General features: G+C 59.1%; 48 protein-coding genes and 1 pseudogene. 29 read left to right on the forward strand and 20 right to left on the reverse strand.

The window, feature by feature from the left end:
- Together AC2YI2_RS32660 and AC2YI2_RS32665 are read right to left on the reverse strand one after the other, a co-directional pair.
- Window positions 1-715: pseudogene (locus AC2YI2_RS32660) on the reverse strand (site-specific integrase); the annotation flags it as partial.
- On the reverse strand, window positions 630-983 hold the full coding sequence (locus AC2YI2_RS32665) for a hypothetical protein (RefSeq protein WP_487390704.1): 354 nt from the start codon (window positions 981-983) through the stop codon (window positions 630-632). The gene AC2YI2_RS32665 and the pseudogene AC2YI2_RS32660, both read right to left, overlap by 86 nt.
- A gap of 877 nt (window positions 984-1,860) precedes the next feature.
- Between AC2YI2_RS32665 and AC2YI2_RS32670 the strand changes: the two genes are divergently transcribed.
- A complete protein-coding gene (locus AC2YI2_RS32670) occupies window positions 1,861-3,360 on the forward strand; it encodes a winged helix-turn-helix domain-containing tetratricopeptide repeat protein (RefSeq protein ID WP_487390705.1) in 1,500 nt (499 codons plus the stop codon).
- A 9-nt stretch (window positions 3,361-3,369) separates the two neighbouring features.
- Here AC2YI2_RS32670 and AC2YI2_RS32675 read toward each other — a convergent pair whose 3' ends face one another.
- The 6 genes from AC2YI2_RS32675 to AC2YI2_RS32700 all read right to left on the reverse strand — a co-directional run bounded on the left by AC2YI2_RS32675 (window position 3,370) and on the right by AC2YI2_RS32700 (window position 12,329).
- The gene (locus AC2YI2_RS32675; protein WP_487390706.1) at window positions 3,370-3,789 is read right to left on the reverse strand and encodes a hypothetical protein; all 420 of its coding nucleotides are present in this window, start codon (window positions 3,787-3,789) and stop codon (window positions 3,370-3,372) included.
- Between the two features lie 29 nt (window positions 3,790-3,818).
- Window positions 3,819-6,938: an efflux RND transporter permease subunit gene (locus AC2YI2_RS32680; protein WP_487390707.1), complete on the reverse strand. Its 3,120-nt coding sequence runs from the start codon at window positions 6,936-6,938 to the stop codon at window positions 3,819-3,821.
- Complete coding sequence (locus tag AC2YI2_RS32685; RefSeq protein ID WP_487390708.1) at window positions 6,935-8,566, reverse strand: FAD-dependent monooxygenase; 1,632 nt, start codon at window positions 8,564-8,566, stop codon at window positions 6,935-6,937. The genes AC2YI2_RS32680 and AC2YI2_RS32685 overlap by 4 nt, the downstream gene beginning before the upstream one ends.
- Entirely contained in the window at window positions 8,563-9,690 is a 1,128-nt protein-coding gene (locus AC2YI2_RS32690) for an efflux RND transporter periplasmic adaptor subunit (RefSeq protein ID WP_487390709.1), read from the reverse strand. Before AC2YI2_RS32690 ends, AC2YI2_RS32685 begins: the two co-directional genes overlap by 4 nt.
- Window positions 9,691-10,251: 561 nt before the next feature.
- Window positions 10,252-10,884 (reverse strand): TetR/AcrR family transcriptional regulator, encoded by a 633-nt coding sequence (locus tag AC2YI2_RS32695; protein ID WP_487390710.1) that lies wholly within the window; start codon window positions 10,882-10,884, stop codon window positions 10,252-10,254.
- Window positions 10,881-12,329 carry an amidase gene (locus AC2YI2_RS32700; RefSeq protein WP_487390711.1) on the reverse strand — a complete coding sequence of 483 codons (1,449 nt, stop codon included), beginning with the start codon at window positions 12,327-12,329 and terminating at the stop codon, window positions 10,881-10,883. The genes AC2YI2_RS32695 and AC2YI2_RS32700 overlap by 4 nt, the downstream gene beginning before the upstream one ends.
- 202 nt (window positions 12,330-12,531) lie before the next feature.
- Between AC2YI2_RS32700 and AC2YI2_RS32705 the strand changes: the two genes are divergently transcribed.
- From AC2YI2_RS32705 to AC2YI2_RS32725, 5 genes are read left to right on the forward strand one after another with little or no spacing between them, the layout of a single operon-like run.
- Complete coding sequence (locus AC2YI2_RS32705) at window positions 12,532-13,851, forward strand: ABC transporter substrate-binding protein (RefSeq protein WP_487390748.1); 1,320 nt, start codon at window positions 12,532-12,534, stop codon at window positions 13,849-13,851.
- 14 nt (window positions 13,852-13,865) lie between these two features.
- Window positions 13,866-14,657 (forward strand): ABC transporter ATP-binding protein, encoded by a 792-nt coding sequence (locus AC2YI2_RS32710; RefSeq protein ID WP_487390712.1) that lies wholly within the window; start codon window positions 13,866-13,868, stop codon window positions 14,655-14,657.
- Window positions 14,644-15,351, forward strand: a complete 708-nt coding sequence (locus AC2YI2_RS32715; RefSeq protein ID WP_487390713.1) for an ABC transporter ATP-binding protein — start codon at window positions 14,644-14,646, stop codon at window positions 15,349-15,351. Before AC2YI2_RS32710 ends, AC2YI2_RS32715 begins: the two co-directional genes overlap by 14 nt.
- Complete coding sequence (locus AC2YI2_RS32720; RefSeq protein WP_487390714.1) at window positions 15,348-16,220, forward strand: branched-chain amino acid ABC transporter permease; 873 nt, start codon at window positions 15,348-15,350, stop codon at window positions 16,218-16,220. Before AC2YI2_RS32715 ends, AC2YI2_RS32720 begins: the two co-directional genes overlap by 4 nt.
- Complete coding sequence (locus AC2YI2_RS32725; protein WP_487390715.1) at window positions 16,217-17,191, forward strand: branched-chain amino acid ABC transporter permease; 975 nt, start codon at window positions 16,217-16,219, stop codon at window positions 17,189-17,191. The genes AC2YI2_RS32720 and AC2YI2_RS32725 overlap by 4 nt, the downstream gene beginning before the upstream one ends.
- Window positions 17,192-17,482: 291 nt before the next feature.
- On the opposite strand, the gene AC2YI2_RS32730 is transcribed toward AC2YI2_RS32725, so the two are convergent.
- Complete coding sequence (locus AC2YI2_RS32730) at window positions 17,483-18,169, reverse strand: response regulator transcription factor (protein ID WP_487390716.1); 687 nt, start codon at window positions 18,167-18,169, stop codon at window positions 17,483-17,485.
- Window positions 18,170-18,298: 129 nt separating this feature from the next.
- Window positions 18,299-21,034: an ATP-binding protein gene (locus AC2YI2_RS32735; RefSeq protein ID WP_487390717.1), complete on the reverse strand. Its 2,736-nt coding sequence runs from the start codon at window positions 21,032-21,034 to the stop codon at window positions 18,299-18,301.
- A gap of 103 nt (window positions 21,035-21,137) precedes the next feature.
- Here AC2YI2_RS32735 and AC2YI2_RS32740 point away from each other — a divergent pair, with 103 nt between their 5' ends.
- The 13 genes from AC2YI2_RS32740 (at window position 21,138) to AC2YI2_RS32800 (ending at window position 34,218) form a co-directional block, all read left to right on the forward strand.
- Window positions 21,138-22,412, forward strand: coding sequence for an MFS transporter (locus tag AC2YI2_RS32740; protein ID WP_487390718.1), 1,275 nt, complete (start codon window positions 21,138-21,140; stop codon window positions 22,410-22,412).
- A gap of 135 nt (window positions 22,413-22,547) precedes the next feature.
- A complete protein-coding gene (locus AC2YI2_RS32745) occupies window positions 22,548-23,834 on the forward strand; it encodes an epoxide hydrolase family protein (RefSeq protein ID WP_487390719.1) in 1,287 nt (428 codons plus the stop codon).
- A gap of 29 nt (window positions 23,835-23,863) precedes the next feature.
- The gene (locus AC2YI2_RS32750) at window positions 23,864-24,274 is read left to right on the forward strand and encodes a cupin domain-containing protein (RefSeq protein WP_487390749.1); all 411 of its coding nucleotides are present in this window, start codon (window positions 23,864-23,866) and stop codon (window positions 24,272-24,274) included.
- A gap of 48 nt (window positions 24,275-24,322) precedes the next feature.
- Complete coding sequence (locus AC2YI2_RS32755; protein ID WP_487390720.1) at window positions 24,323-24,973, forward strand: VOC family protein; 651 nt, start codon at window positions 24,323-24,325, stop codon at window positions 24,971-24,973.
- A gap of 301 nt (window positions 24,974-25,274) precedes the next feature.
- The gene (locus AC2YI2_RS32760; protein WP_487390721.1) at window positions 25,275-26,561 is read left to right on the forward strand and encodes an epoxide hydrolase family protein; all 1,287 of its coding nucleotides are present in this window, start codon (window positions 25,275-25,277) and stop codon (window positions 26,559-26,561) included.
- Between the two features lie 110 nt (window positions 26,562-26,671).
- Window positions 26,672-27,478, forward strand: coding sequence for an SDR family NAD(P)-dependent oxidoreductase (locus tag AC2YI2_RS32765; RefSeq protein ID WP_487390722.1), 807 nt, complete (start codon window positions 26,672-26,674; stop codon window positions 27,476-27,478).
- 81 nt (window positions 27,479-27,559) lie between these two features.
- A complete protein-coding gene (locus tag AC2YI2_RS32770; RefSeq protein WP_487390723.1) occupies window positions 27,560-28,618 on the forward strand; it encodes an alpha/beta fold hydrolase in 1,059 nt (352 codons plus the stop codon).
- 49 nt (window positions 28,619-28,667) lie between these two features.
- A complete protein-coding gene (locus AC2YI2_RS32775; RefSeq protein WP_487390724.1) occupies window positions 28,668-29,327 on the forward strand; it encodes a sensor histidine kinase in 660 nt (219 codons plus the stop codon).
- A gap of 84 nt (window positions 29,328-29,411) precedes the next feature.
- Entirely contained in the window at window positions 29,412-29,867 is a 456-nt protein-coding gene (locus AC2YI2_RS32780; RefSeq protein WP_487390725.1) for a (2Fe-2S)-binding protein, read from the forward strand.
- 67 nt (window positions 29,868-29,934) lie between these two features.
- Window positions 29,935-32,082: a xanthine dehydrogenase family protein molybdopterin-binding subunit gene (locus tag AC2YI2_RS32785; protein WP_487390750.1), complete on the forward strand. Its 2,148-nt coding sequence runs from the start codon at window positions 29,935-29,937 to the stop codon at window positions 32,080-32,082.
- A gap of 13 nt (window positions 32,083-32,095) precedes the next feature.
- Complete coding sequence (locus tag AC2YI2_RS32790) at window positions 32,096-32,824, forward strand: hypothetical protein (RefSeq protein ID WP_487390726.1); 729 nt, start codon at window positions 32,096-32,098, stop codon at window positions 32,822-32,824.
- Window positions 32,825-32,879: 55 nt separating this feature from the next.
- Entirely contained in the window at window positions 32,880-33,485 is a 606-nt protein-coding gene (locus tag AC2YI2_RS32795; protein ID WP_487390727.1) for a molybdopterin-dependent oxidoreductase, read from the forward strand.
- 7 nt (window positions 33,486-33,492) lie between these two features.
- The gene (locus AC2YI2_RS32800; protein WP_487390728.1) at window positions 33,493-34,218 is read left to right on the forward strand and encodes an FAD-binding oxidoreductase; all 726 of its coding nucleotides are present in this window, start codon (window positions 33,493-33,495) and stop codon (window positions 34,216-34,218) included.
- A gap of 20 nt (window positions 34,219-34,238) precedes the next feature.
- On the opposite strand, the gene AC2YI2_RS32805 is transcribed toward AC2YI2_RS32800, so the two are convergent.
- The 3 genes from AC2YI2_RS32805 to AC2YI2_RS32815 are packed head-to-tail and all read right to left on the reverse strand — an operon-like array spanning window position 34,239 to window position 36,148.
- Window positions 34,239-35,237: an NADP-dependent oxidoreductase gene (locus AC2YI2_RS32805; RefSeq protein WP_487390729.1), complete on the reverse strand. Its 999-nt coding sequence runs from the start codon at window positions 35,235-35,237 to the stop codon at window positions 34,239-34,241.
- A 30-nt stretch (window positions 35,238-35,267) separates the two neighbouring features.
- Window positions 35,268-35,726 carry a carboxymuconolactone decarboxylase family protein gene (locus AC2YI2_RS32810; RefSeq protein WP_487390730.1) on the reverse strand — a complete coding sequence of 153 codons (459 nt, stop codon included), beginning with the start codon at window positions 35,724-35,726 and terminating at the stop codon, window positions 35,268-35,270.
- An 11-nt stretch (window positions 35,727-35,737) separates the two neighbouring features.
- Window positions 35,738-36,148, reverse strand: a complete 411-nt coding sequence (locus AC2YI2_RS32815; protein ID WP_487390731.1) for a cupin domain-containing protein — start codon at window positions 36,146-36,148, stop codon at window positions 35,738-35,740.
- A 550-nt stretch (window positions 36,149-36,698) separates the two neighbouring features.
- On the opposite strand from AC2YI2_RS32815, the gene AC2YI2_RS32820 reads away from it, so the two are divergent.
- Complete coding sequence (locus AC2YI2_RS32820) at window positions 36,699-38,069, forward strand: FAD-containing oxidoreductase (RefSeq protein WP_487390732.1); 1,371 nt, start codon at window positions 36,699-36,701, stop codon at window positions 38,067-38,069.
- Between the two features lie 17 nt (window positions 38,070-38,086).
- On the opposite strand, the gene AC2YI2_RS32825 is transcribed toward AC2YI2_RS32820, so the two are convergent.
- The 6 genes from AC2YI2_RS32825 to AC2YI2_RS32850 all read right to left on the reverse strand — a co-directional run bounded on the left by AC2YI2_RS32825 (window position 38,087) and on the right by AC2YI2_RS32850 (window position 44,629).
- Complete coding sequence (locus AC2YI2_RS32825; protein ID WP_487390733.1) at window positions 38,087-38,461, reverse strand: response regulator transcription factor; 375 nt, start codon at window positions 38,459-38,461, stop codon at window positions 38,087-38,089.
- A 10-nt stretch (window positions 38,462-38,471) separates the two neighbouring features.
- Complete coding sequence (locus AC2YI2_RS32830; protein ID WP_487390734.1) at window positions 38,472-41,312, reverse strand: PAS domain-containing protein; 2,841 nt, start codon at window positions 41,310-41,312, stop codon at window positions 38,472-38,474.
- 245 nt (window positions 41,313-41,557) lie between these two features.
- The gene (locus AC2YI2_RS32835) at window positions 41,558-41,983 is read right to left on the reverse strand and encodes an OsmC family protein (protein WP_487390735.1); all 426 of its coding nucleotides are present in this window, start codon (window positions 41,981-41,983) and stop codon (window positions 41,558-41,560) included.
- Window positions 41,984-42,063: 80 nt separating this feature from the next.
- A complete protein-coding gene (locus tag AC2YI2_RS32840; protein WP_487390736.1) occupies window positions 42,064-43,014 on the reverse strand; it encodes an alpha/beta fold hydrolase in 951 nt (316 codons plus the stop codon).
- Window positions 43,015-43,154: 140 nt separating this feature from the next.
- Window positions 43,155-44,285, reverse strand: a complete 1,131-nt coding sequence (locus AC2YI2_RS32845; RefSeq protein ID WP_487390737.1) for a hypothetical protein — start codon at window positions 44,283-44,285, stop codon at window positions 43,155-43,157.
- 32 nt (window positions 44,286-44,317) lie between these two features.
- The gene (locus AC2YI2_RS32850) at window positions 44,318-44,629 is read right to left on the reverse strand and encodes a hypothetical protein (RefSeq protein ID WP_487390738.1); all 312 of its coding nucleotides are present in this window, start codon (window positions 44,627-44,629) and stop codon (window positions 44,318-44,320) included.
- A gap of 383 nt (window positions 44,630-45,012) precedes the next feature.
- On the opposite strand from AC2YI2_RS32850, the gene AC2YI2_RS32855 reads away from it, so the two are divergent.
- From AC2YI2_RS32855 to AC2YI2_RS32885, 7 genes are all read left to right on the forward strand, one after another.
- Window positions 45,013-47,691, forward strand: coding sequence for a PAS domain-containing protein (locus tag AC2YI2_RS32855; protein WP_487390739.1), 2,679 nt, complete (start codon window positions 45,013-45,015; stop codon window positions 47,689-47,691).
- Window positions 47,688-48,062: a response regulator transcription factor gene (locus tag AC2YI2_RS32860; RefSeq protein ID WP_487390740.1), complete on the forward strand. Its 375-nt coding sequence runs from the start codon at window positions 47,688-47,690 to the stop codon at window positions 48,060-48,062. Before AC2YI2_RS32855 ends, AC2YI2_RS32860 begins: the two co-directional genes overlap by 4 nt.
- An 83-nt stretch (window positions 48,063-48,145) precedes the next feature.
- Window positions 48,146-48,769 (forward strand): response regulator transcription factor, encoded by a 624-nt coding sequence (locus AC2YI2_RS32865; protein WP_487390741.1) that lies wholly within the window; start codon window positions 48,146-48,148, stop codon window positions 48,767-48,769.
- 141 nt (window positions 48,770-48,910) lie between these two features.
- A complete protein-coding gene (locus tag AC2YI2_RS32870; RefSeq protein WP_487390742.1) occupies window positions 48,911-50,122 on the forward strand; it encodes an NADH:flavin oxidoreductase/NADH oxidase family protein in 1,212 nt (403 codons plus the stop codon).
- A gap of 160 nt (window positions 50,123-50,282) precedes the next feature.
- A complete protein-coding gene (locus tag AC2YI2_RS32875) occupies window positions 50,283-51,215 on the forward strand; it encodes a LysR family transcriptional regulator (RefSeq protein WP_487390743.1) in 933 nt (310 codons plus the stop codon).
- Between the two features lie 140 nt (window positions 51,216-51,355).
- Entirely contained in the window at window positions 51,356-52,069 is a 714-nt protein-coding gene (locus AC2YI2_RS32880) for an SDR family NAD(P)-dependent oxidoreductase (RefSeq protein WP_487390744.1), read from the forward strand.
- A 69-nt stretch (window positions 52,070-52,138) separates the two neighbouring features.
- Complete coding sequence (locus tag AC2YI2_RS32885) at window positions 52,139-52,381, forward strand: tautomerase family protein (protein ID WP_487390745.1); 243 nt, start codon at window positions 52,139-52,141, stop codon at window positions 52,379-52,381.
- Between the two features lie 59 nt (window positions 52,382-52,440).
- Here the strand turns inward: AC2YI2_RS32885 and AC2YI2_RS32890 are convergent, their stop codons facing one another.
- Entirely contained in the window at window positions 52,441-53,118 is a 678-nt protein-coding gene (locus tag AC2YI2_RS32890) for a type 1 glutamine amidotransferase domain-containing protein (protein ID WP_487390751.1), read from the reverse strand.
- A 350-nt stretch (window positions 53,119-53,468) separates the two neighbouring features.
- Between AC2YI2_RS32890 and AC2YI2_RS32895 the strand changes: the two genes are divergently transcribed.
- Together AC2YI2_RS32895 and AC2YI2_RS32900 are read left to right on the forward strand one after the other, a co-directional pair.
- Window positions 53,469-54,437, forward strand: a complete 969-nt coding sequence (locus tag AC2YI2_RS32895; RefSeq protein WP_487390746.1) for an enoyl-CoA hydratase/isomerase family protein — start codon at window positions 53,469-53,471, stop codon at window positions 54,435-54,437.
- Window positions 54,438-54,529: 92 nt separating this feature from the next.
- Complete coding sequence (locus AC2YI2_RS32900) at window positions 54,530-55,573, forward strand: adenylate/guanylate cyclase domain-containing protein (protein ID WP_487390747.1); 1,044 nt, start codon at window positions 54,530-54,532, stop codon at window positions 55,571-55,573.
- The last annotated feature ends 620 nt before the right edge of the window (window positions 55,574-56,193 follow it).

The raw sequence follows: 56,193 nt of genomic DNA on the forward strand, positions 1-56,193 counted from the left end.
TGTGAAGGGCTTGGACTGCGCCATGCATGGGTACGGCATCGCCGTGTTTGCCCTTGCCGTGAACCTGAAGTCGAGCGTCCTGCTTGAACAGCGGCAGCGACCGTGTCTCTCGAAATCGCAGGATGTCGCGCCACGAGAGGTTCTTCGCCTCGGTCGGGCGCAGGCCGGAATTCGCCATAAGCTCGATATAAGCATGGAGCCGGACACGATCGGAACGAACCCGGTCGGTCAGCGTGCTTTGCGACCAAACACGACCGTCCTTGGCCTTGATCAGCCGCACCGATTGCTGTGGCTGATACATTCGCTCCTCGCTTTTGTTGAGAAGCCGCTCATATTCTTCGGGCGAGAAACCAGGACGACGATTGTCCGGCTTCTTGCGGACTTTCACGGCGGGCATAACGATCGGCTTGCAATAGCCCCATTTCGCGGCACGGTCGAAAATCTCGCGGATGATGACCATCTCGCCCTTGATCGTGCTGAGAGCGGCCGGCTTGCGCGGCGCAGGTCGCGTGAAAATCCGGCCGTCTTCCCGCTCGTATCGAATTTCGGCGATCTCTGTACCCGGCCCCGTGGTCCAGTAGGTCTTACGCCATTCGAGATATCGCTCGATATCAGTCGTCGTGATGGTCTCAATACCACGGTTGCCAAAGTACCCGACGGGAAACCGTCGTAACCGCCGGCCAGTAAATGGGATGATACTTGCTGCGCTCGTCACGCTCAGCCTGTGCGTCGACCATTTCGATGAATTCTTCAGCCACCTCCGAAAAGGCGTGACTGTCGAGGGAAAGGCCCTGCTTCACCCTAAAACTCTGTTCGTGCCATATCTCGTAGGCGCGTTGCATCGCCTGGTCATAGTCTGCAGTGCCGAGCGTCTTCTTGTATTGCCGACCGCCGAACGAATATCGCATCGACCAATTCCGCGTGCCCTCTCGCTGAAAAAGCTGGAAGGGTGTCGTCTTCTTCTGGCTCGGATCATGCAGCATAACGTGGGGCGTCCTTCGAGTTGCTATGGTCCCGCAACTGCGCTGGTACTGCGCTAGATGCGCATCCCAGCCCCAACAGCCTACATTGAAAACATTGAGAAATTCCCAAGCGCAAGCGCGACTGGGCTAGGACTGAGCTAGCTTATTTTCTGCGCTAGAGAAAACAAGCAAAGACTGATAAATCAATGAAATCAGCTAGTTCGGTGGCGCACCCGACATCCGCCACACCTAACGCGAAACCTTACTAAACATCTGATTTTAATAACTAATATTTTTTGGGCCCGACGCAGAACCGTAGCAAAAACCGTAGCAAAAACATCAGGGACGTTCGTTTTTTTGAAATTCACAGTCCTCCTACGATTGCGAAATCCGGACCTTCAGCTAAAATCATCGTATGACTTGGAAAGCTATCATTTTAATGTTCTTTCTCCTTGGTGTTCTGGCATTCGGCCTTGAACACCCTTGGGTGGTGGCTGGATTCTCCGCCGGCACCATTGCCTGTATGTTCTTGCTCGCGTTCCACCCGCGCCGCAGTTGAATGGTTGCTGCTGGCGGAGTCTACTCCCCGCCCCCGATAAGATCTCGCCAAACGTCGTGAGCCAAGTTTCGCCGCATGTAGGGGTTTCTCCGCTCGGGCGGACGGCAGATGTGGGGCCGTGAACGGACTGTCCGCTGCTAGGGCACGCAACACGAAAACGGACATTTGGTTAGGCCTCAAATTGGTTGGTCAAGCGTTCGCATTTTTCCTTTGTTTGGATCAAAATTCCATCGGTCCGCAATCTCGACGTTGATGTGAAACGCATGCGTGGCAATCCATCGGCTTGTTGGACGGGACGGCGGATTCATGAGAACATTGCTTGTGCGAAGTGGAGGGATGATGGCGGAATCAACCCCTTATCAGACCTTTCGATTTGGCGGGTTCTCGCTCGACCTCGCCCGAGGGATGCTGCTGCGCGGCGACGAGGCCCTGTTTCTGCGCCCCAAGGCTTACGGCATCCTCACCCATCTCGCCCGCAATATGGGCCGCGTCGTGCCCAAAGGCGAACTCTTCGACACTGTCTGGCCCGGCGTCTTCGTCACTGAGGATTCGCTCACCCAGTCGGTACGCGAGATCCGCAGACTTATCGGCGAGGATCTGGTTCGCACGGTGCCGAAGCGTGGCTACATGCTGGCGGTCGGCAACGAGGTGGTGCCCGAGGTCGGCAGCCAGCCGATCGTCGCGGTCTTGCGATTCCGCAACGAGGGCGAAACGGCCGGCATGATGCTGGTCGATGGCTTTGCCGAAGACATCATCAACGGCATCGCGGCCTTCGGTCACGTCACCGTGCTCGCGCGCAATTCCAGCTTCTCTTTCATGTCTTTCGAGCGGTCGGAATGGCCGCAGATCCGCGCGAAGACCGGCGCCGACTATATCGTAGAGGGCGCCGTCCGCCGGCAGGGCGAGGACATTACCGCCACGATCAATCTCGTCGATGCCGCTAATTCCGTCCAGCTCTGGGGTCATCGCTATCAGGCGAGCGGCTCAGGCATGTTCGTCATCGGCCAGGATATTGTCGAGGACATTGTCGGCCGACTGGTGGTGCGCGTTTCGACCGCGGGCCTCGAACAGGCGATGCGCAAGCCGGTGCCGAACCTAGCGGCGCACGAGCTGATCCTTCGTGGTACCGCGCTGCTGCGCGACCCGGCGCAGACCGATATCGAGACGGCCCGTGTGCTGTTCGAGGAAGCCGTCGCCAAGGATCCCGACAGTGGGCTGGCCCATATCTATCTCGGGTTGACGCATGCGCTGGTCGACGAATTCGGCGGGGCGAGTGCCACCGTGCTCGCCGAGGCACGCGATATCGTCAACAAGGGCATAGCGCTTGCGCCGCATCTTGCGACCGGCCATCGGGTCCGTTCGCTGCTCCGACTCTATATGCGCGAGCACGAGGCCGCGGAACACAGCGCCCGCACAGCGCTCGAATTCAACCGTTACGATCCGGAATGTATCGGCCAGATGGGCAATATTCTCGTCATGCGCGGCCGCCCGATCGATGCGATGGAATGGCTGGCGCGGGCGATCCGCATCGATCCGATCTATCCTCACTGGTACCAGTTCGACCGCTCGATGGCGCTCTATATGCTCGGCGAATATCGTCAGGCCGCAGAGGCGCTGGAGCTTGCCACGCGTCCGACTCCATGGATCCGCACCCGGCTTGCGGCCTGCTATGCGCAGGCGGGCGACATGGTTGCGGCGCGGCGGAATATCGATCTGATAAAGAGGGACTATCCCGGGTTCTCTCCCCTCGATTATGCGAGAAGCGGCGTGCCCTTTGAGCACGCAGCTGACGGCGAGCATCTCGCCGAAGGCGTTGCGGCGGCCTTTGGCGAGCACTGAGCGTCGATCCTATCTAAATGCCCGGCTGGCCTCTGCCGTCGCGGCCGGCGTGGCCAGCACGGCGAGATGTGCTGCCGCGAACAGCCAATGAGCTATCGTCGTGACATAGCCGACCGTCAGCATGTCGCTTACGATGAAGAACTGCCAGAACATCAGGTTGCAGGTGCCGAGCAGCAGGTGAATGGCCAGCAGCATCAGGTGCCAGCGGCGACCGTAGCCGGCCGCCAGGATCGTCGCGGCGATGATGAAGGCGAGACCATGGGCCTCCATCATGCCGATGCCCGCGCCGGGCGCCTGGTTGAGCAGCGCCGCCCCCGGCCCCGTTCCGAAGAACGAGCCCCTGACGTCGGTGACGAAGCCGCCGAGCGAGGCGACGACGAGAAAGACGGCGTTGGCATAGACGAGCAGTTTTCCGATTTGGGATGTCATTGTCATTTCCTTTGTATTGAGCCGGGATTTCAGGCGAAGGCGAATTCGGGTTGATCAGGCAGTCCGGTCGACGTGTCGGCGGGGGAATGAGGCGCCGCGGCTTGAGGCGCCTTGATGCGAAACCAGGTAACGTAGAGCGTGGGCAGGAAGAACAGCGTCAGCGCTGTCGCCACGATGAGGCCGCCCATGACCGCATAGGCCATCGGACCCCAGAACACTGTCGGCGCGATCGGGATCATGCCGAGGATGGCGGCGGCTGCGGTCAGCAGGATCGGCCGCAGGCGGTGTTCGGTGGCGCTGATCACAGCCTCCCAGGGTGCCTCGCCGGCGTCGATATACTGATCGATCTGCGCGATCAGGATCACCGAGTTGCGGATCACCATGCCGGCCAGCGACATGACGCCCAGGATCGCGACGAAGCCCATCGGCGAGCCCGAAAGGAGCAGCGCGCCCGCGACACCGATCAGGGCCAACGGGGCCGTCATCAGCACCAGGAACACGCGCTGGAAACTCCTGAGCTGGACCATCAGGATCGACACCATGAGGAACAGCATCAGCGGCAGAACCACGAAGATCGAGGCCTGTGCCTTGGCGCTGTCTTCCATCACGCCGCCTAGTTCGACGCTGTAGCGGGCGGGCAGGCTGGCGCGGAAGTCCGCGAGCTGCTTGCCCATCGCCTTGACCACGGCGGTTGCCTCGACACCCGGCGCCACGTCAGCCTGGACCGTGATGGTCGGCAGGCGGTCGCGTCTCCAGATCAGCGGTGCCTCGGTCGAGTAGGACAGCGTCGCGACCTGGTCGAGCGGCACGCGCTGTCCGCTCGACGTGGAGACGGTCAGCATGCGCAGCGTTTCCATCTTGGCCCGTTCCTCGGGGACCGCCCGCGCCACGACATCGATCAGATAGGTGTCGTCGCGCATCTGGGTGATCTTGGAGCCCGACAGGATCGCGTTGATCGTGTCCGACAGGCCCTGCGAGCTGATGCCGAGCGCCCGGGCGCGATCCTGGTCGACCTCGACCTTGATCACCTTGGACGGCTCGTTCCAGTCGTAGTTGATGTTGCGGATCCTGCTATCGCTGCCGAGCAGTTGCGCGAATTTCTGGGCGATGTCACGGGTCTGGTCTGCGTCGGGACCGCTGATGCGGAATTTTAGCGGCCAGCCGACCGGCGGACCCATTTCGAGCGGCGTGACGCGGGTCATGACATCGTCGAAACCCGTGGCCATCGCCGTTTCCAGCCGCTTGATCACGCCTTCGCGGACATGCGCACCCTTGGTTACGACCACGGCTTGGGCGAAATAGTCGTTCGAAAGCTGGGTGTCGAGCGGCAGGTAGAAGCGCACCGCGCCCTGGCCGACGTAGAAGCTCCAGTGATCGATGTCAGGGTCCGTCTTCAGGATCTCCTCAACGCGGGCCACGGCCTGCTCGGTCGCCTTGATGGAGGCGGAGCGGGGCAGCGTCAGGTCGAGCATCACCTCGGGGCGGTCGGACTTGGGGAAGAACTGCTGCTGCACCATGCCCATGCCGACAATGGCGAGAGCAAAGAGACCAGCCGTCGCGCCCAACACCACCCACCGAGCCCGCATCGCGAGATCGAGCGAGGCACGGAAGACACGCGAGAACCAGTTGCCGCCATGACCGCCGTGGCCGCCATGCTTCTTCAGGCTGTCGGGCAGGATCATCACGCCGGTCAGCGGGGTGAAAAGCACGGCCACGATCCAGGAGACGACGAGGGCGATGCCGACCACCGCGAACAGTGAGAAACAATATTCACCCGCGCCACTCTTAGCAAAGCCGACCGGCACGAAGCCCGCGATGGTGACCAGCGTGCCGGTCAGCATCGGGAAGGCGGTAGACGTATAGGCGTAGGTCGCGGCGGTGATCTTGTCGCAGCCTTCCTCCATCTTCGAGATCATCATTTCGACCGCGATCATGGCGTCATCGACCAAGAGACCGAGCGCAATGATCAGCGCGCCGAGCGAGATGCGCTGCAGCGAGATGCCGAAATAATCCATGGCCGTGAAGGTGATGGCCAGAACCAGCGGAATGGCGATCGCCACCACGATGCCCGGCCGCCAGCCCAGCGCGAGAAAACTCACGCCCAGCACGATGGCGATGGCTTCGCCGAGGCTCTTGGTGAACTCGCCGACGGATTCCTCGACGACATGCGACTGGTCCGCGACGATCTTGAGGTCGACGCCCAGCGGTAGTTCGCGTGTCAGTTCGCCGACCTTTTCCTTAACATGCTCGCCGAGCGCCAGCGCATCGCCGCCGGATGTCATCGAGATCGCGATGCCGATCGCGGGTACGCCGTTGACGCGGAACATCGGCTGCGGCGGGTCGGAATAGGTGCGCTTCACCTCGGCAACGTCGCCCAGGCTGAAGTAATGGCCGTTGGCATAGAGGTTGATCGCCTTGAGGCTGTCCTCCGAGGTGAATTCGCCGGTAACGCGGATCGCGATGCGCTCCGGGCCGCTATCGACGGTGCCGCTTGGCGTCAGCGCGTTCTGCGTCTGCAGGACCTGCGTCAGGGAGGCAGAGTCCAGGCCCAGTGCCGCCAGCTTGTGGGTCGAGAATTCGAGATAGATCTTCTCGTCCTGCTGGCCGATCAGGTCGACCTTGGCGACATCGGACACTTCGAGGAATTCGGCACGCAGGCTGCTTGCCAGGTCCTTGAGCTCGCGATGGCTGTAGCCGTCAGAGGTCAGCGCATAGATGAACGAATAGGTATCGCCGAACTCGTCATTGTAGAACGGACCCTGGATACCCGAGGGCAATTGCGTCTTGATGTCGTTGATCTTCTTGCGCACCTGGTACCAGAGCGGCTGCACCGCATCGCCTGCCACCGTGTCCTCGAGATTGACGAAGACGACAGATTCGCCGGGCTTGGTGTAGCTCTTGACGAAGGAGAGGTTCGGCAGCTCCTCGAGCTTCTTCTCGATACGGTCGGTGACCTGCTTGACCGTATCGGCCGTGGTCGCGCCGGGCCACATGGTCTTGATCACCATGGTCTTGATCGTGAAGGCCGGGTCTTCCTCCCGGCCGAGGTTGCGATAGGCAAAGATGCCGGCCAGAGCGGCTGCGATCATCATGTAGATGACCAGGCTCCGGTGGCGGAGTGCCCAGTCGGAGAGGTTGAAGCTTGTCATGGCAATGCTCCGGACTTTTCCTTGATTGCGTGCTGGTAGCCGAGGCGGCTCAGCCGGTCGGCGAGAAGGGCGCTGGTTTCGTTGAGCGAGGCCTTGGTCTTGGCTTCGCGCGGCTTGATGGCGAGCGCGTCGAGATAGGTCTCGAAGGCGCCGGCGTCCTGATGCGGCAAAGCGAGTGCGACATGCCCGTCCGGACGAACGAGATAGGCCGCGTCACGCACCAGGCCGGCATTGCCGGCTTCCGGGCTCCAGGCGAAGACATGGATCGGCACGCCCGATGGCGCGAGGCCTAGCCGGAAGGCCGGATCGGCATCGCCATAGACATGGACTTGCCAGTCGAGCGACGTGAGCGGCAGGAAATTGTCGCCGGACTTCATCGCCACATAGGGCAAGCGGTCCCCGCCCTTGAGCTTGCCGGCCCGGCCCCCGCTGATCGGGCCTTCGCGATACTGGATGCCGATCTGGGAGATCATACGGAAGAAGAACGTCGATCCTAACGACGAGCCGATGAACGTCGCCATCATGTGTGGCATCACATAGCGGCGCCACAGCCCGACGAGTTTCGAACGGCTTGCGACCACCCGGAACACCTGGTCGGTGCTCCTTATCAGTGTCTGGGCAAACGCGATCCGCTCAGGTTCGTAGGAATCGAGCAGACGGCTGTTCCCACGGCCCTGCAGCACGGCCGCGAGCTTCCAGGCGAGGTTGACCGCGTCCCCCATGCCGGTGTTCATGCCCTGGCCGCCGGCCGGGCTGTGGATGTGCCCCGCGTCCCCGGCAAGGAAGGCACGGCCGACGCGGAAGCGAGCGGCGACGCGATGGTGGATGCGGTAGGTGGAGAACCACTTGACCGTCTCGACATGGATGCCGGTGTCGCGCTCAATCTCGCTGCGGATCGCCTCGAACGTGATCGTCTCGTCGCGTTCGTGCTCCTGCGGCACCACGCCGATCAGGCGCAGCGTACCGGACTGGCGCACGGGCATGACGATGGCGAAGCCGTAGCGGCCGACCGTCGTATCCATGCCGTTTTTCGTATAGGCGCCATGGCCCTCGACATCGGCGACATAGAAGACCTGCTCATAGGCGCCGCCCCGAAAGTCGACGCCGATGCCGTGACGGACAGCGCTATGCGCGCCGTCGCAGCCGACGACATAGGCGGCGCGGATCGTCTCCTCGCGGCCATTGCCTGATAGTGTCGCCGTGACGCGGGTCGCGTCCTGGGAGAAAGACGCGAGCTCGATGCCGCGCTCGACTGTTGCGCCCGATGTCTCGAGCGCATCGATCATCACCTTCTCGTGCACGTCCTGCGGAAGCGCGAAGGCGAAGGAATAGGGGCTGAGCCCCCTGCCGAAATCGGCGAGCTTAAGAGTCGCGCGGATCTTGCCCGGGGTACGGATCGTCAGCCGCTCCACCTTGACGCCGGCGTCGATGATCTCGTCGACGATGCCGATCTGGCGATGGAACTCGAGCGTCCGTGCCTGCACCGCGAGCGCCCGCGATGTCTCGCCGGGCTTCAGGCGCCGGTCGATGAGGCGGAACGAAACGCCGAGCCGGTTCAGCCAGAGGGCGAGCGTCAGGCCGGTCGGGCCGGCGCCGACGATGAGGACGTCTGTATCGTACGCGTTCATTCGGAAACTCCTTCCTGGAGGCGGACCTTCTGCCTGTCATGCAGGCGGTTGACGCCGGCGGTGACGACGATGTCACCCTTGTTGAGACCTCTGCCGATCACCACGCGGTCGATCTCGTAGCGGACGACCGTCACTGGCTTCAGCGACACTTCGGCATTCTTGCCCACGACCCAGACCGCCGGCTCGCCGCCCTTGTCGAACAGCGCGCCGCCCGGCAGGACCACGACCGGTTCCGCCTTGCGATCAAGGCGCCCGGCCACGCTCGCGCCGAAACGCATTTCGGCGGGCGGGTTGTCGAGACCGACCTTGATCTGGAAGGTGCGGGTGACGGCGTCCGCCACCGGCGAAATCTCGCGCACCCGGCCCGAGACCTTGATGGCGGGGTTGCTGAGCAGCGCCACCGATACCGGCGGGATTTGACCTTCCGGGCTGTTGGCGAAGACGGATTCGGCGATCGAGAAGACGGCATCGAGCGCCTTGGGATCGGCGACACGGACCACCATCTGCCCGATATTGACGAGCTGACCGTTCTCGGCACCGGTTGCGGTGACGATGCCGTCGAAATCCGCCCGGAGCTCGGTATAACCGAGCTGGTCCTTCGCCATCTGGAGAGCAATCTTGGCCGATTCGAGCTTCGCTTCGGCGGAGCGCAGGGCCTTGACCGACGCTTCGTAATTGACCGCCGACGTATAGCGCTTCTTGAACAGGCCGCCCTGCCGCTTCTCGTTTGCGGCGGCCTCGACGAGAACCGCTTCGGCGGTTGCGACTTCCGTCTTGGCGTTGCGAACCTTGTTGCGGTAGTCCTCGTCCTCGATGACAGCCAGCAAGTCGCCCTTCTTGACCATCGCGCCGGTGTTGACCAGCCGCTTGACGATCTTACCCGAGAGCCGGAAGCCGAGATCGCTCTCGCGCTGCGGCCGCACTTCGCCGATCGCAGCCCTCACGTCGTCGATCTCAGTCGGCTCGACCTTCAAGGCCCGAACGAGGCTGGCTTCCGCCTTTGCGACCACCTCTTTCGGCGCGACGCTCTCGCCATTGGCGTGGTGCCAGGCCGAAACGGCTAGGCCCGCCAGGGTGAGCGAGATGACGCCAACCAGTCGCCTCTTCTTGATGCTGAGTGGCATTGCACGAACTCCCGCATGATCGGCAAACGGAGCCCCTGCGCCGAAAGCCTCTCAGCCTCGCGTTGCAACGCCCTGCATGCCTGTTGTCGATGCGATCTTATCGCCCAAGGCGACATCGGAAATCCCGATCCGCTACCGATAAAATTCCGATAAATCTCTTATTCTGGCAGCCGGATTTCCGCGATCATTCGTCGGTGGAACAACACACCGACATTTAGTTTGCTGCCGCAGGCGCAAATCCGCGCGATGGGTAGACGGATCGCCCCTTCAGTCATCGATATCCACCGGATCCCGAATGAGCCTTGACCGCTGGCGGCGCAAACAGCCCCACCGCATTGTCCGCTTTTGAGCCGCCGCTTGATCGGACTCTATGACCGCGATGAGAGCGCGAAGCTGACGTGACTTCCGCAGTTGGCCCTAAGCGGTCATCAAGCGCCAGGGTTTCGCTCGATGTTATTCTAACGTTGTCGCTGAATGCGTGAGGTGAAGTCCAGTGTGCAGTGGTCCACGATTTAATCGGCTGTGCGACCCGTGTAGCGGCCGGAATGAATCCGGTCAGCTTCACTGGCTTCGAGGCTTCCTGCTCGCGACATTTTGCGCCGATTCAACAAGATTATCCAACGTTGTCAGAAGCTGCGCTTTATCGCGCGTCGCGAGCCATTGATTGAACAGTCCTACGAGGCCGGTGTAAATCAGGTTAGCCAGCGTCGTAATGTCCTTCTTGCTCAATGAACCCGCATCGCTCGCGGTGCTCAGAATATCGATGTAAAGTGCGAGGAATTCCCGGTCCTTATCCTTTGCCAAAGGAGCAGCGTCCGGATGCCGCAAAAGATAAAGGGTCATCTCCTGCAGAGCGAGTTGCTCATCGGGATTCTTTTCGATCTCGCCCCAAATGAAATGGGCGAGATCATGTATCCGGTCACGAAGCTTCTGTTCGCCGGCAAAATGATCGGCCAGCGCGATCCGATAATTTGCGATCAACTTTTCCATGGCAAGGAAGAATATCCCTTCCTTGTCATTGAAGTGGTAATGCAAAGTCGCGAGGTTCAGTCCCGCCGCCTCGGCAATTTTCCGGGTTGTCGCCCGATACAGGCCTTCGGAGATCATCACTTTCAACGCGGCCTCAATTATGAGTTCGCGCTTGCCATCGCTATTGGGCCGCAAAATGCTCTTTTGTTTCAATACACTCTTCATGATTCTATCATGCCCGACAGCTTTGAAGGATCAAGCCCCCGAGGGTCGATCGGAATCATCTTTCCGATTCTTTGTTCCATGACTGCCGCGGCGGACAGGCACCGCTCCTCGCGGAACCAGCTTGATACGATCTGCACACCCGAAGGCGCTCCGTTCACGAAGCCCGCGGGCACGGAAATGGCAGGAACGGAAAGACCGGCAATGGCGGCAAGCGGCCGGTAGGCTTTTGCAATGCGTCCGAGTGTCTGCGGCCCCTCTAGGTCGTAGTCCAGCGGAAACACCGGCTGAAATGACGTCGCCATAAGGGCAATCGGATAGATGCTGAACAGCTCCGCCCATTTGCGCTGGATTGTCAGTCGACGCTGCCATGCCTGGTGGAATTCCATCGGCGTCAACTCACGAAAATTGGCAGCTGTGTTGAGAAATGAGGTCTTGAATGTTTCGCCGCCAAGCGCAAACAATGTCTCCCGAACGGGACCCGTGGCTTCCGCGTACAGCATCGACATCCACAATTCGGCGATTTCGGCGAGGTCTGGCAACACCACCTCCTCGACAGCATATCCCGCATCTTCAAGCCAAGAGGCCGCCTTGCGAGTCAAGTCGACGATCTCAGAATGAACATCGTCATGAGGAAGGCCCGTATAAAGTGCGACGCGGCAGGGCAGATTGTCGTCGGGGCGGCCCGGTGGCAGGGGTGCCATTGTCGGATCGCGATAGTCGGGAACCTCCAGGACCTTGAGACCAATCCGCAAGTCGAACACCGAGCGGCCCATGACACCCTCGGTTGCTCCCGCTTGCAGGCAAAGGGATTTTTCACCAACCTGAGACGGATTATAGCTTGGTAGCCGACCGACTGTCGGTTTTAGCCCGTAAATGCCGCAGGCGCTGGCGGGCAGGCGAAGTGAACCTGCAACATCGTTGCCATGTGTCAATGTGCCAATGCCTACGGCTGCTGCGGCGGCCCCGCCGCCCGTCGAGCCGCCCGGCGATAGTTTGGAATCCCAAGGGTTATATGTCGTTCCATGCAGATCATTCGACGTGAACCAGCGGTAGGAGAATGCCGGAACATTGGTACGTCCGACAAAGATCGCGCCGGCCCGGCGCAAATTGGCCACCGACGAACTGTCTTCGACAGCCACGGCATCTTTGAGGGCGACAAGGCCATTCGTGGTGGCGCGACCTGCCGTGTCGACGTTCATCTTGGTGGTCACAGGTACGCCATGAAGCAGCCCGGCAGCCTCGCCCCGCGCCAGCGCCGCATCTGCTGCCTCCGCTGCCGCCAAGGCTTCTTCCTCCATCTCGTCGACAATTGCATTGATCGCGGGATTGACGGCAGTCAGACGCTCAAGCGAGGCAGTGACTGCCTCCCGGCTCGATATCTTGCCGGAACGGATTGCAGTCGCGACGGTTGCTGCATCCCATGTCCAGATCTCCGTCTCCCGCATTGTTTACTCCTCCATGCGCACCGGTCTTGCGAAGCTGCGATTGTCGCTGATTCCGAATTTCTCGGCTGGCTGCTGAATTCAGCTGTTGAGATCACCGCTTGACTCATCTCTATTCCAATCATATGATTTGGTCAATTGATTAGATCATTGATCATCAATTTCGCTTGGTTCTTGGGAGGAAAACATGAAGCCAATCAACGGCATGAATCCGGCTACCGCCTTTGGCATATCGCGTCGTGGTCTACTCAAGACCTCAGCAGCGGCTGCGGGCGCCGCGGCCTTCAGCCTTCACTTTCCCGCCGCTCATGCTTCGGGCTCCTCGACCATAAAAATCGGCTTTGTGGCCGCCATTTCTGGCCCTGGCGCGCTTTTCGGAGCGGCGACAGACTTTGTGAAGTCTCAGCTCGAGAAAGTGTTTGGGGGCGGCCTCGATATCGGCGGCAAGCAGTACTCCGTCGAAATCATCGTCCGCGACAGCCAAAGTTCGGTCAATGTCGCCGCTCAGGCGGCCATCGAGTTGATGACGCGCGAGAAGGTCGATCTGATCGTCGCGACCGAGGCTCTAGCGGCGGTAGCGGGCGGCAAAATGGCCGCCATCAACCGCACACCGATGATTTCGACGCTCTTTCCTTCCGATGCGATGGTCGGTTTGCGTGGCGGGCCGGATGTCTACAGCAATAATGGCAAGCCCTGGACCTATCATTTCCTGTTCGACACCGCAGATATCGCGAACGCCTATACGGGCATGTGGAAGCCCGTGCGCAGCAAGCTGGACGATGTCGTTGGCACGTTCTATGTCGATCAGCCGGCAGCGCAGGGTTTTGCAAATCCGGACCATGGCTTGCCTGCCTTTCTGAAACAGGCGGGCTACACGAATGTCGAAGGCGGCATGTTCAAGATCGAAACCGATGATTTTTCAAATCAGGTTTCCACGTTCAAGAATGCCAAGGCACAAATTCTCACCGGCTTCATGTTTCCCAACCATTTTGCCGCTTTCTGGCGCAGCGCCGCACAAAGCGATTATGAGCCCGAGATCGCCACGATTGCGGCTGCGTTCCTGTTTCCCGGTGGCGTCGATGCGCTGGGCGACCGGGGAGATGGCGTTTCTACGGAAATTTGGTGGTCGCCAAAACTTCCCTACAAATCCACATTGACCGGGCAGACGGCCAAGGCTCTTGCCGATGAGTGGGAATCTGAAAAGGGCGAGCAGTGGACGCCGACACTGGGCTATACCCATGCTATTTGGGAGCTTGCCGTTGCGGCGCTCAAAGCGTCCGGCGATCCAAAGGACAAGGAAGCGCTTCGCGCAGCTGTAGGAACTCTCAATCTCGAGACGGTTGTCGGCAAGGTCGATTTCACGTCAAGCCAGGTTCCGGGGATTGCCAAGACTCCACTGGTTGCGGGTCAATGGCGAAAAGCCAAGGCCGGCAAATACAAGTACGACCTCGTCGTGACCTATAAAGGCTCAGACTCGCCGTTCGAAGTCGAAGACGACTTCAAACTGCTTTCCGAACTGGCCTAAGGGGCGTTTGTCCAGTGCAGGGCGCGGCGCAAGGCCGCGTCCTGCCCTTTGTATCGTCTGCTTTGCGGGAGAGGAAAACCTCCATGCTGGATGTAGATGGCGCTTCCAAGCGCTATGGCTCGAAGACCGTCGTAGACAAGGTCAGTTTCTCGATCGAACGCGGAGAATGCCTTGGCGTGATTGGCCCCAACGGAGCGGGCAAGACGACGCTGTTCAATATTCTGGACGGCTCCGCCTCGATGGATTCCGGAACGATACATCTCGACGGGACGGATATTTCCAGGCTGGCTCAGCACAAGCGGGCGCGCCTTGGCATGGGCCGGGCCTATCAGGTGCCCAGAACCTTCGTGGGACTCTCGGTATTTGAAAACGTCCTAACCGGACTTTTCCATGGCCCGAGGCTCAAAGGAACCAACGCCACGAAGACGGCAACGGAAATTCTGGAAACGGTTGGTCTGGCAGCGAAGACCAACCTGACTGCAGGCACGCTACCACTGCTTGATCGCAAACGCCTGGAGCTCGCCAAGGCAATGAGCATTGGCAGCAAGATATTGTTGCTTGACGAAATCGCCGGAGGGCTGACCGAGCAGGAAGTCTTCCAGTTGATCGACGTTGTCCGTCGGCTGAAAGTCGATCATGCGATTGTCTGGATCGAACATATCGCCCATGCCCTGATGGCGGTTTCCGACCGGATCATGGTCTTGAACTTCGGGGAGAAGCTCGCCGAGGGCGCGCCCGCGACCGTGATGGCCTCCGCAATCGTACAAGAAATATATTTGGGAATATCGGTCGATGACGCTGCTTGACCTGGAAAACGTGGACGTCTTCCACCGCGATCTTCAGGCGGTTTTTGGCGTATCACTCACGGTCGCCGAGGGCGAGGCAATCGCGATCATCGGTGCCAACGGGGCTGGCAAGTCAACATTGCTGCGGGCGATCATCGGGTTAACGCCAAGCCGCAACGGTCAGATCACCTTTGCCGGCGAAAACATCACCCGGCTCCACTGCAGCGTCATTTCGAGACGAGGGATAGCCATAGTGCCCGAAGGTCGCCGACTGTTTTCCTCGCTGACGGTCGAGGAGAACCTGCTGCTGGCTATGTCGAGGGCGCGCAAAGGTCCTTGGACCCTTCAGTCCGTTTACGATCTTTTCCCGGCCATGGGCGAGTTTCGCCGCCACAAGGCATCCGACATCTCCGGAGGCCAACAGCAGATGGTCGCGGTTTCCAGGGCGCTTCTGACCAATCCGCGCCTGTTGCTTTGCGATGAGCTGTCCCTTGGGCTCGCACCCAAGGTCATATCCGACATCTATGCCTGCTTCGCCAAAATCAGAGCCAGCGGCGTGTCAATTGTCCTCGTTGAACAGGATACAGTCAGGGCGCGCTCGGCCTCCGATAGGCTCTACTGTCTGCTCAAAGGAAAAGTCACTCTGGAAGGCAAATCCAGCAGCGTCGGGCATGACGAAATCCGCGATGCCTATTTCGGAGGAAGCCACGCATGAATTTCACCACTGCAATTATTAACGGCCTGATGGTCGGCGGTCTCTACGGCCTCTTTGGCCTCGGGCTGGCCTTTGCATTCGGCATCATGCGGATCGTCAACATCGCCCACGGCGAATCCATCGTGCTTGGCGCTTATCTCGGCGCATCGCTGTTGGCGCTGACGCCGCTTCCCCTGTTTGTCGTCGTCATTCTCGTTGGTCTCATCAGCTTTGCCGCGGGTTGGCTGATGCAGACGGCACTACTCAACCGCTTGGTCGGCCCAAATCCAGTGCCGGCCATGGTCACGACCATGGGGCTTTCAATCATCATCCGCAATATGCTGGTCGAGGTGTATGGTGCCGATATCCGCTCGATCGACGTTGGCGCTTTGCAGAACCAGGGCGTGAGCATTCTGGGCGTGTCCATCGGCATTCTGCCGATCATCATCTTTTGCATCTCCATCATCCTTTTTGCGCTGATGCACATCATGATGACGCGTACGACCATGGGCCGCGCGTTCAGGGCGGCTGCGGACGACTACGAAATTCTTGAGACACTCGGATACAATCGTCAGCGGATATACAGCGTCGCCATGGGGCTGGCCGTCACGCTTTCCGCAATCGCCGGGTTGATGCTGGCAATGCGCAGCTCGTTCTCGCCTTATAGTGGTGTTGAACGTCTGTTGATTTCGTTTGAGATCGTGATCATCGGCGGACTGGGTTCGCTGCGTGGAAGTTTCTTGGCCGGTCTGTTTCTCGGGGTCGTTCAGCTGGTCGGATTGCAGATCAATCCGAATTCCGGCCCGCTCTTCAGCCATCTCGCCTTTTTCGTAATATTGCTGGCCAAACAGGCGGAATTGCCGTTGCTTTTGTCAAGGAGACATTCATGAGCGGTTTGCCGAGCTCCAAGCTGCCGGATGGGCTTTTTGCAGCCGTTCCGGCAATTGTCCTGACATTGGCAATGGCCGCTGCCACCCTCGTCTTTCCTATGGATCGTCGCCTCGCAATGGAGATATTCCTGGTCTTCGCGATGGCGCAGGGCTGGAATCTGCTCTGTGGTTACACGGGTCTGCTGTCATTCGGCCATCAGGCCTTCGTTGGTATTGGTGCCTACAGTCTCTTCATGGCGGTCAACATGCTCGGCGTGTCGCCGTATCTTGCGCTTCTTTTCAGCGCAGGCGTTTCGGCTGGTGTCGCGATTGTCATAGCGCTGTTGCTGCAGGGCTCGCGCGATGCGTATTTCTCGATCGGCATCTGGGTTTTGGCGGATTGCCTGCGGCTAGTTTTCGGCCAATGGGAATGGGTCGGCTCCGCCCGCGGCATCGTGCTCGATACAACCAACATCGATGTCGAAAGTTTCGCGGACCTCGTGTTCTGGATGGCGCTCGCACTGGCGGTCCTGGCGCAATTGGGAATATTCGCGCTGCTGAAAACAAGAGCAGGTCTCGGATTGATGGCAATCCGTGATAACGAGTCAGCTGCCGCAAGCGTGGGTATTGCTGCCAAAGCGACGAAACTCGGCGGATTCGTAATTTCCGCTGTCATCTGCGGGATCGCGGGAGCGATCTACTATCTCTCGGTGCTTTACGTCGATCCGGTCGGTGCGTTCGATCTCGACTGGCAGATCAAGGTCCTGTTCATCGTCATCGTCGGCGGCGTCGGCACATTGGAGGGTCCGATTATTGGGACACTGCTCTACTTCGGCCTGCGCGAAATGTTCCAAGATTCCGGCGACTGGTTCCTCATCCTTCAAGGTATCATCGCGATTGTTGTGATGCTTCTGGCTCCGCAGGGAATTTGGGGGATCATTCAATCGCGCACAGGATGGCAGCTGTACCCGACACGCAGGATTGCAGGCTAAGCGCGGTCAGATGAAAAGCCCATAATGCGGTCGGGTGCATCTGGCCGCTTTTTGCGCATCAGCGACGTGAGGTGCTGACGCAAACCCGTATCGGGATCGTCGAGCTTTGATGATTATGTCTGCTTTTGGGAAGGCTGTCCGGCGGGATGATCGGCTGACTTGAAGGCGCGAAGCGGTCATTCGGTTATCTTCGGTTTCAGCAATGAGCGCCATTGCTAAAGTCAGCGATGCCCGCTGGGAACCTACGACCCGCGATTAGGGCAACGCTTGCAAACTCCAACCCTCGGTGGTCTAGGCGAAGGCGGCCGATCGTCCAGCTGATGGCAAGCAAAGCTTCACCGCCATCCCAACCAAATCGAGCAGTGAGCGAGCATCCATCTTCCGCATTACCTGGCCGCGATGAGCCTTCACCGTTATCTCGCTGATGCCGAGTTCAAATGCTACCTGCTTGTTCAGGAGGCCGGTAATCACCAACCCCATCACCTGCTGTTCGCGGCGACTGAGGGAAACGTAGCGCAATTGAAGGCGCCGACACTCTCGCTCTTGCTCCAGGGCTGTCTTGCTTCGTTCAATCGCTTGTTCAACTGCCGCAAGCAAAACCTTGTCGCTGTAGGGCTTGGTGAGAAACTCGACAGCGCCTGCCTTCATTGCCTCGACTGCAGTCCGAACGTCGTCCTGGCTAGATATGAAGACTACCGGCATCTTATCTCCGTCAGCGGACAGGTATCGTTGTAGATCAAGTCCGGTGCAGTCGGGCAGGCTTTGATCGAGAACCAAGCAGCTCGGCACTGGCCGTTTTGGGCAGGACATGAAGGCTTGGCCACATGAGTGCGTTTCCGCCAACCAGCCAACTGAACCGAACAGCAGCCCGAGCGATTCAAGTATTGACATGTCGTCATCGACCACAAATACGACCGGAAGGTCTTCGGTGATCGCAGTGATCGGAGATGCGTCGAATGAATTCAGAATCCTAAACATCGGTTTCGCCCTCCTGGCAATCTTGCGATTCTTGCTTCAAGCAAGCTCGAGCAGGAGAATACACCTGCCGAGTTGGCGCAGCTTCTGTCAGATGACCGGTGCAATGACCTATTTATGACTACGCAAGAACTAAATTGCCTGCGTGTTTGACGAAATCGCGTCACGCAGCTCAGCTCTCGCGGTAATGCCGAGCTTTGGAAAAATGCGATGAAGGTGAAATCCAATGGTTCGATGAGAAAGGTAGAGCCGGCCGGCGATCTCCTTGTTTGTCAATCCGGTTGCCGCCAATTGTGCGATCTGTAACTCTTGAGGGGTGAGAAGGGTGGAAATGTTATCCGGACGATGGCTGCTCGTCTCGCCAGCCGCCCTGAGTTCTTGGCGCGCCCGATCGCCCCAAGACCCCGCGCCGAGGGCGTCAAAGATGTCTCGGGCAATGCGTAGTGGTGAACGGGCATCGGCGGGCCGGCGATGACGGCGCTGTCGTGCGCCATGTGCCAGGAGCAGGCGCCCGCGAAGGAAGGGCCAAGGTTTCATGTCAAGGCGCAGCGCATCTTCGAAGGACGAGTCCGCGCTGGCAGAGTCGGAAAGTGCTGCTCTTCCGTATTTTGTGCATGCAAGAACCCAGGGCACAGGCTGCCCCAATGTCTGCTCTTCAATCTGCTCAAGTAGCCTTCGCGCCATCTCGCGGCGACCAGTGCCGATCGCGGCATCGACAAGATCCATGGTCGCGTAGTACTGAACACTCGTGTTGTAGGCGGGATCCGCGGTATCGAATATCCGTTGCAGGTGATCCAGTGCTTCGGCGTGTCGGCCGAGACTAACCGCCGCTGAGCCGCGTGCAAGCTGGAGCATAGCAAGTAGAAAACTGGCCGCAAGTGGAAGACTAATTCGCTCCGCCAGTGCAGCGTGGCTTTCGAAGGCAGCAACATCCCCGCGCATCCCTGCCACTCTCGCCTTGACGATCGTCCCGGCGGCGACCCAGTGCTGTCCCCCGGTTTCCTGCGAAAGACGAGCACATTCCTCAGCAGCTTGCAATGCTCCATTCCAGTCACCGACCTCGACCTGCGCCCAGGACTGAGCAAATAGGACGCGGGCGAGATCGCCTAGGCGCCCCTGTTCACGAAGGACAGCGCTGGCTCGAACAAGGAAAGCAACTCCGATGTCAAACGCGCCTATGACGTTGGCTGCGCTGCCCAGGATCCGGGTGATTGCGGGATCCAATTCGCTTTGAGCCGCAAAGTCGCTCAATTGCCTTAGTACGGTTTGACCATGCGCCAATGGCGCCGTGTAAGCATAGATCGCAGTGATTTGCGGGCTGTTTTCGAGCGGTGCTATTCCGTCGGCGGCAATCTTAATTTCCTGCCGCGCCCCTTTGCTGGCATTGCCCCACCAGCACCTTTGGGACGCGCGCCAAAGCAAGTTCACGGCCAGTTCGGTTTCACCAGCCTCCTGCGCCTGTGCGGCCGAGGCAACCAGGGCCGCGACCCGCCCAGGGTCACTCACCATCCCCGGCTGGCTCATTTCGCGAATCCAAGTAATACGTGCCCGAGCTACCCGATTTTTCGGATCGCGATCAGCATCAACGAGCAGCCGCTCCATCACATCTGCTTGTCCGAGTTCTACAGCAAGTTCGGCTGCGCGCATTAGCCGAGGAGCTCGAGTGTCGGTTGATCGGCTTAGTCTTGCCGCGCCCTCAAGTGCGGCCAGGGCCATCGCGACACCGCCACGTCGTTTCGCGCGTATAGCCGCCTTATCCAACTCGGCCGCAAGCGTTTCGTCGGGTCCGACAATCGACGCTGCATGATGCCATACCGCACGGTCTTCATTGTTTCGAGTAGCCGTCGCCAATGCACGATGCACCACTTGGAAAGTTGCAGGGTCGAGCGACTGACGGATCGCCGAGCGGACCAGAGGATGCCTGAATTGAATGTTGTCGCCTTCGATCCCGATCAGATTGTTGGCCACAGCAGGAGCCAAATCCGACACCCCGAACTCCTGGTTGAGAAGTTCGCCGGCGGCGCTCAGCACCTCCTGTAGCGACGTGCTATCATTTTCGGCGGCGGCGACGAGCGCCATTCGAGCGGCAACGGGAAGTTCCGACACCCTGTCCAAGAACGCACGTTCGAGCCGACCTGAAAGGTGTAGCGATTTGTCCTCACTTCTCGGCCCTAACTCACCACCGCGTGGTAGTTCGATCAATGCAAGCGGATTACCTGCCGCCTCTTGTATCACACGCTTGCGAAGGGAAATGGAGGCATTTGGAGAGAAGGCAGCGAGTATAGCCCGAGCGGCTTCATCATCGACACCCCGCAAAGCCACACGCAAAACGTTTCCATTCCCAAACGACTTTGTCGAGTCGTCGCGAAACGCGGTGATCAGGACTATGGGATCAGCCTGTATTCGGCGAGCCACGAATGCGAGCACATCAAATGTCGGCTGGTCTAGCCAATGGGCGTCATCAATCAACAATACCGTGGGTGTGTTTGAGGCACCTTCGGCAAGAAGCGTGAGTGTCGCCAAAGCGATAAGGAACAAGTCCGGGTTCGCAACCTCGGTTACGACGCCAAACGCTGTGAGCAGCGCCGAGCGCTGAGGCGGCGGCAGAAGTCCTGCATGGTGCAGGCTAGGCCGCAATAACTGGTGGAGACCAGCAAAAGGCATCCGCTCTTCTGCGGACGCTCCGGATGCCCTTAGCACGTTGAACCCCCGCAGCAAGGCGCGCTCCGCCAGCTCGGATAGGAGTGCCGATTTTCCCAGTCCAGGTTCACCTTGAATCCGCACGACCGCACCACCGTCCTGGATGGTTCCGAGCAGACGATCGATCATTTCGATTTCATCGTTGCGTCCCACGAAAAGCCGAGCCATCGCCCCCTCCGACGTAGTTGAAACATCTGTAGCATGATATGGTCGAGTTCGACATGAGCCGTCGAAGCTGGCGCGCTGGTCGATCCCTAGGACAGTGGCCGAAATGAACCGCCACGAACATTCGCAAGATCTGGCGCCAAGCTCAAACAAGGTGTTCTGGGCGACATGGGCAGGATGGATGTTGGACGGCTTCGACGCCTCCCTTTATGCCTACGTACTGGTGTTTGCGCTGACTGAATTGCTTCCCGCCAGCGACATTCCGGCGAGTCAAGGCAATATCGGCCTCTTCGGGGGCATCCTCTTTTCGATCTTCATGATCGGATGGGCGGCTTCCATGTTTTGGGGCTGGGCCGCGGATCGATATGGCCGAGTTCCCGTAATGTGCTGGACCGTGCTCATTTACTCAGTTTTCACGGCAGCGAGCGGGCTAGCGACTGGCGTCGTGATGTTTGCAGTCTTCCGTTTTTTGACCGGTTTCGGCATAGGTGGAGAGTGGGCGGCAGGTACGCCACTGCTACAAGAGTCCGTTCCAGAACATAAGCGCGTACGTCTGGCAGGTTGGCTCCACACTGCCATTCCCACCGGGTTCATTTTCGCGGCTATTGTTGTTCTGATCGCAGGCCACATGCTTGGCTGGCGCGGTGTATTCCTGGTTGGAATCTTGCCGGCATTGCTCATTCTCTACATTCGCCACGCGTTCCCGAATTCGAGGCGCCCCGAACGCCGCCCCAATGCCAAGAACCCCTTCTGGGAATTGTTTGCGCGAGGTCGGGCTGGGACGACCTGGCCGGCCGCACTAATGCTCAGTTGCGCCATATTTGGTCTATGGTCATCAAATTTCTGGGCACCGACCATTGTGATGATCAAGATGGCGGCGATTGGTGTCACGCCAGCCCATAGCTTTCAAATTGGGGCGCTGGCGGGCATTGTCACAAACATCGGGACCTTCGCCGCTTGTCTGCTTATGCCGTGGATCACAACAATGCTCGGGAGCCGACGCCGAACCGGTATCATATTCTTCTTGGGATCAGCTATATCAGTCGTAGCGTGTTATTCTCTGGCAATCGCATACTTCGACGACATAACTTTGTTCTATTGCCTGCTGCCCTTGCTCGGCTTCTTCACGAACGGCATATTCAGCCTGTTTTCTATCTGGCTGCCCGAAATGTTCCCTTCAGAAATGCGCGGTTCGGGCTCTGCTTTTGCATTTAGCTTTGGTCGCCTGTTCGGAGCGGCCGGACCGCTGACAATCGGAATGCTCGCACTTGCGACCGGGGGGTTGCCGATAGCCATCTCCATCTTGGCAGGAATTTATATCGTTGGGATTCCGTTCATCCTCATCTCGCCTGAAACGGCCGGGCGACCCTTGCCCGCATGAATTCAATCTAACAGCTCCGGCAGTTTGACATCGATACCAAGGTATCGCCGACACCATCGTGCAATAGAATTGTTTTGCCCGACAGCCGATTTGTCCTCTCGTGCCCCAACGATGGTGGCGACAGAGGAGATTGTCATGGCATCATCAACATCCGTCTCGCCAATCATGCATGAACCTCTCTTCGCCGTTGCCGCAGCGGGAGTAGGAGGTGTGCTGCCCGGCTCATTGCGCGCAGCGACGGTTGCCAGTCACTCAGTCCGTCCGTTCGCAGTCCATATCCCGGAAGCAGACATTGCCGAGCTCCGCCAGCGTATCACAGCGACTCGTTGGCCCGATCGTGAGACGGTCGAGGACCGGTCGCAGGGCATTCAGCACGCCAGTCTACAGGAGATCGCTCACTACTGGGGCACCGAATATGACTGGCGGAGTGCAGAAGCGAAGCTGAATGCTCTCCCGCAGTTCATCACCGAGATTGAAGGGCTCGATATCCATTTCATCCACGTTCGGTCGAGGCATCCCAACGCGCTGCCGCTGATCATGACGCATGGCTGGCCGGGGTCCGTATTCGAACTGCTCAAGACCGTGGGTCCTCTCACGGACCCGACGGCATTCGGCGGAAGCGCAGAGGATGCTTTCGATTTGGTTCTCCCCTCTATGCCGGGCTACGGATTCTCCGGAAAGCCGAAAGGCAACGGCTGGAACCCCGATCGCATCGCCTACGCCTGGGCTGAACTCATGCTGCGTCTGGGCTATTCGCGCTATGTCGCCCAGGGTGGCGATTGGGGTTCGCCCATCTCCAGCGCGATGGCGCGGCATTCGGCGAAGGGCTTGCTCGGTATTCACATCAACCTGCCGGCGACGATACCTTCCGATGTTGCTGCGGCCCTCATGGGCGGTGGTCCCGCACCCGCCGATCTCACCGAAAAAGAACGTGCCGCGTTTATTTCGCTCGACACTTTCTACAAGAAATACCGGGCCTATGCAGCGGTCATGGGAACCCGGCCCCAGACGATCGGCTATTCGCTGACCGACTCGCCGGTCGGGATTGCCGCCTGGATGTTCGACTACAACAACTGCGAGCCCGAACGCCTGCTCACGAAAGACGAGATGCTGGACAACGTCACGCTTCACTGGCTGGCGGGAAGCGCGGCATCTTCGGCGCGGCTCTATTGGGAGACCATGGGGCAGAGCGTCCTGCTCGCGGCAGCGCAAAAGACAGCGGAGATCTCGTTGCCGGTGGCCATATCGGTGTTTCCGGAGGAGGTCTATCGCGCACCAGAAACGTGGGCACGACGCGCCTACAGTAACCTCATCTATTTCAACGAGGCAGTTCGCGGCGGACATTTCGCCGCCTGGGAGGAGCCCGAGCTTTTCTCAGCCGAATTGCGCTCGGCCTTCAGATCGCTCCGGACACCAATTTGATCGACCGCGACACCAACAGGAGACACAATATGAAAATCCTTCCCATCCTATCCGCAACATTGCTTATCGTCGGCAGCAGCCTGGCGCTGCACGCTGCTCAACAGCCAAGCGTGAAGCGCACCGATCTCATCAGGCACGATCTCGTAGCCCCGGGACGCGAAGTCATACAGGTGCGGGTCGATTTCCCCGAGGGCGTCGCGTTTCCCCCGCACAGCCATCCCGGCGAAGAGATCGCTTATGTGATCGAGGGTGTGCTCGAATATCGAATTGCCGGCGAGCCCCCCGTCATTCTCAAGGCCGGTGAATCCCTGTTCATCCCCGCCGGCGCAGTTCATACGGCACGAAATGCCGGCGACGGTAACGCGGCGGAACTCGCTACCTACGTCGTCGAGAAGGGAAAGCCGCTGCTCATGCTGGATGAGAAAGCGCCGATCGACTGAACGAACCGAGCGACTGATTGCAGCCACCCAACGCAAAAGGAGACCATCATGAATCAGATTGTCATTGAAAAGAACGCAGTGGCGTCCGCCAGGACGATCGACATGAAACTGGAGGTCATCGTGATCCCGGTTTCGGATGTCGAACGCGCAAAGCGCTTCTACAGCAGCCTGGGCTGGCGACTCGATGGCGACTTCGCTGTCAGCGACGTTTTCCGCGGTGTACAATTCACGCCACCCGGGTCGGCCGCCTCGTTTCATTTCGGCAAGGGCGTGACGACGGCGACGCCGGGCTCCGCCCGCGGAATGTATCTCGTCGTATCGGACATTGCAGCGGCTCGCGCCGAACTGGTCGGTCGGGGCGTCGCGGTCAGTGAACTATTCCACCGCGCCGGCCCGGGAAAGCCGACCGTCAGCGGTCCGCATCCGGATGGCAACAGCTATTCCACCTTCGCGACCTTCAACGATCCTGACGGCAATGAATGGCTGTTGCAGGAGGTCACCACCCGGTTCCCCGGGCGGCTCGACGCCAACACGACGAGCTTCGGCTCCGTGTCTGATCTCGCGAGCGCATTCCGTCGCGCCTCTGAAGCTCACGGCGAGCACGAGGCGAGAGCGGGCGGCCAGCGCGACGAAAACTGGCCGGAATGGTACGCCGCATACATGGTGGCTGAGCAAGCGGGCAAACCCCTGCCACTCTAGCCGCTCGGTGGGCATTGATTGCTGTTGACAGGTGATGATGCCATCCCGGCGGAGGCAACCTCGCCTCGGCGGTTGATGTACTGGGCAGAACTCATCTCATTGGAGCTTCCCGCTCTTCCATGCTGCCGCAGCATACCCGCAGGCAGCCGCGCTTTCGGCTGCCCTGTTCTGCCCGGTGGCCGAGCCGGCCGACCAATCACGCGTCCGGCCAATTCGAAGGTATCGGGGATACCATCGTGCAATGGATCTACTGCGCCTGAAGATCGAACTGTGATCTGCATTCGAAACCGAGGAGGACATCATGTCATCTCTATCAATTGCACCGACGCGGCGCGAGCTGCTTACCGCCACCGCTGCTGCCAGCGTCATCAGCCTGTTGCCCGAAACTTTGCGCGCGGCAACAGAGAACGACTCGATCCGGCCTTTCACCGTCAGTATTCCGGAAGACGACATCGTCGATCTCCGCCGTAGAATTGCCGCCACACGCTGGCCCGATCGGGAAACGGTCCCGGACGCCACACAGGGTGTGCAACTCGATGTGATCCAGAAGCTCGCGCGCTACTGGTCGACTGACTATGACTGGCGCAGATGCGAAGCGATCCTGAATGCCCTGCCCCAGTTCATCACGGAGATCGACGGAGTCGACATTCATTTCATTCATGTCCGTTCGAAGCACAAGAACGCCCTGCCGGTCATCGTCACGCATGGCTGGCCCGGCTCGATCATCGAGCAGTTGAAGATCATCGAGCCCCTCACCAACCCCACCGCACATAGCGGTGACGCTTCCGACGCCTTCGACGTCGTGATCCCGTCGATGCCGGGCTACGCTTTCTCCGGCAAGCCGACAACTACGGGTTGGGACCCAGTCCGCATCGCGCGCGCCTGGACTGTCCTGATGAAGCGCCTCGGCTACACAAAATACGTCGCGCAGGGTGGCGATTGGGGTGCCGCTATCACGGAGCAGATGGGCGTCCAGGCGTCGCCGGAACTCCTCGGCATTCATACCAACATGCCTTCTGCTGTGCCTGCCGAAATCTTCAAGGCGCTCGGCGCCCACACCCCACCGCCCGGCCTGTCGGCCGATGAAGACCGTGCCTTCAAGCAACTCGACCTCTTCTTCTCGAAGGGCGTGGCCTACGCCCAGCAGATGGGAAGCCGGCCCCAGACCCTCTACGGGATTGCCGATTCCCCCGTCGGCCTCGCCGCTTGGTTTCTCGACCATGACATCCGGAGCTATGAGCTCATCGCACGCGTCTTCGACGGTCAATCCGAGGGGCTGACGCGGGATGACATTCTCGACAACATCACCGTCACCTGGCTCACCAACACGGCGATTTCCGAAGCGCGTCTCTATTGGGAGAACAAGCTTGCTTTCTTCGTGCCGATGGGGGTGAAAATGCCGATCGCGGTCAGCGCATTTCCCGACGAGCTCTATCAGGCGCCGCGCAGTTGGGTCGAGCAGACCTATCCGAAGCTCATCCATTACAACCGGCTCGACAAGGGCGGGCATTTCGCGGCCTGGGAACAACCGCAAACGTTCTCGGCCGAACTGCGCGCCGGCTTCCGATCGTTGCGCCAATCGATCTGAAATGGATGGGGCGGACCGCCTGCCCCATCCCCTCCCGGGGCGGCCGGGCCAATGTGCCCGGCCGCTGACCCCGAGTGCTGCCGACTGATCAATTGAACTGGAGAACTGCCATGTCGAATTCCAAAAGAGGTATCGCGGTCGTAACCGGCGCCTCAGGGGGCATCGGCGCCCTTTATGCCGACCGGCTGGTCCGTCGTGGTTACGATCTCATTCTCGTGGCGCGCAACCAGGCGCGGCTGGACGCGGTAGCGCGACGGCTCGTCGCCGCAACGGGCAGAAACGTCAAGACCATTGCAGCGGACCTCAACGACAAGGCCGGCCTTGGCCGGATCGAAACACTGCTGCGCACGGACCCCGGCATTACGATGCTCGTCAACAATGCGGGTGTCGGTGCCGTTGCTCCTCTGCTCGAATCCGACGTCGATGCAATCCAGGCAATGATCGAGCTCAACGTCACATCGCTCACCCGACTCACTTATTCTGTCGTTCCAGCGATGGTCGGACGCGGCGACGGCACGATCATCAACATTTCCTCGGCTGTCGCCATCGGGCCTGAAATTCTCAACGGCGTCTATGGCGCGACCAAGGCGTTCGTGCTGGCTTTCAGCCAGTCACTTCATAAGGAACTGGCTAACAAGGGGCTGCGTATCCAGGCAGTGCTTCCCGGCGCGACAGCGACAGAATTCTGGAATGCAGCCGGGAGCTCGATTGAGACACTCCCCGGCGAGTTGGTCATGCGCGCCGACGATCTCGTCGATGCGGCGCTCGCGGGCCTCGACCACGGCGAATTCATCACGATCCCGTCGCTCCCTGATGTGGCTGACTGGAATGCCTACGAAGCCGCCCGGCAGAAACTCATGCCAAACCTCTCGCTCAGCGTATCGGCGCACCGCTACCGCAGCCCAGCGGCGGCGTGAGAATCATCGGGGTAAACGCAAGCGCCCCGACGACATTCTGAACGATGCTGGCTTGCGGTTTCACGCAACGGAAGAGCTGCCATGGACAAGTTCGGGACTGAAGAGAAAGTCGATCATCGGCGCCGCGCCTTGATTGGCGCAGCGGCCATGGCCGTCGCCGCCGCGGAGTTTGCCACGGCGCGGCAGGCCCAGGGCGCGAGCAGCCTGTCAGCCGGCGACAAGGCCGATGCGCGCGCAGAATGGTCGACATCGCTCAAACAGATCGATGCTGGTGTGTTGAATGTCGGCTATGTCGAAATGGGGCCGAGCAGCGGCGAACCGATTATCCTGCTCCATGGCTGGCCCTATGACATCCATACCTATGTCGATGTCGCACCCTTGCTGGCAGCGAAGGGTTGCCGCGTGATCGTGCCCTATCTGCGAGGATACGGCACGACACGTTTCCGAGCGAACGATGCAATGCGCAACGGCCAGCAATCGGGTTTTGCCGGCGACACGGTCGCGCTGATGGATGCGCTGGGCATCGAGAAAGCCACGATCGCCGGTTGCGACTGGGGCGCGCGGACGGCGAATATCGTGGCCGCCCTGTGGCCGGAGCGTTGCAAGGCAATGGTCTCGGTCAGCGGCTATCTCATAGGCAACCAGAAGCTCGGCATGATGCCATTGCCGCCGGCGGCCGAACTGCAGTGGTGGTATCAATATTACTTCGCCACCGATCGCGGCCGTGACGGCTACGAGAAATACACGCGCGACTTCGCGCGTTTGATCTGGAAACTCGCGTCACCGAAATGGAATTTCGACGACCCCACGTTCAATCAGAGCGCGACCGCCTTCGACAATCCGGATCATGTCGCGATCGTCGTCCACAATTACCGCTGGCGACTTGGGCTGGCAGATGGCGAAAGGCGGTATGACGCACTGGAGAAGCGGCTTGCCGAGGGCCCCCTTATTCGCGTGCCCTCCATCACACTCGAAGGTGCAGCGAACGGCGCTCCGCATCCCGATCCGGCCATCTATCGAAGCAAGTTCTCGGGTGAGTACCGACACCGACTGCTCGCGGGCAATGTCGGACATAACCTCCCGCAGGAAGCGCCGCAGGATTTCGCCAATGCCGTCCTCGATGCCAGTCGGATGGGATGAGCGGCCTTCGATACGCCAGATACCGATTGTGGCAGGAGAGGTCAGTGCCATGAAAACGAAACCCGGAAACGGCATTCCCGCTGAAACCTACGATGTAACGCCATGCCTTATGGAGCTCAAGGCGCTGGTCCAGAGGACCTGGGAGCCCGGCATCCGTTTCGAACTGCACGCGCCGCTGGCGATGCCCGCCGTCGCATGGTGCCGTGAAAGCCTGCAACACGCTCTCATGAACATTCTGTCCAATGCTCGTGAGGCAATGCCGAGCGGTGGCCTGATTTCTCTCGTCGCTTCGGCCCATCCACGCGAATCCGCGGCCACGGAGATCCAAATTTGTGTCACCGACAGCGGCCTCGGCATGACCCGCGATACGCTGCACCATGCCACCGATCCGTTTTTCACCACAAAAGCAGGCGGCATGGGCGGCCTTGGTCTGCCGATAGTCGTAGGCTTTGTTGAGGAAGTTGGTGGCAGTCTTCGGATCGAAAGCGAACCAGGTGTCGGGACGGTCGTGACCGTGACCTTGCCCGTGCCAACTCAGATGCGGATGGCCAGCTTGAACTTCAATGCGGGGATTGACGGCTATCACCGGGATCCGACGGTCAGCAGCCGCGACCCGAGGGCCAACCTTGCCGACAGGATGTCGGCCGTAAACGATCCAAAGGTATCACCAACACCATCGGACAATAGCGTTCCCATCCTCACCGGCTGATCCTGCCACATCCGCGAATTCGGATGGGCGGACACAGCGGAACGACTTTTTCGACCGACGATCCGGTCACAGGGAGACGAGACCATGGCCTTCAGGATCAAAATCAATGGTCAGACGCACAACGCCGACGTCGATCCGGATACGCCCCTGCTCTGGGTGCTACGTGATGTGCTCGGCATGACCGGCACGAAATTCGGATGCGGCGCCGCACTATGTGGAGCCTGCACCATACATGTCGATGGCATAGGCACACGCTCCTGTGTAACGCCGGTCGACAGCATAGGAGAATCTGAGGTCACGACGATCGAGGCGATCGGTAAGACCGAATTGGGCGAGAAGACCCAGAAGGCGTGGCTTGATCTCGAGGTTGTACAGTGCGGCTACTGCCAATCCGGCCAGATCATGTCGGCCGTCGAATTGCTCGCCTCCAATCCGAGCCCAAGCGATGCCGACATCGACGATGCGATGTCCGGCAATATCTGCCGTTGCGGAACCTATGTCCGCATTCGCGCGGCTATCAAACAGGCTGCGGCGAACTAGGTTGGAGGTCGCGATGAAAATCGTTCAACAGGCACAACAGGACGCCACTGCATCGGAGCTATCGGTGATGGACATAGTGTCCCGTCGAAGCTTTCTCAGGGGTTCGGCAGCCGCTAGCGGCGGCTTGATCCTAGCTATCAGCCTGCCCTTCACAACTGGTGAGTCCGAGGCAGCCGGCAATACTTTTATGCCGAATGCGTTCGTCCGCATCGGTAGCGACGGCAAGATTGTCCTGACCATGCCTTATGTCGAAATGGGCCAAGGCACATACACGTCCATTCCGATGCTGCTTGCCGAGGAATTGGAGGTCGATCTCGACCAAGTGGAACTCGAGCACGCCAGCCCCAACGAGAAGCTTTACGCAAATCCATTGCTCGGTGTTCAGGCGACAGGCAATTCCAATGCGATCCGCGGCGCCTGGGAGCCGATCCGTCGCGCCGGCGCAACGGCGCGAACCATGCTCGTAGCGGCGGCCGCCAAACGCTGGAAAACCGACCCTTCGGCCTGTCGCGCCGAGCGAGCCGAGGTGGTGCATTTGCCGACCGGCCGCCGACTGAAGTATCGAGCGATTGCCACCGACGCTGCGCGGATGTCGGTTCAAGCGAACATCGAACTCAAACAACCGCAGGATTTCAAGCTTATCGGTACGCCGGCCAAGCGCCTCGATACGCCGGCGAAGGTCAACGGGACAGCGGTCTACGGAATCGACGCGCGCCCGCGCGGCGTCAAGATCGCGACCCTAGCGCAGTGTCCGGTGTTTGGCGGCCGCCTGAAGAATGTCGACGAAAAAGCCGCGCTGGCCGTCAAAGGCGTCCGCCAGATCGTGCGGCTCGCCGATGCCGTCGCGGTCGTTGCTGACCATATGGGCGCTGCGAAAAAGGGGCTGGAAGCCTTGATCATCGAATGGGATGAAGGCCCTCACGCCAAACTTGACACCAAGGCGATCCTCCGCGCACTCGAAGAGGCGACACTCCATGCCGGACCGGTTGCGCAGAGCATCGGTGATGCCGAGCGCGCGATGGCTGGCGCGGTCACCAGGCTGGATGCGACCTATCACGTCCCTTTCCTCGCGCATGCGACGATGGAACCGATGAATTGCACGGCTCACGTCCGTAGCAATGGCGTGGAGCTCTGGGTCGGCACTCAAGCGATCGCGCGCGCCCAAGCGGCCGCTGCCGAAGCAGCCGGCGTCGCGCTCGACAAGGTCACCGTCCACAATCATCTGCTCGGTGGCGGGTTTGGCAGGCGGCTTGATGTGGATGGTGTCAGCCGCACGGTCGAAATTGCCAAGCAAGTGAAGAGTCCGGTCAAAGTCGTTTGGACGCGGGAAGAAGACATCCAGCATGACATGTACCGGCCGATGATTTTCAATCGGTTGTCCGCCGGTCTAGACGCTGATGGAAGGCCCGTGGCGTGGACCAATCGTTACGCCGGTTCATCGGTGGTCGCACGATGGCTTCCGCAAGCGTTCAACAATGGCCTTGACCCCATCACGACGGAGGGCGCCATAGATCTCGTCTATGATCTCGCGAACCTTCACGTCGAATATGTCCGCGTGGAGCCTCCGGGCATTGCGACAGCGTTCTGGCGGAGCGTCGGCCCCTCGCACAACGTCTTCGTCACCGAAAGCTTCCTGGACGAATTGGCCGACGCGGCAGGACAGGATCCTGTCCCCTATCGGCTCGGTCTTCTCGACAAGACGCCGAGGGCAAAGGCCGTTCTCGCACTTGCCGCCGAGAAGGCGGGCTGGGGCGAGAAGGCGCCCGCGAGAGTTGGAAGAGGTGTCTCCGTCCAGAACGCCTTCGCGACCTATATGGCGCAGATTGCCGAAGTCGAAGTGGCCGACGACGGAACCGTGCGTGTCCGACGCGTCGTCTGCGCGGTGGACTGTGGCATCGTCGTCAATCCCGACACCGTTCGCGCGCAGATCGAGAGCGGAATCATGTTCGGCATTACCGCTGCGCTCTATGGCGAGATCACTCTCAAGGACGGCCGGGTCGAACAGGGAAATTTCGACACCTACCGGCTTCTGCGCATGAACGAGGCGCCATCCGTCGAGGTCCACATCGTGAGCAGTTCGGAACCGCCGGGCGGCATAGGTGAAACCGGAACCTCATGCATCATACCGGCCGTCACCAACGCGATCTTCGCGGCCACCGGCAGGCGACTGCGACAATTGCCGATCGACTCTGCAGTCTTAAAACAGCCGGCATGAGTGAGGGCCCGATATGAACCAATTGCTGTCACAGATACTGGAAGCGCATGGTGGCATTGACCGTTGGCTGCGGCACGAACGGATCGAGGCGACGATCGTCAGCGGCGGCGGACTCTTCGCGCTCAAGGGCATGCCGCAGGACTCGTCCCCACGCCGCATGACCGCATGGCTGCGTGAGGAACGTTCGTCGATTACACCCTTTGGGGCGGCCGACCAGCGCACAATGTTCACGCCGGATCGGATAGCCATTGAGAAGCTGGATGGTACGCTGGTCGCCGAGCGCCGGGCGCCGAGGGATTCGTTTGCCGGTCACCGGATCAGCACGCCATGGGATCCGCTGCAGCGAGCCTATTTCAACGGCGAGGCGCTGTGGACCTATCTGACGACGCCCTTCCTTCTGGCGATGGATGGCGTCCGGGTCGAAGAAACCGAGACGTGGCAGGAAGCCGACGAGGCGTGGCGTGTCTTGCGCGTCCATTTTCCGGGTTCAATCGAAACGCATTCCATGATCCAGGATTTCTTCTTCGACGACGACCTGATGCTGCGTCGCCACGACTACACGGTGAACATTGCCGATGGCCTGGCGGCCGCCCAACTGACATCGAGCTATGTCGAAGCGGATGGGTTTTGTCTGCCGACCAGACGCCGCGCCTACGCGCGCGGGCCCGACTGCAGGCCTATCACCGATCTGCTTCTGGTTTCCATAGATCTCAGCGAAATCGACGTCTTCTCCTCATCTTGATCAGGCAGCGCACGACAAATGCGCTGATTGGTTCTAACCCTCAAGGGGCATCCCGATGGTCACGCGCGGCTTTACAGGCAGAACTGAGAATTCAGAGACAGCCAATCGCCTTCCGCCCGGTCAACACGCTGTTCCGGACTTTCCCGTCCTGTCGGCCGGATCGACGCCGAGAATCAGCACCGAGGACTGGGCCTTCGCGTTGAAGGTCGGCCCACGCGTCGTTGCGAAATGGAACTGGGCGCAGTTCAGCGCCCTCCCCCAGACAAAGATGACGCGCGACATCCACTGCGTCACGACATGGTCGAAGTTCAACACCTTCTGGCAAGGGGTACTGATCGACGATCTTCTAGCCGATGCCAATCTCGAAGCGCCCACACCGTTTACGCTTGCGCATTCCTATGGGGGCTATTCCACCAACGTGCCATCGGCGGACCTGCTCCTCGGCAAGGCCATGGTTGCGACCAAATTCGCAGGCCAGCCTCTTGCGATCGAACATGGCGGGCCAGCGCGGCTGCTGGTGCCGCATCTTTATTTCTGGAAGTCGGCAAAATGGGTGAATGCGCTCCAGTTCACGGATCGCGATGAGCTCGGATTCTGGGAGCTGCGCGGTTACCATCGCTACGGCGACCCCTGGCGCGAACAGCGCTACACCAACGATTGACACTACGATGCAGTGGCAAACCGCAATCATCAAACGGATCGAGACGCTTTCGCCCCGCGTCAAGAGCTTCTTCTTCCAACTCCCGGAGCCCATTGCGTTCCGCCCCGGCCAGCATGTCGTATTGCGGCTGACGGCACCGGACGGCTATCGCGCCCAACGGAACTATTCGATCGCCTCCGATCCCGGGCTTGATCGGATCGGCGAGCTCGAGCTCACGATCGAAAAGTTCGATGACGGCGAGGTGTCCCCATTCCTGCATGAGGTCGCGCAGCCTGGCGACGAGATCGAGCTGGGTGGCCCGATCGGCGGGCACTTCACATGGCGCCCCGACGATGGCGGCCCCGTGCTGTTCATCGGCGGCGGCTCCGGCGTCGTGCCGTTCATGTCCATGTTGCGCCACAGGGCAGCCGCCGGATCGCGCATTCCTGCGACTCTGGTGTTCTCTGCGCGATCGCGTGAGGACTTGCTGTTCTTTGATGAGCTTTCGAACTTGGCCGCCTTGGACAGCAGTTTCACCCTGATAACCACGCTGACGCGGGACACGGGATCGCATTCGTTCCGGACGGGACGCATCGATGCAGCCCTCATCGCGGACGTCGTCAACGCCATGACAGTACCGGTTCAACAGGTGCTGATTTGTGGCTCGGATCCGTTCGTGGAGACAGCGGCCGAGGGAGCAATTGCGGCCGGCATTGAGCCGACCTTGATCAAGACGGAACGCTATGGCGCATGATTGGGGACGATTATCGCCCGCTATTCCGTCGCGCCCAGGGCAAGAACAATCTTTCCCTTCGGCGCGCGACGCTGCCCTTCCAGAATGAGGTGAGCGTCGCGTGCCTGCGCGAATGGCAAAACAGTGCTGAGACGTATTTTGAGGTCGCCCTGGTCAATGAGGTCGGAGATTTCCGCCAGATGGCCCGTTCCAACCTTGACGAGAAAGAAGGTCGCCTCGACCCCATGGCTCTTCGCCAATGCCTGGTCAGGCTGCGAGACAGCCGAGACCAGCCTCCCGCCGCGGCGCAAGACTTGAAACGAGCGATTCTGCGTTTCGCCACCGACAAGATCCAGCACTGCGTCCACATCGCTGACCTTGTCCTCGAAGCGCTCTGTCTGAAAATCGATCACAGTTTCCGCTCCGAGGTCTCGGACAAAAGCGATTTCATCGGTCGCAGCCGTGGCGATCGTACGAACGCCGGCGCGGCGGGCGAACTGTACTGCAAAGGCCCCGACATTGCCCGCGCCACCGTGGATGAGCACGGTCTGGCCGGCCGTCAGCTTCGCCTGATCGAACAGACCCTGCCATGCCGTGACCGCTATCACGGGAACGGAAGCCGCTTCGACATGACTGAGCGAGACCGGCTTCGGCGCTATCATCGCGGCAGAGGCCAGCGCGTATTCGGCATAGGCGCCGATGAAACGCGGATTAGTGACGCCATAGACCTGATCGCCGGCGCGAAGGTCTGTGATGCCAGATCCGACCGAGACAATCTCTCCTGAGAGGTCAGAACCGAGCGTGAGCGGAAGCGGCTGAGGCAGCGCGCTCCTTCCACCTCTGATCCACCCGTCCCAGGGGCCAACCCCCGCGGCCCGGACCTTGACGAGAACTTCACCCGGTTCGGGATGCGGGACGGCAACATCTTCCAGCAGCATGGAACTCGGCGGGCCGAATTCATGCACACGCCACGCCTTCATCGACAGGGGAGCGACAGCCTGGGCTTTCGTCTCTTCTGGGGAAACACTGTTCGTTGTCATGGAAGTACCTCCGTTTGTTGCCAACATGAGTTAGGCAGGCGACACGGCTGCAGCCGGCGTGGCCCGGAAGCTGATCGCGAGGCGATTGAAAGCATTCATCAATCCGATCGCAATCGTGAGGTCGACGAGTTCTTTCTCACCGAACGCGCTTCTGGCCTGGCGGTAGGCTTCGTCCGGCACGTGGGTCTCGCTGACCCGAGTAACGATTTCCGCCCACTTCAGGGCCGCCTGTTCGTGACTGTTGAACAAGCCGGCGGCCTCTTCCCAGACTGGTACGAGTGCCAGCTTCTCGACCGAAACCTGCGACTTAAGCAATTCGCGGCTATGCATGTCGATGCAATATGCGCAGCCGTTGATCTGCGAGATGCGAAGATAGACGAGTTCGACCAGGGCTGGCGGTAAACCGCTTTGCGCTACATAGCCGTAGACAGTACCTAACGCCTTCACGCCGCCGGGCGCAGCAGCTGCATAGTTCATGCGCTGGAACATCGTCGTCGTCCTTACTTCAGTTCAGGGACTGTCAGGGTGTCCTTGGGATCGGCGATGAAGACGGCGAGCAGGCTCGCCGGCTCGCTGGCGCTGACGTTCTCGCTTATCTTGTGATGTGAGCCGGGATCTTCGTAAAAACCTTCGCCAACCCGGTAGACCCTGGCGGGTTCGCCATCGACCTGGCTTCGGATCGCGCCCGACAGCACATGTGCGTAGATGAAAGCCGAGCCCGCGTGGAAATGTGGGGGCGACTTGCCGTCGGGCGGATAGGTGACCTCAAGCGCGATCAGGCTCTTGCCCGGAACGTTCGGGATAGCCCGCTCGAAGACAAGCCTCACCGTTTCATCAAACTGCGGTTCTGCCGTCTTCCGAGCGACAGCCGTCGCGACGCGACGCTCCGGCGTGATGGAATCTCCTGCCACATTGACGACTGCGGCAGCGAGGCAACCAACAGAGATCATACCTACTGATATTTCAAATAAGCGCATTGTCTTGCCCTCGTCTTGGGGTCAACTGGCGGGTGCTCGCTCTAGGCGGATCTATCGGTGTCGTCGTGGAGGCAGCCGAACCGACAACGGGTGGTCGGGGAGAAAGTGGGGGCGGTAATCTGCCTCGGTCTCTTGAGGCATCTTGTCTATTGTCATTGCTCTGCCCGGTGACGAGCGCGATGAATTCGACAAGCGCCGATAAAACCGCGAGATGAGTGACAACAGCTTCATAGCGAGATTTCCTTCTCCCTGGCACGATTGTGTCATCGTGGTGCCAAGGCAAAAGTTCGTGCACGCTCGGAGGAAAATCCATTGCACGATGGTGTTGCCAATACCTTGGCATCAATGCCCTTGGTCGACCTCGGCTATCCAAAGGTATCGTCGATACCATCGTGCAATGGATTTGACATCGGCGTCTGCCAGTTTGGCTGCACCAGACAGCTCGTAACGGCGCGATCGCGCATTCGACCACCAGGAGCATGCTATGAACCGCAGCTTTGACGCGATTATCATCGGTGCCGGACAGGCGGGCCCCTCCCTTGCGGGGCGGTTGACGGCGGCTGGCATGAAAGTGGCCCTCGTCGAACGCAAGTTCCTCGGCGGGACCTGTGTCAACACTGGCTGCATGCCCACCAAGGCAATGGTTGCAAGCGCCTACGCGGCACATCTCGCTCGACGCGCGCGCGACTTCGGAATAGCGATCGCTGGCGAGATCGAGGTCGATATGGCGAAAGTTCACGCCCGCTCCGCCAAAATAGTACTAGATGCCCGTTCGGGCCTGGAGAACTGGCTGGGCGGCATGGAAAACTGCACCCTGCTCCATGGACATGCCCGGTTTAGAGGTTCCCACACGATCGAGGTCGACGGCGAGATGCTTTCGGCGCCGAAGATCTTCATCAATGTCGGCGGTAGGGCGGCGCGGCGGCCCATTCCCGGCATCGATAAAGTCAAAACGCTCGACAATACCGATATGGTGGCCCTTGATCAGATACCACGCCATCTCATCGTCGTCGGCGGCAGCTACGTGGGCCTCGAATTTGCTCAGATGTTCCGTCGTTTCGGCGCGGAAGTGACAATCGTGGAAAAGAGCTCGCAATTGGTGGCCCGCGAGGACGAGGATATTTCGTCCTCGATTAGGGACATTCTCGAGCGTGAAGGCATTGCCATTAGACTTAATGCAGAGTGTATCCGACTTGAACCACACGGTCATGAGATTCGCGTTGGTCTGTACTGTGAGCGCGAGCCTCGCGATGTGATCGGCAGCCATGTGCTCCTCGCTCTCGGACGCCAACCCAACACCGATGACTTGAGCCTTGATCAGGTCGGAATCGCGCGTGATGCCCGCGGCTATGTTGTCGTTGACGAACAGCTCGAAACAAATATCAGGGGGGTGTTCGCGCTTGGCGAATGCAACGGACGCGGCGCCTTCACCCACACTGCATACAACGATTTCGAAATCGTTGCAGCCAATCTGCTCGATGGCGAAGATCGCAAGCTGTCTGACCGCGTTCCGGGCTATGCGCTGTTTATCGACCCGCCACTGGGGCGCGCAGGAATGAGCGAAAAGGAAGCGCGCGAGGCAGGTCTGCCCGTTCTGGTCGGCACCCGCCCCATGACGCGAGTGGGACGCGCAGTCGAGAAAGGGGAGACTCTGGGATTGATGAAGATAGTTGCCAACTCCGAGACAGGCAAAATTCTGGGTGCAGCGATCCTCGGCCCTGGTGGTGACGAAGCCGTACACGGCGTGCTCGACGCGATCAACGGTCGAATGCCATATCGCGATCTTCAGTGGGCGGTCCCGATCCATCCCACGGTTTCTGAGCTGATACCCACCGTGATCGCCGGGATGAGGTGATGGATCGTGCCAGAATGTCAGGGCTCACCGAGCACCGTCTCGAGGGCGTCCTGGAGGGCGGCATCGCTGAACGGTTTGTACAAGCAATCTACGGCGCCCTTCCTGATAAGGCGTTGACGTACACTTTCATCCTTGAGCGCCGTGATAAAGACAATGGGAATATCGTGACCACGACGCTCGAGTTCGGCCTGCAGCTCGGGGCCAGTCATGCCAGGCATGGCGATGTCCAAGATAAGGCAGCTCGTCCCCCCGATGCTGTCGGACGCGAGAAATTCTTCCGCCGAGGAGAAGGCCCTCACATCGAAACCGAACTCCTTGACGAGATCCGGCAACGATTCTCGTACCGACTCATCGTCGTCGACGACCGATACGAGTGGATGCGCACTTTTCATAATATCCCCGCTACACTTTAGGCACTGCTGATGACGATGTTTGCGCAGCACTGCTTTGGGAAGTGAGCGCCTGATCCCCTGAGTATTGAGGGATGGAAAACGAGAAGGTTGCTCCAGGGCCAACATTTGATGTCGCCCACAAGCGGCCATTATGGCCATCGATAATGGAACGACTGACCGACAAGCCGATGCCCATGCCATCACCTTTGGTTGTGTAGAATGACTGGAACAGCCGCTCGACATCTTGCGTTCCCAGGCCTACGCCGCTGTCCTGCACGCTGAGGCGTACAAGATCGTTGCCGTCCAGTTCGGTGCTAATCAACAACCGCCTCTGGTGATCGTCGATGCCGCTCATGGCATCGGCGGCATTTCGCAACAAATTCATGATGACCTGCTGGAGTTGCACGCGGTCGCCGCTTGCAAGGGGAAGGTCCTCGGCGAACGCAGTACGCAAAACCACGCGTCCTCTCTGAAGGTCGCTCCATAGCAGAGCGATGACCTCCCGCGCGGCTTCATTGAGATCGACTGCTTCAATCGCCGCAGCGCGTTTGCTGAAAAGCGCGCGCAGTCGCGTGATCACGTCGGCCGCCCGGTTGCCATCCCGAATAGTACGTCGGGCAGTCTCCTTGGCACCCTCCATGTTCGGTGGGTCGGCCGCCAACATGCGAAGACACGTGCCAGCATTGGTTATGATACCGGACAACGGTTGATTGACTTCATGGGCGATCGATGCCGTTAGCGCGCCTAGGCTTGTTACTCTCGCGACATGGGCAAGCTCAGACCTTGCTTTGCTTAATGCGTCTTCTGCAAGCCTGCGCTCAGTCAGATCCTGAACCGCGGCCAGACACTCCAAACTTCCATCCTGATGCCTGACAACTCGACCGAAAGTGCGAAGGTACTTCACCTTGTCGTCAGGCATCTTCAACCTGATATCGTAACCGGAATAATCAAGACCTGCGCGAATCCGATCCATTTGAGCAAGAACCAGCGGCAAGTCTTCAGGATGAATGCGAGCTCGAAATTTCTCAAGCGTCACCACCGCATTCTGATCGAACTCGAAGATGCGCTGTAGTTCCTCCGAAAAGGTGACCTCATCCGTATCAACACGCCATGAAAACGTGCCCGTTGAACTCAGCCTCTGACCTTCTGCGAGCAATGTTTCGCTACGCCTGAGCGCTGCTTCGATTCTCGAACGCTCGATGGCGATGCTTGCAATGTGAGTCGCGTGAGCAATGAGATCCTGATCGTCAGCAGACGGAGTAGCGGGCTTGCTCTGATAGACGCAGAATGTGCCGAGGACCCTTCCATCCTTCGCGCAGATCGGCGTGCTCCAGACCGACCTCAAACCGTGCTCCAGGACATGGGCTCGCACCGGAGACGTCAGCCATCGTGGGTCCGACTCCATGTCCTCCGAAACCACTTGTTGCCTTTGACGAACTGCTATTGCGCACGGCAGTAAGTCGCCGTTGAGCGAGAGCCCGGCAATCGGCTCGCTATATGTTGCTGAAAGCGAGGGCGCCACGCTGTACTCGATGGAAGGGCCGTTCCAATCGATTGGGTGAACGTCGCAATAGCACCCCGGCGCATCCTCCTCGATCATACGACACAATGCTTCGAGAACGTCGCGAAGCGGACTGCCGGAAACGATCATTTCGAGCAAATGTTTTTCCCGAGCGAGGTTGGTCTCGGCACGCTTGCGGTCGTCGATGTCGGTGTTGACCCCGTACCATCCAACGATAGTCCCTGCTGCATTGCGTAGAGGACTAGCGCGGAACAGAAACCATCGATACTCGCCATCGGCGCGGCGTAACCGGGCTTCCGCCTCCCCATCGCTCTCGGATGAGATGATCGCCTGCCATGTTGCGGCCAGTCCAGCTTTGTCATCAGGATGAACGGCCAATGTCCAACCCCAACCCTGCGCGTCTTGGGCCTCGAGTCCGACATAGTCGAGATAGTTTTGATTGAGAAACTCCGCAGCACCATCTGGGCGAGCAGACCATGCCATCGCCGGGATCGTGTCGATCGCTGTTTTGAAGTTACGCTCACTTTCGCGAATTAGTTGTTCAGCTCGCTTTTGCGCGTCAAAGTCTGTGCTCGTGCCGTACCATCTGATGACATTGCCAGCATCATCATGCAAAGGATTGACCCGAAAAAGAAACCACCGGTACTTCCCATCGTACCGACGCAACCGCGCTTCCGCTTCTCCTGGTTCGCCGGATGCCAAGATTGTCTGCCACGTTGCGGCCAGACCCTCCAGGTCGTCTGGATGGACCGCGGCTGTTAGATCCCAATATTCAGATAGCCCGGTAGTCCATTCCCAATCCCTGCTTTCTCCCACAGTAAGGCCGATATAGTTCATGTACTGCTGGTTGAAGAACTCCGGGGTGCCGTCGGGCAACATAGACCACGCCATGACCGGCAGGGTGTTGATGATTAGGCCGAGGCTTTTCTGGCTTTGACCCCGCGCCTCTTCAAACTGCTTCCGTTCGTCTGGTTGGCGGAAATCACGGACGTCGGCCTCCATCCCGCACCATCCAGTGATGCGCCCGTGATCGCCGAAAACAGGACTGCACTCGAACACCACTCGACAGTACTCGCCGTCGGACCGGCGCATTCGGGTTTCCAATCGACCCGTTTTTTCGGATACGAAAATCGAGCGCCAGCGCTCCAGCGATGCAGGCAGATCGTCCGGGTCGATTGTGGACTGCCACGCATGATTTGGAGCGTCTTCCTGTTGACTGCCAGTGTATTCGATCCAACGTCGATTGACGAAATTGACACTTCCGCTCAACGTCGCGGTCCAAACCATAGCCGGGAGCGCATCCAAGACCGGACCGAGAGACGTCTTCATTGCCACCCTTTACGTGTGTGCGGACACACGAACATGCGAGGGATTGGATCGGAAGTCCATTGTCCCTTGGTATCGGTTTCCGGGGAATGACAGACAGTGGGCAACGCGGTGGAAGACGTAAGTATCGCCGATACCAGCTCGCCGCACTCATCGCTAGATTTGGTTCGAAGGCAAGATCATGGTCCGACGACACCTGAGTGGAACTGTTCTGATCTGAGCACCCTCGCGGGGGCAGCACCATTCGTCTAAACTTGAAGAGAATCAATCACTTCCAAGGTGTGGGAGATTTTCGCAGTTTTTGCGAGCATTGCGCTGGCAGAACAATATTTCCCAAGAGATAGATCGATTGCCCGTTCAACCTTGTCCCGCGCGAGGGCCCGGCCGACTACCGTAAAGCGTATATGAATCTCGGTGAACACCCTCGGGTCCCGTTCGGCACGCTCAGCATCAAGCTCTAAAGTGCAGTTCTCGACCGCCGCGCGCCCCTTCTCGAGGATTTGGACGACATCGAAGGCCAGGCATCCACCTGTGCCCATCAATATCAGCTCCATCGGACTCGGTCCCGGAGATTGGTCGTGGGAAGACACGGCCGTTCCCATCTGGACTTTGTGCCTACTTTCGGATGTGGCGATGAACGTCCGGTCCTGGATCCAGTTGACCTGCGCTTTCATGTGCTCGATCTCCCTTACAGAATTCGGCTTAGGTCGATCGCCACCGCCTATTCGATTGCAGTCGCAGCAGCGGCGCAATTTTATCGAAACGTAGCCCGGATTTCTTCTATTGCCTTCTCTGGATCCTGCAAATGAGGGTAATGCCCGATTTCAGGCAGGATGGTCAGCTCGGCACCGATTTTCTTAGCCAGCTCAACACCCATGTCCTTCTTGATGTAGATATCCTCCTCACCCCAGACGATCCTGACAGGAGTTCGCAGCTTGCCAATGTTTGCCTCGAAATATTGCTGGTCCTGGGTGAACTTCGAGTAGTAGTGAAAGAACGCATCGGCCGACGTCAGTTCGCCGTGGTTCCATCCGATGAACAGGTCGTGTTTGAGCTCCGAGGACACCGCGAATTGAGCGTCGACTGACAATCCTCTCCTGAAGGCGTTCTCGAGGATTTCATTGCTTGTCCTGTTCATGTAGTCATGGGTCTTGGCAGCTGAGTGCTCGGATTTCAGGCTTTGCAGACTTTCATACATGTATTGCGGCCTATCGAACGGTGCAAAGTCCCCGACGATGATCGTCTTGGCAAGGTGCGGATCCTCTATCGCCGCAAGAAGCGCCGGCAATGCGCCGATGTCTGTCGCGTAAATAGTCAGACTCGCCTTATCGATACCTGCCTTCTCAACATACTGCTGCAGAACCCGGGCATATTCTTTCGGCGCGTAAGAGAAAATCCGGGCCGGTGGCCGCGACGAGAAGCCGTAACCGGGCCAGTCAATCGCATGGATTTCGTAATTCGGCGCAAGTTGAAGTGCGATGTCCTTCCAGACGCACAAGGTCTCTGGAAATCCGTGCAAGAGCAGCACGGTACCGGCTGCGGTTGGGCTATGAGCTACCATCCTTCGCAACGTAATGTCCGAACTGATCTGAAGATAACCGAGCTCCAGATTCCTGGCTCGCGTGGCTTGTTCCCCGCCACAGGCCGAAGCGATCGATGTGCAGAGAGCCAAGAAAAAGGCAATCAAGCCGGGCAATTTGAACATAACTATATCCTTTCATGGACTTCGAATTGCAGACCGACCCACACAATCTTTGATTTGCCATGACGTCGGTCACGCTGCTGGCGGAATCAATTGGACGAAGGTGTCAGCGCATGTTTTCGGCCGGCGGCGCGGGCATTCGTTCAAACAGCCAACTGTTGATGTTCGTCGTCGACGGTCGAAGCCGCACCGCTGCTCGCGGCCTTCACAAGGCATTCTATCTCGCGCGCGATCCTTGGCGTTTCCTCGTAGGCGTGGTCTGCAACAACGGCCGTCTGCCCGCTCCGGACATCACCCGCTTTGAATCCCTGGCGGGCTAGGCATGTTTCCAACGCCGGCGTCGATTTGATCACAAGATGATTTGTAAGGAGGGACTTGCTCTGGTCATAGGCCGCGAGCGACAGGTTCCAGAAGGTGGATACCGTACTTCGCGTGCCGCCCACGAACACATCCGAATTCGGAGAAACAAGTCGGCAGTGGCCCGGCGTCGCGATCAGTGCGCGGTAGTGATGAACGACCAGCGTTCCGGGCTGTTCGACCGTCAGCAACTCGAACCCAGATGAGGGAACATGAGAGGCACCAGCTGCTAGATGCGCCGCCGAGCATGCCCGAAATGCGCCATCAGACAGGCGAAATAGCCAATCTGAGAGGTCGATCTGCCCATAGGGCACGTCGATGAATGTGCTGCAGCTCGCATCCGCAATAAGCTGGCCATTCCCCCTCTGGGTGGCCCCAAGTGCCACTTCAGGTGTCAGTCCACTTGCGTGAGCCTGGACCTGGTTGGCAAGGGAGGATGTCTCTCTGCTGCATCGGTCGTCCACGTAGCGTTGCAGCTGGCGGATCTCTTTGTCCAAGGAGTGGCCACTTCTCGCCATGAGTGCTTCGAACTCGGGTGTGCTGCGGACCACCACCGTGCTCATGATTTGTGCTCGGCGAAACGAGATTTGCGCGACCGTCATGTCCCATGCGATATCGAGCGTTGTCTGACCGAGGCTATGGAAATAGTCGGATCGCGATCTCAGATAACAGCGATCAGGATCGCTCTGCCTTTCGACATATCTGTGGACCGCCACGTTGTCGTTGAGGAGTTCAACAGCGATACATAGCCGACTACCGTCTGCCGCGCGACTTGTGCCGCCGCCGACATATCCAGGCGTTAATGCCTGAAATTGTCTGTCGGCCAGACTAAAGAACCAATCCGGAAAGCTAATGCCGCGATCTGGTGAATCGAAGCTGGCAACGCCGGTTGAAATGGCAAGGATGTTTCCGCTCATGACAAATCTCCGTGGGAGTTCATGTCCGCGTTTCAGCGCACGTAGAAAATCAAGCGGCCGTTGAATGAGCGTTCACGACCAATAATGTTGCGAAATTGGATGCCGCGAGCACGGAGCTTGCGGACCAATACGGGGTCGGACGCAATCTCTCGCTGGATTTCGGCAACCCTGGTTCTGGTTGCCTTCGCCCGTATGGCGGACTTCTGCCCCTCGGCGTCGATCTGGCTGACATAGATAACGGTGAACGGTGGGCGGCCTTCGCTTATCATATCGTCCGCAATTACCTGCACCGTTGCGAGGGCCAAGGCGACGAGCGCCGCCAATAGGAATAATTTGCTTTTCATTTCTCGCTCCTTGATGGCCGTTGGCGCTACCGCCGTGGCCAAACGTTGCCCATCGTGTTCGCATCGGAATTCGAGGCGGGATGACACGCTCGACGGGCAGCATTCGCTCTGTTGGCAGGCCGGACCGCACCAGCATCCGCGCCACGGTTTGAATTCTAAAATTCTCGAGGATGATGAATGAGCGACCCGCGGAGGCTATTGTACGTAGGTGTGGACGATACCTTTGGATCGATTGGCTTCGAGCGGAGAGCGATTGCGAAGCGCCGTGGCGATACAGTTTGCATGGCACCCAGCAACTGCAGCACGTTTAGGATCGACACCAAAGCACAATAGACCTTGGTAGGAGGGCCGCCTAATGATCTGACGCGCGGAGTGAGAAATGGATGGCCATGGCGATCGATGAAAGCCAGCTGTTGGACGCCTTGCCGGTCATGGTTTGGACCATGCTGCCTGACGGGCGGATCGACTTTGTCAACCGGATCTGGTCCGAATACACCGGGCTCACACTCGATGCTGCGCAAGAGCTCGACTGGGCCGCTACCATTAAGCCCGACGGACGATTGAATCTACTTCCACACGGAACGCCTCGGGCGGGTTCCGGCAACGTCGAGGCTGTCAAAACTCACCTTCGCGACGCCAATGGCCGCTATCAATGGTTCGACACGCGATTGAGTCCAGTTGTCGATGCAACATCAATGGTCGTAAAATGGGTCTGCGCCGCCGTTGATATCAACGAGCACCCGCCGGCAACCGACGCGCCTTGTGAGAGCGAGCATGACGCGCGCCTGATCCTGGATAGTATCCCCGCTGGCGTGGAAGTACTTGATCCTTCTGGTAAGATCATCACTCTGAACAGACAGGCCATCCGATACTTCGGCAAGTCCGAGCAGGAATTGAGGTGCCGGGGGCTTGCCGAATTCATCCATCCTGGCGATCTCAACACGGTGTTGGGGAAAGCGGCGCATGCGCTGTCGACCGGTGACCCCTACCATGCCGAACAACGGTTCCTCGGCGCAGACGGAAGCTATCGTTGGTTCCAAGTGCGAGGCATTCCCTTGCGGGATGAGTCCGGGCGCATCATCCGCTGGTACGCTCTGCACATCGACATCGATGAGAGAAAGCGCAAGGAAGAAGCGGTAGGCGAGAGCGAGGAATATGCGCGTCTGATCGTTGACAGCATTCCGGGAATGATCGCGGTCTTCGCCCCAGACGGAGAACTCGAACTTGCGAGCGATCAAATTCTTGAATTCTATGGCAAGACATTCGAAGAGCTAAAGAGCTGGACGACCACGGATTCAACCCACCCGGATGACTTGCCTCGCGCGATCGAGCTTTTCACCCACGCACTCACATCAGGCGACCCCTTCGACTTTGAAGTACGGACTCGACGTTCCGATGGCGTCTATCACTGGTTTCAGACCCGGGGCCTGCCGCTCCGGGATGCAAATGGGACGATCGTTCGATGGTATAACCTACTAATCGACATAGACGAGCGAAAGCGCGCCGAAGAGGCTTTGACGGCCAGCGAACACAACCTCCAGCTTATCATCGACACGATCCCGGCCATGGCCTGGTCAGCAAACACGGAAGGTGTGGCGGATTTCTTCAATCAGTTCTACCTCGATTATCTCGGCCGTTCCCTGGAGGAAACGCGCGGATGGGGCTGGACGGAGGCCGTGCATGCCGACGACATCGGCAAGCTGGCAGATGTCTGGAAGACCACTTTGGCGAAGGGAACTCTCGGCGAATGCGAAGCCCGGATGCGCCGGTTTGACGGCGCATACCGATGGTTTCTCCATCGGGTCAATCCGCTGCGCGATGATCAAGGGCGCATCGTCCGGTGGTATGGCACGAACATCGATATCGATGATCGCAAACGAGCGGAAGACGATCTCCGGCGAAGCGAGGCTTTTCTGGCGGAGGGCCAGCGCCTGGCCCGTATGGGCAGCCTTTCCTGGGATGTGGAAACCGGCGCGATCGTGTGGTCGGACGCGCTCTACAAGATCTTCGAAATCGAGCCCGGAACGACCCTGACAGCCGAGCGAGTTTTTGGTCAGGTGCATCCGGAGGATTTGCCCATGATCGAAGACGTGCTGGAGCGAAAGGAACCCACTCTGGACTACCAGCATCGGATCGTGATGCCGGATCAGTCGATCAAGCATCTCCACGTGGTTGCTCACCGGACACCGAACGAATTTGGCCGGGTCGAGTACATCGGGACCGTCCTTGACATCACGCGGCGCAGATCCGGCGAGGAGGCGCTTGAGAAACTGCGCTCCGAACTCGCACAAGTCACCCGGATCATGAGCCTCGGCGTGCTGACCGCCTCCTTCGCCCACGAGGTCAATCAGCCGCTGGCGGGTATTGTCACCAATGCCAGCACTTGCCTCCGAATGCTTGCTGCCGACCCTCCGAACATAGAGCTTGCAAAGGAGACGGCACGGCGCAGCATTCGTGACGGCAATCGTGCGGCAGATGTGATCAGTCGGCTACGCGCCCTCTTCAGCAAGCGGCAAATCACGATCGGTCCGGTTGATCTCAACGACGCTGTTCGTGAAACCATTTCCATGTCGCGGGGGGATATCATCCGAAGCCGCGCCACCGTGCGTACCGAACTTGCCGAAGGACTGCCGCTCGTGGCAGGGGACCGTATCCAGCTTCAGCAGGTGATCATGAATCTTCTGCGAAATGCTGCAGACGCGGTCAATGACGTGAAGCATGACACAAGGCGAATCTTGATCCGGACGGAGGCTAGCGTCGACGGCGAGGTGCGCCTGTCGGTCGAGGACGACGGCATCGGATTTTCGGCAGTCGATGCGGATAGGGTTTTCGAAGCTTTCTATACGACCAAGACGGGCGGCATGGGGATCGGGCTCTCCGTCAGCCGCTCTATCATCGAAAGCCACAATGGGCGCCTTTGGGCGCGCACGAATGACTGCCGGGGGGTTACCTTTTGTTTTTCCGTTCCCCAACACTCCACAGGCGATGAGGCAGCGAAGAAGCAACGCCCTGCCCCGACACGAAGCGAGAGCGACGCTTATCAGTCAGTGAGGATTCAATGAGTACAAGACACCAACACGTGTCGGTGGTCGATGACGATGAATCAGTTCGTGAATCGCTTCCCGACCTCATAGAGGCGTTTGGCTTCAGTGTCGGTGCGTTTTCGTCGGCGGAAGAGTTCTTGTCCTCGGATGCTATCGACAAGACCATGTGCCTTGTTCTCGACATTGCGATGCCCGGAATGACAGGTCCCGAACTCCAACGTGAATTGATACGCACCGGCCACAATATCCCGACGGTTTTCATCACAGCGCTGAAGGACGATACCGTTCGACCGCGCCTGATCAAGCAAGGGGCAGTGGACTGCTTGTTCAAACCTTTTGGCGACGATGCACTTCAAGCAGCGCTCAGTATGGCGCTTGGCGAGCCTTAAGCGGCGTCTTGCTACGACGAAACGGAGGATTATAACCGATGCATGCGAACCTAATGCACTCAGCGCCCTACCGAGGTCAGTCGATGTCGCAGGATATTCCGGTTGTATTCATCGTTGATGACGACATCTCTGTTCGAGACTCGCTCGAACTGCTGATAAAGGCTGCAGGTTGGCGCCCAGAAATCTTCAAGTCTGCCGAAGAGTTCCTTGAGTTTTCGAAATCGCCCACCCCGAACTGCCTCATACTGGACGTCAACCTTCCGGATCTTAACGGCCTTGATCTGCAGGAACGGCTGGCACAGGAGCATTCCGACATGCCAATCATCTTCGTCACCGGATATGGCGATGTACCAATGACGGTGAAGGCCATGAAGGCCGGTGCGGCGGAGTTCCTGACCAAACCCTTCGATGACGAGCAATTGCTAACTGCGATCACCGCGGCACTCGATCGCAGCAGGGCTTCGTTGGCATTTGCATCCGATGTCCAAAACCTCAGGGACCGCTACGCATCGCTGAGCCGGCGCGAACAGGAAGTGCTCGCGCTTGTGGTCACGGGACTGCTGAACAAGCAGGTCGCCTTCGAACTGGGTATCAGTGAGATAACGGTCAAAGCCCACCGAGGTCAGGTCATGCGCAAAATGGAGGCGCGTTCGCTTCCCGACTTGGTGAACATGGCAGCCAAACTTGGCATCGCTCGCTCAGCCTAAGCCTAAGATCGGTTTCGCCTCCAGATAGCCGTGTCCGATCTCTGAAGCGGGTCGGCCAGCGGGAGTCCTGACCTTTTACCAACGTGCCACGAGTTTTCGTGGATAAAGATAAACGCCGAATTCTTGGTCGCGGAAATTCAAATGCAACACCGTGGGATGCTGTTCGAGCCGCTGCAACTGCCTTGTGGTCTAACGCTGAATAATCGGATTGCGAAATCAGCTATGTCGGATTCATTGGGCGACGGAACCGGCCATCCGACAGCCGAACAGGTCAGGCTTTATCAGCGCTGGGCGAGAGGGGGAGTGGCGGCATCCATAATCGGCGAAGTGCAGCTCACCGCCGGTTACGCCGAAAACCCCGGCAATCTGGTGCTTAACGCATCCTCCGATCTTGAACGGTTCCGGGAACTTGCCCGAAGCGGTGGCGAAAATGGCACCAAGCTTTGGCTGCAACTCGGTCACGCTGGCGCGCTTGCCTACGCGCCGACCAGCAACCCCAGAGGCCCGAGTGCTCTTGATTTGCCAGGTTTGCGCTGTGCGGAAATAACATCGGCCGAGATGCGTCAATTACCCTCGGAGTATGCAACAACGGCCAGGCTGGCACAGCAGGCTGGTTTTGGTGGTGTGCAAATTCACGCGGCACACGGATTTTTGCTGAGTCAGTTTCTTTCGCCACTTTTCAATAGGCGAAGCGACGAATACGGAGGAGCAATTGCCAACCGAATGCGACCGCTGTTGCAAGCTATCGAAGCAACCCGCTCCGCTGTCGGATCGGATTTCCCCATCGCTGTGAAACTCAACTCGTCAGACCAGCTCGAGGGTGGGTTCGATCAGGAAGACGCGCTCAAGGTGATGGCGGCGCTGGACGGGTCGTCAGTCGATTTGATCGACATCAGCGGCGGCACCTATTTCCCTGGAGCGAAGTCCGCCTCCGACGGAGCGGGCCGTGGACCCTATTTCCTAGAGTTTGCAAAACGCTCCCGCGCGGTAACGACCAAGCCCCTTATGCTGACAGGCGGCTTCAAGACGCGCTCACAGGCCGAAGAGGCTATCGCAAGCGGTGCAGTTGACATAGTCGGTCTTGCACGCGCGCTCGTCCTTGAGCCTTACCTTCCCGAGCTCTGGAAAACAGACCAGCAACCCGAGCCGCTCTTTCCCAGGTTCTCGGATGCTCCGGAGGGAGGGATAACGGCGTGGTATACGATGCGGCTGACCGAGATCGGGGCTGACAGGGAAACGCCGGTCTTCGGCGACCTTCGACAAGCAATCCAAGCCTACGAGACACGCAACAAATCTCGAGCAAGAGTTTGGCTGCGTCACTTTTCCAGCGACGCCGTGGGCCAACCTGAATAGCGATCCGGAATTTTCCGAGCTTTGCCCGCAGTTCCGACGTTTTCCGAATATTTCGCCTCGCCCATGGTCCCGTTGAGTTGCTGTTCAACTGTTTATCTCGTTCACAATTCGGAGCAATATCTCCAAAGTGGAGATCACTCTACCGAAGAGCGGCGGGATCATGGACAGAATTGATGCGATGAAGGTGTTCATAGCCGCAGTCGACGAGGGCAGCCTCGCCGGCGCAGCGCGACGGCTGAAGCGATCGCCGACGGCGGTCAGCCGGGCGCTGAGCTTCCTGGAGGCACACGTCGGCATGGAGCTGCTGCACCGGACGACGCGCACGCTCAAGCTGAGCGAAGCCGGCCAGCGTTACGCCGCAGCATGTCGCCGCGTCCTGATCGATCTGGAGGAAGCCGACATGCTCGTCGGCGGCGAACGCGCGGCACCTCGAGGCCTGCTGACGATCTCGGCGCCGCCTGTGTTCGGCGAAGAGGTTCTGCGACCGATCCTCGACGCTTTTCTTGACCTCTATCCGGCCGTTTCGGCGCGGTTCCTTATGCTGGATCGCTTTGTCAATCTTGTCGATGAAGGCGTCGATCTGGCCTTGCGGATCGGTCATCTCCAGGATTCCTCACACGTTTCCACACGGCTCGGCGGCGATGTTAGGCGTGTCGTCGTCGGGTCCCCCAATTATCTTGCCAGCCATCCGCAGATCAACGAGCCTGAGGATCTCACGAAACACAAGATCGTGGCCTTCAGCAATTTTGGACTCGATTCCTGGGTCTTCACACCGCAATCGGGGTCGTCGATCCCCCGCACCGTTCAGTTCACGCCGCGGTGCATCGTGAACAATGTGCGTGCCGCCGCCGCCTCTGCCGCAGCGGGCATTGGTCTGACCCGGCTGTATTCCTACCATGTTGCCGAGTTTGTGCGCGACGGGCGCCTGAAGATTGTGCTGGCAGATGCAGAACACCCGTCTTTGCCTGTGCATCTACTCGCGCCGCACGGCCGCATGTCGGTACCGAAGGTCCGCGCCTTCGTCGATTTCGCGGCACCTCGGCTACGCAGGGAGTTCGCACGTCTCGCCGCGGAGGCCGGCACACTCTTCTAATTATGCCGAATTTCGGTGGACTGCCTCCCAATTCGCATCCATTCTCCCGATCTTCGAACAGATCTAAATCAGTTGCACCGAAGCCGAGGGCCTCGGGGCGGACGCCGAAAACGGCACTGCAACCGAATGAGGATCTCATCATGAGCAATGAACAGAAAGTCGTAATCGTCACCGGCGCGTCGCAAGGAATTGGCGCAGCCCTGGTCCGGGCCTATCGCAACCAGAACTTCCGCGTCATCGCCACATCCCGGTCGATCAAGCCCAGCGCCGATCCGGATATCCTGGCAGTCGCCGGCGACATCAGCAATCCCGAGACGGCAGAACGGATCGTTCGCGAAGGCCTTGAGCGCTTTGGCCGTATCGATACGCTCGTCAACAATGCTGGCGTCTTCCTGGCCAAACCGTTCACAGAATTCACCCAGGCGGATTTCGACAACAATATGAATGTCAACGTCGCCGGCTTCTTCCACATCACGCAGCGGGCGTCCGCTGAGATGCTCAAGCAGAACTCGGGCCATATCGTCACCATCACGACCAGCCTGGTCAACCAGCCGATCGCTGGTGTGCCTGCCGTACTTGCCTCGCTTACCAAGGGTGGGCTGAACGCAGCGACCAAGGCGCTCGCTATTGAATTCGCCAAGAGCGGGGTTCGCGTCAACGCCGTATCGCCCGGCATCGTGAAGACCCCGATGAACCCACCTGAAACGCATGCTGCGCTTGCGACGCTGCATCCGATCGGCCGCATGGGCGAGATCAACGATGTCGTCGATGCCGTGCTCTATCTCGAAGGCGCGAATTTCGTCACCGGCGAGATCCTGCATGTCGACGGCGGCCAGAACGCTGGCCGCTGGTGACCATTCGCCCGCCGAGAACTTCGCCACCGCGCAACCATTCAAACCTGGTCTTTCTAAAGGAGAACTGCAATGCCCATCGTCACCGTCCAGGTTACCCGCGAGGGAACCGCACCAGACCGCAACTCGGTTTCATTGGAGGAGAAGGCCGCCATCATCAAGGGCGTCAGTCAGTTGCTTCTCGACGTGCTCAACAAGCCGCTTGAATCGACCTACGTTCTAATCGAGGAAGTCGACCTCGACAACTGGGGCTGGGGCGGACTGCCAACACAGCAGTATCGTCAGATACGTGCTGCGGCCACTGCGAAGTCCTGAAGTAATGAGCAAGGTCCGCCGTCGGCCATATCGCAGGGCGGCGGGCTTCACGCTCGCATCTAAACCTGTAGGAGCTTCAGAAGCTCGCGGGCGGCCGAGCCGGACGAAGATGGATTCTGGCCGGTTATAAGGCGCCCATCAACAATCGTGAAGTCCGCCCAGTCCGCAGCCTTCTCATAGAGCCCGCCCAGGCGCTTCAATTCATCCTCGACCAGAAACGGCACGACCTTGGTCAGTTGTACCGCTTCCTCCTCGCTGTTGGTGAAGCCGGTGACACGCTTTCCCTTGACGATCGGTTGGCCATGGTAGGTCACATTTTTCAGGACCGCCGGCGCGTGGCAGACCGCCGCGATCGGCTTGTCCGCATTGTAGAAGTCCTCAATCAGGGCAACCGAGTTCCGGTCTTCGACGAGATCCCACATCGGGCCATGCCCCCCGGGATAGAACACCGTGTCGAAACCGTCCGCCTTGATGCCGCTGAGCCTGACGGTATTGGCCAGCACCTTTTGCGCCACCGGATCGCCTTTAAACCGCGTCATCGCGTCGGTCTGGCCATCGGGATCGTCGCTCTTAGGATCGATTGGCGGTTGACCACCTTTGGGCGACGCCAGAGTGACATCCGCGCCTGCGTCCGTAAAGACGTAATAGGGCGCTGCGAACTCCTCGAGCCAGAAGCCGGTCGGCTTCCCAGTGCTTCCAAGCTCGCTATGTGACGTCAATACCATCAGGATTTTCATCATTTACTCTCCACTTGTTGGAAATGTCCCGAAAATGCGCGCCGGGCTTCAGGGTGGGCGTTCTGCTGCCTTGTCTGTTGGCGTGACGAGGATGCGGAAGCCAAGCTGTTGCTCAGGAGATCGTCGGCAAGGGCGCGAAATGCTTGTGATATCGGACCGAAATCATCGCGATTTCACGAATGGTGCATCTGCTTGACGCGCTCGTCTATTGTGCCTTGGTGTTGGTCGCGCTGCACAGTTTAGAACAGGCAATCCGAAAGTACTGCCGATACCATCGTGCAATGGCTTCGGGTCAACTCCGGGCCTAGCAAGTACGCATCTGAAAGGCGGCAGTCCAGCAGGAGGAAATTATGCCCCCATTCGCGTCGAACCTCACATACGCGGCAGCGTTTATCGTTGCAGCGGCAAGCGCCACGCCGGCACTTGCAGAATCTACGCAAGCGAATGCAGTGGCTGTCAACAAGGACGTTGGCACGGGTGGCGCAACGTCATCGGCACGGCAAATTCGCGTCGAGCGCCGCACACCCGCTTACTGGCGGGTCACCTTTGATAACCCGCCCTTCAACATCTTCGGACCCGAAACTATACCGCAGCTCGAGGCGGTTATCACGGCGATCGAAAAGGACCCGCTTCTCAAAGTGGTTGTCTTCGACAGTGCCGTGCCCGATTTCTTTCTCACACATTACGATTTCATTCCTCCCCTCTCAGATTCCACGGGTCTGAAGGCAGGCCCGACAGGGCTCCATCCGCTTCCCGACATGCTGGTTCGGTTGAGCCGCTCTCACGTCGTGTCAATCTGCTTGATCCGAGGCCGTGCAACTGGTGTCGGTAGCGAACTTGCACTTGCGAGTGACATGCGGTTTGCAAGTCGTGAAAAGGCGCTCCTGTCTCAGTGGGAGGTCGGCGCAGCGCTTGTGCCGGGCGGTGGGCCGATGGCAAGGCTCCCCAGGCTCATGGGCCGGGGCCGCGCGCTGGAAATCCTGCTGGGTGCAGATGGTATCGATGGCGAGCTTGCAGAACGATACGGTTACGTCAATCGCTCGCTTCCCGATGCACAGCTCGACAACTTCGTCGAAGCACTCGCTATGCGCATCACGCAATTCGACGGAAATGCCATCGCGGAAACGAAACGGCTCGTCGACCTAGCAAGCCTGCCTCACAATGCGGAGATTGCCGCAGGATGGGATGCGTTCATAGCGTCAGTTCAGCGTCCTGGGGCGCAGTTCAGAATCCAGCAGCTCATGACGCTTGGACTTCAGACCAAGGACGACGTCGAACGCAGACTCAATTGGTATACCGAGACTCTCCGCGCACCTTGAGTGGTCGTGCGATTTGCAATGGATCGAATGAGGCGACGGAGGTTCCCGGCCCTTCCCACAACCTTTGTCGCAGTACATCGTCAGGAAACGCGATGGATCGTTTGCGCAAGCTTCTCAATTCCCGAGAATGGTTTTGGCTCGTCGCACCTGCTGTGGGTGCGATGGTAGGCCTCCTCTACTCACAGATTTTCAAGGTCGAAGCTCTATCTGCCGCCATAAGAGGAGCGTTCATTGCGGCACCGATACTTCTCTACGAGCGCGGGAACATACTCATCCGATTGCGCGACATTGTCCGAAAAGCTGCGACGCCGGTATTCGTCCTTGCCACAATCGCAACCTACATTCTTATGATCCTTATCGGCAACGCTGTGGCCGGGACAGTGCTTCACCACCTCTTCGGACATATGCGGACCGCACGCGAGGCGATGGCTTTGTCTGAATCCGGATTCGTCTATGCGCTAGGCGCATCGGCTCTCGTCACATTCATGTTCCGGGTGCGCGATCTAATCGGCCCCAGTCTTTTCACCAGCTTGCTTCTCGGTCGATACCACCGCCCCACCGAGGAAGAGCGCATATTCCTATTTCTGGATGTCGCCGGCTCCACGCAATTTGCAGACCGGTACGGCGACCTGGAGACGCAAGCTTATCTTGGACAGATATTCAGCGCCCTTTCGCTACCAGTGCGGCGCTCCAAAGGCTCGATAGACGACTATATAGGCGATATGGCGCTTGTCACATGGCCGCTACATCGTGGGGTACGGGACGCGGCGTGCCTGCGTTGCGTCTTCGACTTCGCAGCTCTGCTGAAGCGGCAGGCGCCTGCGTGGCAGGCTCGCTTCGGGCAAGTGCCCGAATTTCGCGCCGTGCTGCATTGCGGCCGGGTCGTCACTGCAGAAATTGGCCTTGAGCGGCACAAGATCGCTTACTTCGGGGACGTTGTGAACACGACGGGACGGCTTGAGTCGCTCTCGAAAAACCTCAATGAGCGTGTCTTGGTCTCGGCCGATCTCCTCATCGCCGTGCGGGCATTGCCAGGACATCTCACGGCGGAGAACTTGGGATTTCACGCAATGAGAGGGCGGGCTGCACCGCTCGAAGTATCCGCAATCCGGCTGCGATCCGACCAGTTAGCTTGAAAGTCTCTCGAGCTCAGCCTGCCACCGTGATGATCGCTTCAACGAATTCCATGGGTGCTTACTGCGGTAGGTTCAGCCCGATACCTCCGGTCAGAACCCTGTGGCCGTAGGGTGCCAAGAGCTTGCCCGCATAGGCTGATGGCTCCGAACGAGGTTGACCATTCGCCTCACCTCCTAGTGTAATCGTCGGGACCGTATTCTTCGGAGGCAGGGAACGGCGAGGAGGCACAGGAACAGGCTGAAGATGACAACGCGTTTCATGATCGGCTCCCTTGTTTCGTTGGCCATACGCACCGCCATTCCGCGACAGTGTGTTCCACATAGATGTTGCCACGCGTTGCCCTCGAATAGAGGTAGGTCCGGTGCGCTTCTTCAAGCAGCGATTGGGGGAGCGGCTGCCCTGTGCCGGGCAGGTTGACATTGAGACGGGTCTGGAACTTCATACCGATGATTAGAGTCTGCAGGTCATGTGAGATCGCCGGCCAGGATCTCTGCACCGCGCTTCGAGATAATGCGCGATGCGCTCGCGCATGGCGTTGAGGGCCTGAGATTCTACGCCCTCAGTGAGAGAACCCGAGTATTTTCGTTTGCGGTCAAGGTCGTTCAAGTACTGGTTGATC

The sequence above is a fragment of the Rhizobium sp. SRI_017 genome (assembly GCF_057586295.1).

Bases quoted from the DNA above. Each gene is read 5' to 3' on its own strand.
- AC2YI2_RS32665 (WP_487390704.1), bottom strand. From the start codon at position 983: ATGCTGCATGATCCGAGCCAGAAGAAGACGACACCCTTCCAGCTTTTT.
- AC2YI2_RS32670 (WP_487390705.1), top strand. From the start codon at position 1,861: ATGGCGGAATCAACCCCTTATCAGACCTTTCGATTTGGCGGGTTCTCG.
- AC2YI2_RS32675 (WP_487390706.1), bottom strand. From the start codon at position 3,789: ATGACATCCCAAATCGGAAAACTGCTCGTCTATGCCAACGCCGTCTTT.
- AC2YI2_RS32680 (WP_487390707.1), bottom strand. From the start codon at position 6,938: ATGACAAGCTTCAACCTCTCCGACTGGGCACTCCGCCACCGGAGCCTG.
- AC2YI2_RS32685 (WP_487390708.1), bottom strand. From the start codon at position 8,566: ATGAACGCGTACGATACAGACGTCCTCATCGTCGGCGCCGGCCCGACC.
- AC2YI2_RS32690 (WP_487390709.1), bottom strand. From the start codon at position 9,690: ATGCCACTCAGCATCAAGAAGAGGCGACTGGTTGGCGTCATCTCGCTC.
- AC2YI2_RS32695 (WP_487390710.1), bottom strand. From the start codon at position 10,884: ATGAAGAGTGTATTGAAACAAAAGAGCATTTTGCGGCCCAATAGCGAT.
- AC2YI2_RS32700 (WP_487390711.1), bottom strand. From the start codon at position 12,329: ATGCGGGAGACGGAGATCTGGACATGGGATGCAGCAACCGTCGCGACT.
- AC2YI2_RS32705 (WP_487390748.1), top strand. From the start codon at position 12,532: ATGAATCCGGCTACCGCCTTTGGCATATCGCGTCGTGGTCTACTCAAG.
- AC2YI2_RS32715 (WP_487390713.1), top strand. From the start codon at position 14,644: ATGACGCTGCTTGACCTGGAAAACGTGGACGTCTTCCACCGCGATCTT.
- AC2YI2_RS32720 (WP_487390714.1), top strand. From the start codon at position 15,348: ATGAATTTCACCACTGCAATTATTAACGGCCTGATGGTCGGCGGTCTC.
- AC2YI2_RS32725 (WP_487390715.1), top strand. From the start codon at position 16,217: ATGAGCGGTTTGCCGAGCTCCAAGCTGCCGGATGGGCTTTTTGCAGCC.
- AC2YI2_RS32730 (WP_487390716.1), bottom strand. From the start codon at position 18,169: ATGTTTAGGATTCTGAATTCATTCGACGCATCTCCGATCACTGCGATC.
- AC2YI2_RS32735 (WP_487390717.1), bottom strand. From the start codon at position 21,034: ATGGCTCGGCTTTTCGTGGGACGCAACGATGAAATCGAAATGATCGAT.
- AC2YI2_RS32740 (WP_487390718.1), top strand. From the start codon at position 21,138: ATGAACCGCCACGAACATTCGCAAGATCTGGCGCCAAGCTCAAACAAG.
- AC2YI2_RS32745 (WP_487390719.1), top strand. From the start codon at position 22,548: ATGGCATCATCAACATCCGTCTCGCCAATCATGCATGAACCTCTCTTC.
- AC2YI2_RS32750 (WP_487390749.1), top strand. From the start codon at position 23,864: ATGAAAATCCTTCCCATCCTATCCGCAACATTGCTTATCGTCGGCAGC.
- AC2YI2_RS32755 (WP_487390720.1), top strand. From the start codon at position 24,323: ATGAATCAGATTGTCATTGAAAAGAACGCAGTGGCGTCCGCCAGGACG.
- AC2YI2_RS32760 (WP_487390721.1), top strand. From the start codon at position 25,275: ATGTCATCTCTATCAATTGCACCGACGCGGCGCGAGCTGCTTACCGCC.
- AC2YI2_RS32765 (WP_487390722.1), top strand. From the start codon at position 26,672: ATGTCGAATTCCAAAAGAGGTATCGCGGTCGTAACCGGCGCCTCAGGG.
- AC2YI2_RS32770 (WP_487390723.1), top strand. From the start codon at position 27,560: ATGGACAAGTTCGGGACTGAAGAGAAAGTCGATCATCGGCGCCGCGCC.
- AC2YI2_RS32775 (WP_487390724.1), top strand. From the start codon at position 28,668: ATGAAAACGAAACCCGGAAACGGCATTCCCGCTGAAACCTACGATGTA.
- AC2YI2_RS32780 (WP_487390725.1), top strand. From the start codon at position 29,412: ATGGCCTTCAGGATCAAAATCAATGGTCAGACGCACAACGCCGACGTC.
- AC2YI2_RS32785 (WP_487390750.1), top strand. From the start codon at position 29,935: ATGGACATAGTGTCCCGTCGAAGCTTTCTCAGGGGTTCGGCAGCCGCT.
- AC2YI2_RS32790 (WP_487390726.1), top strand. From the start codon at position 32,096: ATGAACCAATTGCTGTCACAGATACTGGAAGCGCATGGTGGCATTGAC.
- AC2YI2_RS32795 (WP_487390727.1), top strand. From the start codon at position 32,880: ATGGTCACGCGCGGCTTTACAGGCAGAACTGAGAATTCAGAGACAGCC.
- AC2YI2_RS32800 (WP_487390728.1), top strand. From the start codon at position 33,493: ATGCAGTGGCAAACCGCAATCATCAAACGGATCGAGACGCTTTCGCCC.
- AC2YI2_RS32805 (WP_487390729.1), bottom strand. From the start codon at position 35,237: ATGACAACGAACAGTGTTTCCCCAGAAGAGACGAAAGCCCAGGCTGTC.
- AC2YI2_RS32810 (WP_487390730.1), bottom strand. From the start codon at position 35,726: ATGTTCCAGCGCATGAACTATGCAGCTGCTGCGCCCGGCGGCGTGAAG.
- AC2YI2_RS32820 (WP_487390732.1), top strand. From the start codon at position 36,699: ATGAACCGCAGCTTTGACGCGATTATCATCGGTGCCGGACAGGCGGGC.
- AC2YI2_RS32825 (WP_487390733.1), bottom strand. From the start codon at position 38,461: ATGAAAAGTGCGCATCCACTCGTATCGGTCGTCGACGACGATGAGTCG.
- AC2YI2_RS32830 (WP_487390734.1), bottom strand. From the start codon at position 41,312: ATGAAGACGTCTCTCGGTCCGGTCTTGGATGCGCTCCCGGCTATGGTT.
- AC2YI2_RS32835 (WP_487390735.1), bottom strand. From the start codon at position 41,983: ATGAAAGCGCAGGTCAACTGGATCCAGGACCGGACGTTCATCGCCACA.
- AC2YI2_RS32840 (WP_487390736.1), bottom strand. From the start codon at position 43,014: ATGTTCAAATTGCCCGGCTTGATTGCCTTTTTCTTGGCTCTCTGCACA.
- AC2YI2_RS32845 (WP_487390737.1), bottom strand. From the start codon at position 44,285: ATGAGCGGAAACATCCTTGCCATTTCAACCGGCGTTGCCAGCTTCGAT.
- AC2YI2_RS32850 (WP_487390738.1), bottom strand. From the start codon at position 44,629: ATGAAAAGCAAATTATTCCTATTGGCGGCGCTCGTCGCCTTGGCCCTC.
- AC2YI2_RS32855 (WP_487390739.1), top strand. From the start codon at position 45,013: ATGGCCATGGCGATCGATGAAAGCCAGCTGTTGGACGCCTTGCCGGTC.
- AC2YI2_RS32860 (WP_487390740.1), top strand. From the start codon at position 47,688: ATGAGTACAAGACACCAACACGTGTCGGTGGTCGATGACGATGAATCA.
- AC2YI2_RS32865 (WP_487390741.1), top strand. From the start codon at position 48,146: ATGTCGCAGGATATTCCGGTTGTATTCATCGTTGATGACGACATCTCT.
- AC2YI2_RS32870 (WP_487390742.1), top strand. From the start codon at position 48,911: ATGCAACACCGTGGGATGCTGTTCGAGCCGCTGCAACTGCCTTGTGGT.
- AC2YI2_RS32875 (WP_487390743.1), top strand. From the start codon at position 50,283: ATGGACAGAATTGATGCGATGAAGGTGTTCATAGCCGCAGTCGACGAG.
- AC2YI2_RS32880 (WP_487390744.1), top strand. From the start codon at position 51,356: ATGAGCAATGAACAGAAAGTCGTAATCGTCACCGGCGCGTCGCAAGGA.
- AC2YI2_RS32885 (WP_487390745.1), top strand. From the start codon at position 52,139: ATGCCCATCGTCACCGTCCAGGTTACCCGCGAGGGAACCGCACCAGAC.
- AC2YI2_RS32890 (WP_487390751.1), bottom strand. From the start codon at position 53,118: ATGAAAATCCTGATGGTATTGACGTCACATAGCGAGCTTGGAAGCACT.
- AC2YI2_RS32895 (WP_487390746.1), top strand. From the start codon at position 53,469: ATGCCCCCATTCGCGTCGAACCTCACATACGCGGCAGCGTTTATCGTT.
- AC2YI2_RS32900 (WP_487390747.1), top strand. From the start codon at position 54,530: ATGGATCGTTTGCGCAAGCTTCTCAATTCCCGAGAATGGTTTTGGCTC.